Here is a 54,823-nt window from a genome sequence, read left to right as displayed (position 1 = left end):
AGCGAGGAGCACCGGCAGGGCGAGGTCGGCTACATCTTCAACCCCGCGTTCCAGGGCAGGGGCTACGCGCGCGAAGCCACCGAGGTGATGCTCACGATCGGGTTCGAGGACCTCGGGCTGCACCGGATCGTCGCCGAGTGCGACGTGCGCAACGAGCCGTCGTGGCGGCTGATGGAACGCCTGGGCATGCGCAGGGAGGCACACTTCCGGCACCACGAGTTCTTCAAGGGCGAGTGGGCCGACTGCTTCGTGTACGCGATGCTTGCCGAAGAACATCGGAACCACTGAGGAGTGCCCATGTCGCGGGTCGCGGCCATCGACTGCGGAACCAACTCGATCCGGCTCTTGATCGCGGACGTGACCAAGCGCGAGGACGGCACGGCGTGGCTGCGGGACGTCCATCGCGAGATGAAGATCGTCCGGCTCGGGCAGGGCGTGGACGCGACCGGGCGGTTGCACCCCGACGCGATCGAACGCACGCGCCAGGCCCTTCTCGACTACGCGCGCACGATGCAGCGCAAGGGCGTGGAAGTCGCACGGATGGTCGCGACGAGTGCCACGCGGGACGCGAGCAACCGCGACGAGTTCTTCGGCATGACCGAGTCGATCCTCGGCGCGCCCGCGGAGGTGATCACCGGGGACGAGGAGGCAAGGCTGTCCTACCTCGGCGCGGTGGCCGATCTCGACCCGGACGAGGGACCCTTCCTCGTCACCGATCTGGGTGGTGGCAGCACCGAGTTCGTCCTCGGCACGGGCGCCGAGGTGGAGGCCGCGAGGTCGATGGACATCGGCTGCGTGCGGCTCACGGAGCGGTTCATCCACTCCGATCCGCCGTCCAACGCCGAAATCGAACAAGCGGAAGCGTTTGCGCGCGCGGCGATCAAAGAGGCTTTCGAAGTCGTCCCCGTGGAGAAGACGAAGACGTGGATCGGCGTCGCCGGCACGGTTACGACATTGTCAGCCCTGGTCCAGGGGTTGGAGGTGTACAACAGCGACGATATTCACCTCTCCCGCATCACACTTGACAATGTTCGTGAAATCACCGACCGTATCCTCTCCATGACGCATGATGAGCGTGCCTCGCTGGGACCCATGCACCCCGGTCGAGTGGATGTGATCTGCGGTGGAGCGGTGGTACTGCGTGCGATTGCCGAGGAGCTGGAGAATCGCGCGGGAATTCGCACGCTCGTGTGCAGCGAGCACGACATCCTCGACGGCATCGCGTTTTCGCTGGTCTAGCGCCGAATTAAGGTGCGCTTGAGGTGATCGTGACAATTTTGTGACCGCTTTCAGTGCGCGTACCACTGGACGCCCCGGTTAACGTCCTCTCACGTTTTGGGAGGTGGACGAGACCTCCCGGGGAGGCGCGCGCACGCAATATCTGCGGAGCGGCGCCGGGGAAAGGCGGGAGAGACTGATGTCGCGATCACGGGTTGCGTGGGTGGCTTTGCCAGCTGCGCTCGCCATGACGCTTACTGCGTGCGGCGGCGGTGGCGGTAGCACCAACGCCACCGATGGCAAGGACAACCCGGACGGCACGGTGTCCATCTACGGCACCGAGCCCAAGAGCACCTTGTTCCCGGCCAACACGACCGAGGCCGGCGGTGGCAAGGTCACCGACTCGCTGTTCTCGCGGCTGGTCGGCTACAAGACCGAAGACGGCGCGCCCTACAACTTGATGGCCGACTCGATCAAGTCGGATGACGCCAAGGTCTACAACATCAAGATCAAGCAGGGCTGGAAGTTCCACGACGGCACCGAGGTCAAGGCGAAGAACTTCGTCGACGCCTGGAACTGGGCCGCGTACGCGCCGAACGCTCAGCAGGCGGCATCGTTCTTCGCGCCGATCGCGGGCTTCGAGGACGTGCACCCGGCCGACGAGAACGCCAAGCCGGCCAAGGACAAGATGTCCGGTCTCGAGCTCGTGGGCGACTACGAGTTCAAGGTCACCCTCAACGGTCCGACCTCGGTCTTCACCACGATGATCGGCTACACGCCGTTCTCGCCGATGGCCGACTCGTTCTTCGCGGACCCGAAGGCCGCCGAGGCCAAGCCGATCGGCAACGGCCCGCTCAAGTTCGTCTCCCGCACGCCGAACGCGCTGATCAAGATGGAGCGCTTCGACGACTACAAGGGCGAGGACAAGGTCCACTTCAAGACCTTGGACTACAAGATCTACTCTTCCCAGGAGACCGCGTACCAGGACCTGGTCGCGGGCAAGCTGGACTTCATGGAGGCCCTGCCTCCGTCGGCCAAGGTCGGCGAGAAGTACAAGGCTGACCTCGGCGACGCCGTCGTGACCGCGAACCTGCTCGGCCAGAGCGCGATCGCGTTCCCGCAGTACATCGACGCGTTCAAGAACGTCAAGCTGCGCCAGGCCGTCTCGATGGCCATCAACCGCGAGCAGATCACGAAGACCGTGCTGGCCGGCTCGTACGTGCCGTCCACCAGCTTCGTGTCGCCCGGCATCAAGGGCTACCGCGCGGACACCTGCGGCGAGTACTGCAAGTTCAACCCCGAGAAGGCCAAGGAGCTCTTCAAGGAGTCGGGCTTCACCGGCAAGCTGACCATCCAGTCCAACCAGGACGGTGGCCGCAAGGAGCCGCTCGAGGCGGCGTGCAACAGCATCAAGCAGACGCTGGGCGTTGACTGCGAGTTCGTCGGTGCCACCAACTTCGGTGCGTTCCGTCAGATCGTCGACGGCAAGCAGCTGACCGGCATGAGCCGTTCGGACTGGTCCGCCGACTACCCGTCGATCGAGAACTTCCTCAACCCGCTGTACCGCACGGGTGGTTCGTCCAACGACTCGAACTACTCGAACCCCGAGGTCGACGCCCTGCTCAAGAAGGCCGACCAGACGGCCAACGAGGACGAGGCGATCAAGCTCTACCAGCAGGCAGAGGACATCATCGCCAAGGACCTGCCCTCCATGCCGACCTGGAACGAGAAGGGCATCGGCGGTCGTTCGAAGAACCTCCTCGACGCCAAGATGTCGTTCAAGCGTCAGGGCGCCCTGGAGTCCTTCCGCGTCAAGGCCTGATCTCTGACACCTGAGTTCTGAACAACCCGTCCGGCCCCGCGTCCCTCGAGCGTTACGGGCGCGGGGCCGGACCGGGTTCTCAGGACGTTGGGCGCCCCCCACCACGCAAGGAGCCGACCTCATGGGTCGCTATGTGCTGCGCCGTCTGCTGCAGCTGATACCGGTCTTCCTGGGGACCACTTTCCTGATCTACGCCCTGGTCTGGGCCATCCCGCAGGACCCCTTCGCCGGCAAGTGCGGCCAACGGCCGTGCGACCCCGCCTACATCGCCGAGATGAGCCAGAAGCTCAACCTCAACGACCCGTTGCTGCTCCAGTACTTCAAGTACCTGGGTAACCTGATCGTCGGCGACTTCGGCACCACCTTCAACGGCGTGTCCGTCGGTGAGCAGATCGCCACCTCGTGGCCGATCACGCTCAAGATGGGCATCATCGCGCTGATCATCGAGGCCGTCATCGGCATCGTCGCCGGCGTCCTCACCGGTCTGCGCAAGTCGGGCTTCCTGGACAACCTGGTCCTGATCTCGACCCTGTTCCTGATCTCGCTGCCGGTCTTCGTCACCGGTTTCGTGCTGCGGCTCTACCTCGGCCCGCAGGGCTTCGACCTGATGGACACATCCGTCAGTTCCGATCCGACGTTCGGTGAGCTGATCCTGCCCGGCTTCGTGCTCGGCAGTCTCTCGATGGCCTACGTGGCCCGGCTGACCCGGTCGAGCATCGTCGAGAACCGGCGCGCGGACTACGTGCGCACGGCCATCGCGAAGGGCCAGCCGCAGAGCCGCGTCGTCGGCATCCACCTGCTGCGCAACTCTCTGATCCCGGTGATCACGTTCCTCGGCACCGACCTCGGCAGCCTCATGGGCGGCGCGATCGTCACCGAGGGCGTCTTCAACATCAACGGCATCGGCGGTCTGATCTTCCGCGGCATCCAGGAGAAGGAAGGCATCATGGTCACGGGCATCGTGACCCTGCTGGTCCTCGTCTACCTGCTGATGAGCCTGATCGTCGACCTCCTGTACGCCGTTCTCGACCCGAGGATTCGCTATGAGTGACCCAGGATCCGTGTCCGGCGGAGCCGGACTCGAGGCGTCCGCGGCGGCAGGTGTCGACCAGCTCAGCCACGTCGACGACTCGTCGCAGAAGCAGAAGAAGCCACGCTCGCTCTGGAGCGACGCGTGGGGCGAGCTGCGCACCAAGCCCACGTTCATCATCTCACTGGTGATCATCGCGATCATCGTCCTGATGGCGATCTGGCCGACGCTGTTCACGTCGGTCGACCCCCGCCACGCGGATCTCGACAAGTCGCTGCAGTCGCCTTCGGGTGACGCGTGGTTCGGCTACGACCTGCAGGGCTACGACGTCTACGCCCGTGCGATGCACGGCGCTCGCGCGTCGCTGCTGGTCGGCATCTTCGCGACGTTGCTGACCGTGCTGATCGGCTCGACCGTCGGCATCATCGCGGGGTACGCGAAGACGTGGATCGACAGCGTGCTCTCGCGGTTCGCCGACATCTTCGCCGGCATCCCGTTCGTGCTCGGTGCGATCGTCATCCTGACGACGCTCAACGCGCCGACGGAGAACCCCGGCGTCTTCCGGATCATCACGCAGGTGGTGCTCTCGATCGCCGTGCTGTCGTGGCCGGTGGCCATGCGCATCATGCGTTCGGCGACTTTGGTCGCGAAGCAGCAGGACTACGTCAAGGCCGCCCGCGGGCTCGGTGCGTCCCCGCTGCGGATCGTGTTCCGGCACCTGCTGCCGAACACCGTGGCGCCCGTGCTGGTGTACGCGACGATCGCCCTGGGTGCCTTCATCGGCGCCGAGGCGACGCTGGCGTTCCTCGGCATCGGCCTGCGTCCGCCGGTGGTGTCGTGGGGCGTGATGATCTCGGAGTCGCGCGACTACTTCCAGTCGGCTCCGCACATGCTGCTGTTCCCCGCGGGCTTCGTCACGATCACCGTGCTGGCCTTCGTCATGCTCGGTGACGCCGTGCGCGACGCCCTCGACCCCAAGTCCCGATAGGGGAATCCTGTGACTCAGCCATTGCTGGAGGTCGAGGATCTCCACGTGGAATTCCGCACCCGCGACGGTGTCGCGAAGGTGCTCAACGGCGTTTCGTACCACGTCTCGGCGGGCGAAACCCTTGCGGTGCTGGGCGAATCCGGTTCCGGCAAGTCCGTCACCGCCCAGACGATCATGGGCATCCTGGACACGCCGCCGGGGTTCATCACCAACGGTTCGATCAAGTTCCGCGGTGAGGACCTGCTGACCCAGTCGGCGGAAGAGCGTCGCCAGGTTCGTGGCGAGGGCATCGCCATGATCTTCCAGGACGCGCTTTCGGCCCTGAACCCCGTGTTCACGATCGGGTTCCAGATCGAGGAGCAGCTCAAGGTCCGCCGCGGGATGTCCAAAGCGGACGCCCGCAAGCGGGCGGTCGAGCTCCTCGACCAGGTGAAGATCCCGAACGCCAAGGGTCGCGTCTCGGACTACCCGCACCAGTTCTCCGGCGGTATGCGGCAGCGCGCGATGATCGCGATGTCGCTGGCGCTCGACCCGGAGCTGCTGATCGCGGACGAGCCCACGACCGCGCTGGACGTCACCGTGCAGGCCCAGATCATGGACCTGCTGGCGGAGATCCAGAAGGAACGTGACATGGGCATGATCCTGATCACCCACGACCTCGGCGTCGTCGCCGACGTCGCGGACCGGATCTCGGTCATGTACGCGGGCCGCATCGTCGAGCACGCCGACGTCTACGAGCTGTTCCGCGCGCCGGGCCACCCGTACACCGAGTCGCTGCTCGAGTCCCTGCCGCGCGTCGACCTGCGCGGCCAGGAGCTCAAGACCATCAAGGGTCTGCCGCCGTCGCTGACCAACATCCCGCCCGGCTGCCCGTTCAACCCGCGCTGCCCGCGCGTGTTCGACAGGTGCTCCACCGAGGTGCCGGTCGTGCACAACCTCGGCATGGGCCGCACCAGCCGGTGCCACATCGCGGAGGAGGTGGTCGCTCGTGGCTGAGCCGATCCTCGAGGTCGAGAACCTCGTCAAGCACTTCCCGGTCCGCGTCGGCGTGCTGTTCAAGCGCACCGTGGGCCACGTCAAGGCCGTCGACGGCGTCTCGTTCACTCTCAACAAGGGCGAAACCCTTGGTGTGGTGGGCGAATCCGGTTGTGGCAAGTCCACGCTGGCCCAGGTGCTGATGCGCCTGGAACCGCCGACGTCGGGCCTCGCGCGCTTCGAGGGCCGCGACATGTTCGCGATGAAGGGCGCGGAGCTGCGCAAGCTGCGCCGCGACATCCAGATCGTGCTGCAGGACCCGTACACGTCGCTGAACCCGCGCATGACGGTCGGTGACATCGTCGGTGAGCCGTACGAGATCCACACCGAGGTCGCGCCCAAGGGCGACCGGCAGCGCAAGGTCCAGGAGCTGCTGGAGATCGTGGGTCTCAACCCGGAGCACATCAACCGGTACCCGCACCAGTTCTCCGGCGGTCAGCGCCAGCGCATCGGCATCGCCCGCGCGCTCGCGTTGAAGCCCAAGGTGATCGTGTGCGACGAGCCGGTGTCCGCTCTGGACGTCTCGATCCAGGCACAGGTCATGAACCTGCTGGGCGACCTGCAGTCCGAGATGGGTCTCTCGTACGTCTTCATCGCGCACGACCTGTCGGTGGTCCGCCACCTGTCGGACCGCGTCGCGGTGATGTACCTCGGCAAGATCGTCGAGATCGGCACCGAGGAAGAGATCTACGAGCGGCCGATGCACCCGTACACGCAGGCGCTGCTGTCCGCCGTGCCGGTGCCGGACCCGACCCAGCGCGGCCGGCGCGACGTCATCCGCCTGACGGGTGACGTGCCGTCGCCGATCGACCCGCCCTCGGGTTGCCGGTTCCGCACGCGGTGCTGGAAGGCGCAGGACATCTGCGCGACCGAGGTTCCCGAGCTCGTGGTGCGGGGCGACGGTCACCCCGCCGCGTGCCACTTCGCGGAGGAGCGCGCGGTCGTCTGATCGTGTTGTGGGGAGGGGCCGTGCCTGAGGGCGCGGCCCTTTCTCGTTCCCGGACGCCGGTGTGCGCGGCGGTGCTAGCTTGGTTCCGGCGTTGACGATCTACCCGCGGAGCCGGCATGACCGAGCCTGACGACGTTCCCGAGCCTCCTGCCGACTACGACGAGCTCGTCGAGGAAAGCGTGCCCGCCGAGGAGTACGACGAGGAGCCCTCGTACCCCTGGAAGCCGCCGTTCGAGTTCCACGACGCGGAAGACCGGCTACCGCCTCCCGTCTCCGGGAGCATCGACTAGTGGTTCCGCAGACGATCGGGGCGCTGGCCTCGTTCCTCGCCCTGGTCGCGCCCGGCATCGTCTTCGAACTCCTGCGGGAACAACGGCGGGCGGGCCCCAAGGAAACCGTCTTCCGCGAGGCGTCGCGGGTCGCCTTGAGCAGTCTCGCCTTCACCGTGGCCTCGACCGCGATCCTGCTCGGCGTCCACGCTCTTGCCTCGAAGTGGTTCGGCTGGAAGCTCTTCGCCGATCTGACGGCGTTGGTGGCCAAGCCCGACTACGTGAAGCAGAACGTGGCGCTGCTCGGCTACAGCGCGGTCGCCGAGCTGGTGCTGGCCTGTCTGCTGGCGCTGGCGTTCGACGCCGTGCTGGCCCGCCGGCGACGGCAGCCGCGGTCGCTCGGCAGGCAGTCGGCGTGGTTCAAGGTGTTCCGGGAGGACCGGCCCGCGAACGCGCTGTGCTGGGTGCACGTGATGCTGGAGGACGGCAGCTCGTTCTTCGGGTTCCTGCGGTCCTACGACGCAGCCGGCGATCCGGACACCCGCGAGATCGTCCTGGAGGGCACGAAGCTGACCTACGTCGGCGAGCCCGTCACCGGCGGCGACGAGAAGAAGACGACGGTCATCGGCCGTGACTGGGAGCGCGTCGTCATTCCCGGTGCTCGCATCAGGTTCATGCGCGTGCAGTACCTCGACGCCGAGACGGGCGCGCGCGTCGACTCGGCCCGGCGGCCGGTCACCGCCGACGCAGCACCTCGAAAGCCCGTCGAACAGGCGGTCGGCCCAGAAACTCCTTGACGGCTTCGGCGCAGTCCTGCGGGCTGCTCGTGCTGATGGAGGAAGATGATCACCGGCTCAGGTCTGTGAGCGTCACCCCAGGAGCGACCTCGCGCGTGCCGGTCTCGACGAACCCGCGCCTGCGGTACAGGGCGAGCGCGGGCTCGTTCTTCGTGCCGGTGCTGACCGTCTGCGGCCCCTGCGGCAGCGCGTCGAGCAACTTCGACGCGATGCCGCGGCGATGCGCCCGCGGATGCACGACCAGCCGACAAATGTCCACAGTGGACCCTTCCAGCAGGTAGGACACCGCGCCGGCGAGACCTTCCTCGTCGTAGAGCCCCAGGAAGGTCTCGCCGCAGGCACGGAGTTCGTCGAGCGACTCGTGCAGCGGAGGGATGCCGTCGAAGCCGATGATCTCGGCCTCGACGGCGTACGCCAGCCGTTGCACCGTCCACAGCTCGTGCAGGACGGCGTCGTCGGACAGGTCGAGGATCACGTGTTGGACGAGTTCCGCACGAACGCCGCGAGGTCCTCGGACTGCTGGATCCTGCTGGGCTCGTGGACGTACATCATGTGGCCGGCCGGGTAGTAGGCCGACTCGATGTTCGCCGTGAGCTCCTTCGGGATCTGCAGGTGCGCGATCAGGTGCTCGGCCGCGAAGTACGGCGTGGCGCCGTCGAACCAGCCGAACGCGACGTGCACCTTGAGGTGCGGGTTCGCCCGCATCGCCGCCGAGAGCTTGCCCGCCGTCGTGACGTGGCGGCCCTCGAACTCCTTGTACGACCAGTTCTCGATGATCCGCGCGAGCACCTCGTACGGCAGGTCGCTGGAGTAGCCGAGCTCGGCGTGCAGGTAGTGGTTGAGCACGGCGGAGTACGGGCCGAGGATCGCGTCGATGGACGGGTCCGCGGAGATGCCCTCGCGGCCGTAGTCGGTGTCCCAGCCGGTGAAGCGGGCGTCGATGCGGCCGACGGTCTTGCGGTCGCGCCGCAGCAGTTCGGTGAAGAACCGGATGTGCTCGATGCGCAGGTCGACGGCGTCCACGTAGTCCTCGGACAGACCGGTGAGCCGGGCGAGCTTCTCGATCGTCGCGGCGCGCTCGACGTCGCTGAGCCGGTTGCCGCGGGCGAGGGCGTAGGGGTAGTCGCGGACCGCGAACTCCTCGGCCTCGGCGAGCACCTCCTTGAGCGGACGGTCGCCGTGCAGGCCGTGGTAGTGCGCGATGGCCGCGTACGTCGGCAGGAAGAGCGTGTAGCCCAGGTCGTGGCCCTCGTTGAACTCCAGCGTCGCGAAGTCCAGCACCGAGGAGATCAGCATGAGCCCGTTGAGGTACATGCCGTGCTTCTTCTGCAGGTACTCGGCCAACCCGGCCGCGCGGAGCGTGCCGTACGACTCGCCGCAGAGGAACTTGGGCGACATCCAGCGGCCGTTGCGCGCCGTCCACAGCCGGATGATCTCGGCGATGGACTCGATGTCGGGCTGGTAGCCGTGGTAGCTGCCGGGCTTCTCACCCTGCGCGGCCCGGGAGAACCCGGTCGACACCGGGTCGATGAACACGAGGTCGCTCTCGGCGAGCAGGCTCTCCTCGTTGTCCGCGATCCCGTACGGCGGCGCGGTGAGGTTGCCGACGTCGCCGCTGAGGACCCGGCGTGGCCCGAGGAGCCCCATGTGCAGCCACACGCTGGCGGACCCCGGCCCACCGTTGAACGCGAACGTCACCGGCCGCTTCAGCGGGTCGGCGCCATCGAGTGTGTAGGTGGTGACGAAGACCTCGGCCTTGGGCTTGTGGCCCTCGAACACGCCGTCCTTCATCACCTCTTCCTTGAGCACGATCCGCCCGGTGGTGGCGGTGTAGTTCAGCTCGCGGCCCTTGACGGTGATGCTGTGCTGGGTGGTGACCAGATCATCAGCGGGAGACTCGGGCTTCTCTTCGGTCTTCTCCTCGGACATGGGAGCAACACTACGGAACTCGACGATCGAATAACGGCCTGCCGAGCCTGTCCACGCCTGGTCGAGTGGCGCGAGACCGTGGCCCGGGAGAAGCGCGCGGCGTTCATGGATTGGGACTACTGGGGCCGGCCGGTGCCGGGCTTCGGCCCGATGGACGCCTCGCTGCTCATCGTCGGCCTGGCCCCCGCCGCGCACGGCGGCAACCGGACGGGCCGGATGTTCACCGGCGATCCCTCCGGAGACTTCCTGTACCGCGCGTTGTACGAGGTGGGCCTCGCCTCGCAACCCCATGCGTGGGCGCGCGACGACGGCATGGAGCTGTACGGCGTGCGGATGGCCTCACCCGTGCGGTGCGCACCGCCGGACAACAAGCCGACCGCCGAGGAACGGGACCGCTGCTCGCCGTTCCTGCGCGAGGAGATCGGGTTGATGCCGAACCTGCGGTCCGTCCTGGTGCTCGGCGGGTTCGGGTGGAAGGCGTTCCTGCCGCTGCTGGGGCCGGAGCGGCCCCCGTTCGGGCACGGGGTGGAGGTCGAGATGGGCGGGCTGCGGGTGTTCGGGTGCTACCACGTGTCGCCGCACAACACGTACACCGGAAGGCTGACCCAGGAGATGCTGCAGGACGTGCTGAGGCGGGCGATGAGCTGATGGGCAGCAGGGCCAACTACGTGATCGCCGACGAACGTGGCTGGGAGTTGTACTTCGACAACGGCGGTGCGGTCCCGCTGCTCGAGACCTTCGCGGAAGGTCCCGCGGAGATGATCGAGTACGTTCGCGAGGAACGACGTGTCGAGCACTGGCTGGACGACGTCTGGTGCGAGGGTGCCGCGCTCATCGACATCGTGAACCACCTCCTGCTGCTCTTCACCTGGCACCACGACGGCGTCGACGACCGTGCGCGCCGGCTGGCCGCGATCAGAAGTGCCTGGCCGGGCTGGCAGATCCGCTGGGCGTACGGCGGGCTCGAGGACGTGGTGGCCTACCTCGGAATCGACCGGGCCACCGTGCGCGCCGAGGAACGTCCACAACCCGTGCTGCGGCCGGGCCCGATCGAGCTCCTGGAGAATTCCAACACCCTGGTGACGATCCGGCAGCCCGACGGGGCGCTGCACGGGCATCGGCTGCACCACCTGCAGTGCGAACCGCTGTGGGCCGGTCCCGGACTGCTGGACTCGCTGGCGGTGCTGATCCCGGTGTCGGGCTGGGAGCGTCTGACGAAGGACGACGACGGTCCTGAGCTCGGGCTGCACTTCGATCTCACGACTCGTGAGTTCGGGTTCTGGACGGCCGCGACCTTCAACGGAACGGTCGACGAGATCGCCGCGCGCTGGCCGGACTGGCGGGTCGAGTTCTGGGAGGACCGCCACGAGGAGCAAACGCTCCGCTGCGGCGCCGGTTTCCGGATGTTCCCGTTCGAGGCCGCGAGTTCTACTTAGGATGCGCGGCGTGAAGTTCTGGAGCGACAGCACTTACGGCGTGCAGCCACTTCTCACCGACGAGGCCGTCCGCGAGGCCGAGAAGGTCCTCGGCGTGCGACTGCCGGAAGCCTTGCTGGAACTGCTGCGCGTGCAGAACGGCGGCGGAGTGGTCGACGAACGATCAGCGTTCCCGAGCGAGCCGAACTCCTGGGCGCCGGACCACGCCCCGTTCGACACCCTGATGGGCATCGGGACCGCCGGGCGCGCGATGTCGCTGCTCGACACGCCCTACCTCGTCGAGGAATGGGGACTGCCGTCGCCCGTCGTGCTGCTGACCGGCGACGGCCACTGGTGGATCGCCCTGGACTACCGCGAGTGCGGTCCGGCCGGTGAGCCGCCGGTCGTCTGGCTCGACGCCGACGACGAGTCGGAGCCGGCGCTGGCGCCCGACTTCAGGTCGTTCCTGGCTGGTCTCGTGCCCGCCGAGTCGTTCGACTAGCAAGTTGGACGAAGGATCATCCCAACTCCGCTGGTGCGTGTAAGGCTGTCCGGCATGAGGTGGTGGCGGGCCGGGGTGGCGGTGGCGGCGTTGCTGATCGTCGTCGTCGCGGCCAGTGGCACGTCGCCGATCACCTTCGTCAACCGGCTGGACGGCCGGCCGCCGGCGCAGGACCGCGGGGTGCAACTGGACATCCCGATGCCCACCGAACTGCCGGACGCGCTCGCCGTGCCGGTCACCGTGTACCTGGTGTTGCTCGCCGGGCTGGTCCTGTTCGGACTGGTCGGGATCATCCTCGCGTTCGAACTGCCCCGCTGGCGCCGTCCCAGAGGTGTGCGTGGCGTGGAGGTCGAGGGCGGTGAGGCCGGGGAGTCGGCGGTCGTGCGGCGCGTCGAGAAGGCGTTGCAGGAGTTCACCGAGCATCCGAACCGGCCGCCGCGGGACGCCGTGATCGCCGCCTGGCTCGCGCTCGAAGCCGCGGAACCCCGGCAGCCGCACCAGACGCCCACCGAGTTCACCGAGAAGCTCGGCGTGGACGCCGTCGTGCTCAAGGATCTCTACCGGCGCGCGCGGTTCGGGCACGAGGACGTGACGGCCGCGCAAGCTCAACAGGCGCGACAAGAGTTGAGCCGCATCGTCCGGGAGCTCGCGTGAAGACCGCGCTGGCACTGATGGTCGGAGTGATCATCGGGGTGGTGATCTGGTGGCTCGGCGCCTCACCGGCGTGGGCCGCGGCGCTGGCGGTGCCGCCGACCGCGTTCGGCGTGCTGGTCACCAGGTTGCCGCACGCCACCGACATCGTCTGGAGTTCGGCGCCGCCGCCGCCCGGTTCGATCAGCAGCGCGCACGCCAGCACGCTCGCGAGCCGGTTGGAGGAGGCGGCGGCGGAGCCGAGGCGCTACCAGGAACGGTTCCGCGCCCGGTTCGCACGACTGGGGATCGAGGCGTCCGAGATGCCCGATCCGAAGACACTCGCGGAAAGGCTCAGGAGGGTCGAGTGACCATCGCACACGAGGCCGAGGCGGTCCTCGACGAGATCGGCAAGGTCGTCGTCGGGCGCACCCGCACGCTGCGGCTCGCGCTCGCGGCCGTGCTGGCCGGCGGGCACGTGCTGCTGGAGGACGTGCCGGGCCTCGGCAAGACGCTGATCGCGCGGTCGCTCGCGCAGGCTCTGAGCCTCGACTTCCGCCGCCTGCAGTGCACGCCGGACCTGCTGCCCGCGGACGTCACCGGGTCGTTCCTCTACGACCCCGGCAGCCGCGAGTTCGAGTTCCACCAAGGGCCCGTCTTCGCCGGTCTGCTGCTCGCCGACGAGATCAACCGCACGCCGCCCAAGACGCAGTCCGCGCTGCTGGAAGCCATGCAGGAGCGGCAGGTCACGGTCGAGGGGCGCACGTTCCCGCTGCCCAGGCCGTTCCACGTGCTCGCGACCTCGAACCCCGTCGAGTACGAGGGCACCTATCCGTTGCCCGAGGCGCAGCTCGACCGGTTCCTGGTGCGGCTCGACATCGGCTATCCGCCCGTGGACGAGGAGATCGAGGTCCTGCGGCGGCGGATCGCGCGGCAGCGGGAAGAGGCCGAGGTGCCGCCGGTGCTGGCCCAGGGCCGGCTCGCCGAGCTCCAGGCCGAGCTGGAGAAGACCACAGTGGACGACGATCTCCTGCGGTACTGCGTCGATCTGGCCGTGTCCACGCGCAAGCACCAGTCCGTCGAGGTCGGCGCCTCCCCGCGAGGTGCGCAGGCGCTCGTGCTCGTCGCCCGCGCACTGGCCATTTTGGACGATCGCGCGTACGTGACGCCCGAGGACGTCAAGGAGTGCGCGGTCGCCGTGCTGGCGCACCGGCTCGTGATGAAGCCCGAGACGTGGACGTCCGGCGTGAACGGCGTGCAGGTCGTCACCGAACTGCTCGGCAAGGTCCCGGGCCCGCCCAGCTCATGAGCAGAGCGGACAAGATCAGGGATGCGTTCGCCCAGTCGCACGGCGCGCACTGGCATCCGACGGACGCGTACACGCGCGCCGTCTGGCTGGGCGTGGGGCTCGTCGTCGGCGGGATGTTCCTGCACCAGGTCGAGCTGGTGCTGTTCGGCGTGCCGCTGATCCTGTCCGTGCTGCTCACGACCAAACCGAAAGGCACGCCCACGGTCAGCGTCCGGCCGGTGCCGCGCGGGGCGGGCGCCGGTGTCGCGCACACCGTCGCGCACCTCGACGGCGCGGACGCCGAGATCGCCGTCGTCAAGCTGCCCGGCGTCGTCAAGGCGGTACCGGCGCACTCACCCGACCTGCCCGTGGAGATCCGGCGCGACGCGTGGGGCCCCGGTGTCGACCTGCGACTCGACCACCTGTTCGCCGGCCCGGACGGCATGCACGTCTACGGGCCGATCGTCGGCACCGAGCACGTCCGCACGATCCTGCCGCCGGTCGAGCACCACCTCGCCGGTCCCCTGCCGCCGCGGCCCGCCGGTCTGGTCGGCATCCACCGCTCGCCACGCGCCGGCGACTCGACCGAGCTGCGCGACATCAGGGCGTTCCAGCCGGGGGACAGGCTCAAGCGCATCGACTGGCGCGTCACGACCCGCACCGGCACCGTGCACGTCCGCGAACGGCATGCCGAGGCCGACGCGGAGATCGTGCTGGCCCTCGACACCCGTGCCGACGTCGGCGCGGACGTGGCGGAGTGGGCCTCGCCGCACTACGGGGCCACGACGCGTCCCGGCGGCAGCCTGGACCGCGCGGTGCGGCGGGCGGCGTCGATGGCCGCGGGCTACCTGCGGCAGGGCGACCGGGTGGCGTTGATGGACCTGTCGCGCCCGCAGCTCAACGTGCGTTCCGGCGTCGGGCGGCGGCACCTGATGCGCATCCGCACACAACTCGTCGTGTGCGTGCAGGCCGCCGGGTGGTCGTCGCGCGTGGCATTGCGGAAGCTCCCGCACGGATGTGTGGTCGTGCTGCTGTCGCCGTTCCTCGACGACGACATCGCGGAACTGGCCGTGCAGACCCGCAAGCACGGCCACGTGGTGCTGGCGATCAACACGCTGCCGTTGGAACTGAAACCCGACCAGGAGACGGCGTGGGGTGAGGTCGCGGCCGAGATGATCTCCGCCGAGCACCGGCTACGGCTGCGGCGCATGGCCGAGCACGGGGTGGCGGTGACGCGCGAATGCTGATGCGTCTGGCGATCGTGCTCGCCGCGTTGCCGGTGGCGCTGATCCTGCACCTGGAGTCCTCGTCGATCGCGCCGTTGCTGATCGTCACGGTGCTGACGGTGCTCACCGCGTTCATGCCGGGAAGCGCGTGCGCGGCGCTGCTGATCGGCTACGCGGCGCTGGCGATGGCGTTCGCCGACGGGCACCCTTTGCGACTCGGCGTGTTGATCATGATTCCGGCGCTGCACCTCATTCACGTGACGTCCGCGCTCGCGGCGGTCGTTCCGGTGAAAACGAAAATCGAGCCCGCTGCGCTGAAAGCACCAGCACGCCGGTTCGCCATTGTCCAAGTGATCACATTTGTCGTCACGGCCTTCGCGGCGTTCGTCCCGTCAGGTGCCGGGATCGGGCTCGTGGAGGTGCTCGGACTGGGGGCTCTGACGGTCGTGATCGGGGTCGTCGCGCTGAGGATCTGAATCGTCCCTCTCAGGGAGAACGCCTCAACTTTGACTCAAGTCGCAGGTCAGCCGCGATCGTGTCCGGCGTCACCGCGCGACGGTAGTCACAACAGCCCCTTCGGACGCGCGAAAAAGGGGGTTCTGGTGCGACCATATGTGTATGGCTGCTGTGAAGTCGCACCCCACTCGGATTGTCATTGTCGGCGGTGGGTACGTCGGGATGTACACGGCTCTCGGACTGCAGAAGAAACTGCGCTCCGGTGAGGCGTCCGTGACGGTAATCGACCCGCAGCCGCACATGACCTACCAGCCCTTCCTGCCTGAGGCGGCGGCCGGCTCGATCGAGCCGCGCCACGTCGTCGCTCCACTGCGCAAGGTGCTCAAGCGCTGCCACGTCGTCACCGGCCGCGTCACCAAGATCGAGCACTCGCGCAAGATCGTGACCGCCGAGCTGTCGGACGGCCACGTCGAGGAGATCGAGTACGACGTGCTCGTCTCCGCGCTGGGTGCGATCTCACGCACGCTTCCGATCCCCGGCCTGGCCGAGGTCGGCATCGGCATGAAGACGATCGGCGAGGCGATCTACGTCCGCAACCACGTGCTGTCGCGCCTGGACCAGGCAGCGAGCACGAACAACGCGGAACTGCGCAAGAAGCTGCTCAGCTTCGTCGTCATCGGTGGTGGCTTCGCGGGCATCGAGACGCTCGCCGAGCTTGAGGACATGACGCGGTATGCGCTTCGGTACTACGAGGGCTTGAAGCCCGAAGAGATGAACTGGGTCCTCGTCGAGGCGATGGGCCGCATCATGCCGGAGGTGTCCGCCAAGCTCGGCGCCTGGACGGTCGAGGCGCTGGAGAAGCGCGGCATCAAGATCTACCTCGACACCCGGGTGAAGTCGCTCGAGGGCGGCCACGTCATCCTCGACGACGGCACCGAGTTCGACTCCGACACGATCATCTGGACCGCCGGCATGAAGGCGAACCCGGTGCTGCGCAACACGGACCTCCCGCTCGACGAGCGCGGCCGCGTCCGGTGCACCGCCGCCATGCAGGTCCAGGGCCTCGAAGGCGTGTGGGCCGCCGGTGACTGCTCCGCGGTGCCGGACCTCTCGCGCACCGAGGAGGACCCGACGGCAACGTGCGTGCCGAACGCGCAGCACGCCATCCGTCAGTCGAAGCTGCTGTCGAAGAACATCGTCGCGCAGATGCGTGGCCAGAAGCCGAAGGACTACTTCCACAAGTACCTCGGTTCGGTTGCGGGCCTCGGCCTCTACAAGGGCGTCGCGGACGTGTTCGGCCTGCGCTTCAAGGGCCTGCCCGCGTGGTTCATGCACCGCAGCTACCACGTGGCGTTCATGCCGACCGTGAACCGCAAGCTCCGCGTGCTGATGGACTGGACGCAGGCGCTGTTCTACGGTCGCGAGGTCGTCGCGCTCGGCCAGATCAACGACCCGAAGTCCGACTTCGATCGCGCAGTGCAATCCTGAGGTTGTCGCCACGAGCGCTCTTCTCGTGGCGACAACCTCAGGACACTGCTTCTAGGAGTGACACTGAGCTTCACTCTCTGTGAGTGACGTCGTGCCCCGGGCGATCTCCTCGTTCGGGGCACTTCGCTGGACTCCAGGCGGAACTTAAGCGCCCAATCGGAGTAAAGCTCCGGGGGTCGCCTTGACATTGCGTTACGTGTTTCGGAGACTACGGCTGGTGCATCACCTGAATGCGTGATTCGCCATGTGGGGAGAGAGGTGATCCCGATGTCTCTCGAGGAGCTGGCCGCACAGCTTCGTCGTGGCGAGATCGAGGACCCCGCGCTGGCGCAGTACGCCGCAGAGTACGCGCAGGCGGGGCAGGTTTTCCGCAGCAAGAAGGACGATTGAGCAGGTCGGCTGACGGGCGGGTGCCAGGTGCCCCGTCCGAGGCTGCCAGACCACTTCTGCTCCAGGGTCAGGAATATCTCTTCCGCTCCCCGCCCAAGTGTCTGGACTTCCAGGAACAGGTCCACCGCCTCGGCATGGTCGACGAGGGCGACGGCAACCCGCAGCCCTGCGTGCTCGTCCTGGCCCGCGCCGCCGACATGGAGATGAACGAACTCTCCATCGCACTGGCGGAACGCGGCATCCGGATGGCCAGAATCGACGCCGACCGCTGCGTCGACCTCCCACTCTCGGTCTACACCGACCAGCCGCTGGTCGAACTCGACCGCTGGCTCCTGCGCCCCCTGCTCGTCTGGCGCCGCCACTTCGAACTCTCCGCCGTCCCAGTCGAACCGGGAACCCTGGCCGGCGCCTACGCGGTCGACCAATGGGCCTCAGTGGCCAACTGGCTGTCCTCACGCTCCGACTGGGCTCACGTGAACCCGTCACGCTTCTCGACGCACCTGGACCGTCTCACGCAGCTTTCCGACGCTTCTGCTTTTGGATTGCGTGTGCCGCGCACGGCCGTCACAACCCGCCCAGGCCGCACGCGCCCAGGCGGCGGCGCCTGCATCGTCAAAACAGCCGGCAGGCACCTCCTGGAACCACGCCCAGGCGTGCAACACGGCCTGTTCCCACGCCCGCTCGAAACCTCCAGAGCCTCCGACGCTCCCGAACCCGCACCGGTGATCGTCCAGGAGTACGTCCCCTCGGACACCGAACTGCGCGTGTTCGTCGTGGGCGAGCGCTGCATCGCCTACCAGGTCGACAAGCTCGACCCGGCCCAACTCTGGGTGGATCCCGACGCGGTGCGCGTCACGCCGACCTCGGTCCCGACGTCCCTCTCGGACAGGCTGTTCGCCCTGGCCCGCCACTGGCGAGTCCAGGTGGCGGCGTTCGACCTGCTCGTGACCGGCAACGGCGACCACGTGTTCCTGGAGATCAACGTCAACTGCGACTGGCGCTGGTTCGAACACAGGGCAGGCGACAACAGCGTCTCCGCGGCCGTGCACGACTGGGTGGCGCTGCGCTTCAAGGAGCTGCTCGGAGCGGGGAGGGCACGCTGATGTTCGGGACCGTTCGACGCTTACCCGGATGCTCGCTCTAGTCCAATTCGCTGGGCCGCTCGGGCGAGAAAAGACCATCGGCTCACACAAGCCGACGATCAACCCCTAGGCTCACCGCGCCCCCGTAGCCCAATCGGTAGAGGCAGGTCCCTTAAAAGGATCACAGTACGGGTTCGAATCCCGTCGGGGGCACTCCAGTTCACCTGTATGGATCACCCCCTGACCAGCGCAGACGTGGTCAGGGGGTGATCTTGTGACAGCCGGTGATGTCCCGGTTGTACCCGGACGCACCCGACCCTCTACGGCCCTCTGCGGTGAAGTGGCGGCGAAGTTCCAGCCCCTTCGGTGGCCGTGCGCAGCTGGTCAGAGCGGTGTTGTGGCAAACGTCACCGGAGGTCGGAACCACTCAAGACCGAGCTGATTCGCCGGTGGTAGGTGCTCTCTCGACCAGAGAGCACCTTTGCGTACACCCGGAACAGCACCTCCACGCTTTGACCCGCCCACTTGGCAACCTGAACAGGCGGCACGCCGGCCTCCAGCCACGTGGACACACAAGCATGCCGCAGGTCGTACGGGCGGCCAGCGAGCACTGAATCGCGTTCCTCGGGGCTGAGAGCTTCTATGCGGGCTTGACGCCATGCCCGCGCGTACGTTCCCTCAGGGACTTCGTCGGCAGTCTCTACGCCACGGAACAGACGCCCGTCCGGCAGCACACCGTGTTGCTGAATGTGGCGCCAGAGGAACCACGCCAGTTCAGGTGCGACCGGAGGATTCCGTTCCTCGCCCACGCGGCGACCTTTGAGCTGCCTTCGCTCTCTGCGTTCGCCTCCGTCCGTCCATTGCTTGCCAACTGCCGGATTGGAAACCTGGAATTTGAGCGAGCCCCACTCTCCGATCCGGGGCTCGTTCTCATTGGTCAGCAGGTTGAAGATCAGCGATGGAAAGTTGATGTTCGCTTCCTTGAGGTCGATCACTTCGGCCGTCCGCAGTGCGGCGTAGTACTGGCACGCGTAGGCAGCTTGGAGCATTGCGCCGCTCTTTCCTTGCTTCTCTGCTGCGCTGAGTAGTCGATGTGCTTGCTGGGGATTGGCGACGATGGCTGTATCGAGTTCTTTGACGGATCGGCCGGTCTTGATTTTCAGCTCCTTTACGGGGTTGACGGACAACGGCGTCTTCTCGATCGCGTACTCAATCAGGTTGACGAATGGGCCGCGTCGCCTCTGGACGGTGGAGTCCGCTGCTTTCTTCCCGTTCTGCGTGGTGCCGAACCTCCGCAGGACGGCGCGGGTCAAGTCCTTGTCGGCCAGCTCCGTCACGAGATAGGTGTTCATACCCAGCCACTTGACCGTCGCGAGCACCTGGGCATCCGGCTGTTCGCTCTCGTGGCGCAGCATGTTGAACGCCCATGCGCATGCGGTACGAATTTCCTCGTCGGACGGTTTGCCGCGCTTCGTCTTGATGAGTGCGAGCACTGCATCCGTGAGACTGCGAGCGGTGCTTCGTCGGGAGTTACCGGCGAGATCGGGCCACTTCATCTTCATGTAAATGCACGCGAAGTCAAAAAAAGAAACTTTACTCTCGTCGCGATCCATGGAGACGGGACGGCCGTTATCGACATAGAACGCTTCGCCTTTGTTGGCGGCTGCCTCAAGTCCGTTGCGGAAACTCTTGGCAAGTCCAGCTCGTTTAAACGGTTCCTGGAACTCTTGCCCATCGACCTGCCAGCGAACCCACCAGGTAGTGGTGCGCTTGCCTTCGTATTTCCGGGTGGCCCACAACTTCACGGAATATGTGGTCTTCCTCATGCTGCGGCCTCCAAGGAGTTGATCCACTGTTCAAAGGACGAGCGGCGGCAGCGAAGTGAGCCATTGGGGAGCGGGAACCACTTCGGCCCTTTCTCCTTTGCTCGCCAGTCATCAAAGGTCGATCGTGCTATTCCCATCACCTGCATGAACTCGGCGACGGTCATGAACGGACCATTCGGCGTGGTTTTTCCGGGCATGGTTGATCCGATCTGTGAGGTGGTGTTGTCCCTGTCCCGGGCAGTGCGTGGTTGGCGGTTCGAGCCGTCCGGGACGGGGGGTTGGCGAACGTGGGCGTGCGGGGATCGGTGAAACAAACCCGGAAACCCGGTTCTGCGGCTTGGCGGGCCTGTGACCTGCGGTGATGTGGGCCGGGTTTGGTGTGGGGCTAAACCCGGTGCAAACCCGGTGGAAACCCGGTGGCGGGTCTAAACCCGGTGCGGCGGTGCCGGGTGGCCCTGCTAGCCGTGGCTACATCAGGGCGGTCTGTTCTTCGGCGGCCGGCGTCTGGTCGTGCTCGGCCTGGTCGGGTTCTGGGTTGGTCTCGACCCAGAACACGTTCATGTTGGCGCTCTTGTCGAACTCGCTGCGCAGGACGTAGCCGCCGTGCCAGCGTCCGATGTGGCCGGTGAGGAGTCTGCCCAGGCTCTTGGAGTTGGGGATGCGGTCGCGTTCGTCGGTGAGGAACGTGCCTTCCCAGTGGTCGACCAGTTTGCCGCCGGTGTCGGTGGGTTCGGCGCTGTGGCAGAGCACCCGTGCCCGCAGCTTGGCGTCGTCGTGTAGTTCGTGCCAGCGGGCGAGGAACGCGGTCCATTCGGTGTTCTCGTCGTCGGCCTCGCGCATGTCGGCGAGGTTGTCGAGGAAGCCGTCTACACCGTGGTGGGCGAGGAATCCGCCGGCCGCGCCTGCCCAGGTGCTGAACTGGCGCATGGTGTGGCCGGAGCGGGGCGCACCGGCGTTGATCCAGTCCATGACCAGGATGAGCAGGTGCCGCAGCACGGTCACGCGGTTGGCGGGCTTTTTGAGCCACTGGTCCAGGTGCGGGATGCCGAACCCGGTCTGGTCGCGCTGGTCGGGGTGCGGGTCGTTGGGGTCCAGGCGCACCAGGGCGGTGCGGGTGGCCATGTCCCCGCCCAGCCGGATGTTGTTGCCCGTCGCGAGCCACAGCCGATCGTTGACGGCCTCGAACCCGGCACTGTTGGAACCAAGGTTGCGGTCGTCCCATTTCGGGCCGGTGATCAGTTTCGCGAGGTTGGCGGAGGAGACCTCGGTTCCTTCGGCGAGGTTGTCCCACAGCATCACGGCGGCGGTGCTGTGCAGAGCGCTGGTGATGGACTTCTGGAGTTCGCTCTCGTCGTTGTTGCGCCACACCAGGTGTTTGAGGCCGTAGATGTGGCCGGGGATCTCCGCGAGCAGCGTCTTGCCGCTGGACTGTGTGGTGGCGGAGATCAGGCCGAACGGGGTCAGGCACCCGTTGAGGAATGGTCGCAGGATGGGGGCGATCATGAGTCCGATGTGGTTGGCCTTGTCGGCCGGGGCGACGAACGGGAAGTCGCGCAGCAGCGTGTTCGTCACGAAGTCGAGCGCGTCCTGAACCTCCTGTGTGGACGGTTGAGCGGGGATGGGCGGCATGGCGACGGTGGGTGCGTAGTACAGGCCGGTGCCGGTGTCGTATCCGGCGGTCTGCAGCAGGGTGCCGTCCGGGCGCAGCACCGGTGAGGTGACCACGCCGACCAGCGGGCGCACGTCGGGCCAGTAGCGCGAGGACAGCACCGCGGACAACGCGGCTTTGGTGGGGCTGGCTTCCACGTCCTCCCACTGCTCGGTGTCCTTGTTCTTCTTGCGCCGGTAGACGAACGTGTGGTGTGCGAGCAGCCACGTCAGCGACGGCGCGGTGATCGGGTCGGCCTGCACGGGCAACGCGCCTGCGTCGGCCTGGTGGGCGTGCTCGGCGGCGCTGGCGGCCTTGCCCGACACCCGCGACAGGTGCACGAGCTGCCCGCCGGAGACGTAGACGTCGGGCAGCGCGCCCTGTCCCAGCGCGGCGGTGAGGACCCGGATCGTCTCGGCCTCGCCGCCGATCTGAATGGCCGGCTTCTCGGCAGGCTCCCCCGCCAACACGTCGGTGGTGCTGGCGGTGCTGCTGGTGCCGCTCATCAGGGCAGTGATCTGGTCGGGATCGGTGAGGTTGGGAGTGTTCATCGGCGGGTCCTCCTTTCGCACTGGGGTGGGGCTGGTGGTGCGGATCAGGCTCACGCGGCGCTCCGGATGTCGGGAACGGGAAGCGGGCGGCCGAACCCGGACGCCAGGACGTAGCGGATCTCTGCGGCGGGCAGGCCGGCGTGGTGGGCGGCCTCGGTCAGGGCGGCCTGGACCACGTCCCGGTCGATCCATCCGGCCTGCGCCATACCGGCCAGGCGGGTCGTGGAGCGGAACAGCTTGCGGTTGCGGCCGGTGTCGGGCTCCATCGCCGCCAGCTCCGCGCACGCGGACCGCAACGCACTGGCCGCGTAGCGGGCCGGACCGGTGTCGGTGTCGACCACGGGCACCGGCGCGGTCGGCTTATCGGCGGCCGGGGCGGTGGCGGTGCGGTCGTGGCCGGTGCGGGTGAGGGCATCGGTGAGCCATGGATCGAGCGGCCGGGGCGTGGTGGTGATCGAGCTGCGCCGGTACAGGCCGGTCTCACTGGTGGAGCCGGGCAGCACCACGTAGCCGCCGTAGCACTTGATGTCGATCTGCCAGCCCAGTCCTGTTCGGACGGTGTCGTCGCCGTCGCGGACCTTGCTGTGGCTGCCTTTCCACTGCCTGGTGGTGCTGTAGATCAGGTGCAGGCCTCCTGAGGGGGTGTCGGTGGTGAACGTGTTAGTGCCGACCGTGCCGCCGGACAGCGCGGCGAGGGTGGCGTAGGTGTCCAGGCCATCGGCCGGCGCCGGTTCATCGGCGGGCCAGGGCAAGCCGTTGAGCGGCTGGCGCGGTGGCGGGACGGGCCGGGTGTCGAGGTCGACGGCCAGCAGCCGCGAGGCCCACAGGTGTACTGCCCACACCGAGGTGTGCCAGCGCTGCGCCCACCGGGCGATCACGCCGGGGTCGGTGGTGGCGGCCCACACGCCGTGGCACAGCGCCCCGTCACCGCGTGCCAGGCACGGGCAGGTCTGCGGGGTGTGGCCGGGGTTCTCGGCGCGGCAGGAAGCGCACCCGCCCAGTGGCCTTTTGGTGCCGTAGTTGAGCGGCAGGACGTGCCAGCCGCGGTGCACCGCCAGCCACAGCGCGGCATCGGCGGCGGCCTGAACAGTCCGGTTCGTGGTCATGATCGCGTGTCCCTTTCCGGGTGCTGTGGTGGTTGGGGTGCAACGAGAACGATGCATGGGTGGTGTGCGCGTAGGCCCGGTCACGCCACGAGATCGAACAGTTGCTGCTGGCCGGATACCTCGCGGACCTTGGGGATCGAGGTGGGGCGGCCTGTGAGCAGACGTGCCCGCCACTGCATCGCGTAGGGCAGGCAGTTCGCACAGGTCTTGCCGCCTCGCGGGTGGACAGTGCCGCACAAGACCCGCTTCTGGCTGCGAGCGTCGTAGGACCACGCGAGGGTGTCAGTGGAGGTGATCAGGTCGGCGTAGAGCCGTAGGCCCAGGGTCTTTCCGCCGAACACGTGCAAGCGCGTGATGCCGCGCGCCCGCATCCGCTTGATGATCCGCAGGACTTCGTGGGTGCCTTGTCTGCGGCACACGGAGCCCAGGCACACCAGCGGTTCTTGGGTGAGGTCGATTCCGGCTTGCTCGTAGAGGTCGGCGCAGCGTTCGTACTCGTCCCCGGTGTAGCCCTGCAGCACTCGCCGCCACGGCAGGTCCGCAGCGAGCGTGGACAGTTCCACAGCGTTGTCAACGGTGCGGCGCTGATGCTCGATCACCGACAACTTGGTGCCAGCGAACACGTTGCGGCCGACACGACCACCGGAGATGACGATCGGTTCGCACATCCAGTCTTGCGGCGCGCACCACAGCAGCTGGCCGATCTCGTCACGGTAGCGACGCACCCGCCGCACGTACTCGCGCGGCAGAACCGTCCACGTCCCGTACTTCTGCAACTGAGTGAAGCCGCCGCTGTCCAGCGACCACGGCGCGATCGCTTCTGGCAGGACGCGGTAGCGACGTAGGCGGGCGTCCGACACGAACAGCCGAATGCCCGCACGCCCTAGCCAGTCAGGTTGATGACAGCCGATGAACACCTCCGCATTCAGCGGCGGTGGCCTGCACAGTGGGTTTGTGGTCACGGTTGCGGGTCCCTTCCCCGGTGCTGTGGCGGTTGAGGTGCAACGGGAAGCGGGGCTCGGCCTGGGGGTGTGGCCGAGCCCCGCTCATGTGGGCGGCACAGGGGTAGCGCCGCCGTGGTCTGGGGTGATGCGGGTGATTGCCGCAGCTCAAAGGCAGGTCCTACTAATCCGCGCGGGTTAGTAGGACCTGCGTGTGAGCTGGGCGGCTGGCAGGTGCCGAGGGGGTGCAGGTGTGGCCGGGTTTCCGGGTTTGGTGTTCCGGCACCGGGTTTGGCGTTGCCGTAAACCCGGTCTGTGTTTGCGCAGCTCAGAGACTGCGCGATGTCTCGGCACCGGGTTTACGGGTTTGTTTTCAACTCTGAGGAAGGGTTGTTGTTGTAGGGGTTACCAGTGGCCTGCACGCATGCGTTCGAGGTCGTTCGCGCACGTCCCGCACAGCGGCGGCCCGAAGCACCTGGCGGAGAAGTTGGGGACGTACGGCGCGCGGGGTTCGGCCTCCTCACCCACCCAACGCCCGTGCTCTGGAGTCCACAGCCACGGGATGATCGGGTGCGGGGCGTCTTCACCGCCGATCAGGAACACCCGGTCGCCGTCGAGCTGAACGTGATAGGCGGGGTCATCCGGCGGCGAGTCCAGGATCTTGACGACGATCGCGGGTTCGGCCGGGTAGTGGCCGACAAGCAGCCGGGACCCGACACCAATGGTGGTGGGCGTGGGGATCGGCTCGAACGGACGGGAACTGTTCACAGGTGTTGCTCTTTCGTGAGGTACGGACGGCGGTCACTGCTGTGTGGGCTGCCAGGCTTGGCACCGCCTGCACGGCTTGAGGGCGCGGGCGCCACGGCCACCACGGCGACCTCATCGCTGTGCCTTGTGCAGACGCTCGCAGGCCATGCACCTCGGGTTGCTCGACAACCACGCGAACCAGAACGTGTTCGGTTTGGCGATGGTGATCCCGCACAACGTCGTGGCGGAGCCGTTCCACCAGGACCGGGCCGCCTCGATGTGCATTACGTCATCGGCGCTCATCAAAACCTCGTTTCGTCACTTTGAGTGACTGTCTGTGGGTGTGCGGATGGGCCGCGTGCGCGTGGTGCGAGTGCGGCGCGGTGGGGGCGTGATGCCGGTTGGGGGAAGAGGCCGGCGGGGGACGCTCACCCCGATATTCGGGGGTTTTCGCTGGTCAACGCCGCACGTTGCGGATCTTCCCTGGTGGGGGTTCGTGCTGGTGAGGACAGGGAAGAGGGCGCGGGGAAGCGGTCGGGGAAATTTCCCCGGGCCGTGTCGTCTTCCCCGCCCTCTCCCCTGCCGTGTCGCCGCCGTGCTCAGGCGTCCTCACGGTCACCGGAGCCCGTGTCGGCGGTGTCGTCCTCGTCCTCGTCACTGCTCCCGTTGTCACGCTTGGTGATCGCGGCGGTGATGTCGGCGGCGCGGATGACGCTGTCACCGTTGCTCTTGCGGATCGGCACACCGAGCTCCACCAGCAGCGCGGCGAAGGTCTGCGCGGTCATGGCGGTGTAGGTGCCGGGGTCGTGCTCGATGAGCCGGGCCAGCACCACGGCGGTACGGGCGCGCGGTTCGTCGTACAGGGCGCGTTCGAGGTTGGCCAGGTGATCGATCTGCGCGGGCTGCTCGACCTCGGACGTGCTGACCTGGCGGCCGTGGCGCTTGAGGATGTCCATCGCCCGTGCGATCACCGCGTAGGAGTCCTTAGTGGACACGTAGTGGGTGCGGACGATGACGAACGCCTGACCTGCGGGAATGTCCTCCACTTCTCCGGTCATGACGATGGTTCCGGCGTCCGCGCCCGCGCGCAGGTCCTCCGGGCGTGCGCCGCGGTCCACGGCGTCGGCCAGGATCATGCGGGCGGTGGACTTGTTCGGGACGTTGAGCGAGCCCCGCACGTGCGCGCCCTCACGCACCCGCACCGGCAGGGTGCGGTCGTCGGGACGCTGGGTGGCCTGCATGAGGTGGATGTTGACCGCGCGGGCCTGGTCGTGCAGCCGCTTGGCGGCCTTGACCGCGCGGGCGTCGGCTTTCGTGCCGCCCACGGGGTGCTCCGCGCCGTAGAGCACCTGGCACTCATCGACGAACAGGTAGACAGGGTGGAACCCGGACCCCTTGCGTCGTGAGATCTCCCGCGTGATCGGCCCGACGATGTTCTGGTCGGCTTTGGCCTGGTAGCGGCGTTCCATCTCCGCCACGCCCCACTCCAGCATGGTGCAGGTGGCTTCGGCGTCCTCCTCAGTGGAGCCCTCGATGAACGTCGTGACGCGGGGCTCGAACATCTTCCAGTCCCCGTCGCCCTTGAGATCGGCGATCTTCATCTCGATCGTCGGGTCCAGGGCCAGGCACAGCGCGATCAGCCGCATGACGGTCGATTTGCCCTGCTTAGAGGTCGCGCCGATCAGCCAGTGCTTCTGCAGGCCTCCGACCTCGATCTGGTTCTGGCGCATGGTGACGCCGAACGGGATGCGGTCGCGGAACACGTCGAACTCGCCGGTCTCCAGCAGCGGCCATGCCGGGGCGGGCTTGTCCATCGTGCCCTTGTCGGCCACCCACAGATCCAGCACGCGGGCGTCGGCGGCCGGGTCGCGCTGCGGCCACACCTCGTGCTTGTGCCGCCCGAGGTTGCCCGCCAGCAGCTCGACCTTGGTGCTGTCGAGCAGGTTCGCCGCGACCACTCCGAACGGAAGCCTGACCTGCAAGTAGGTGCCGCCGCCCTGTTCACGGGGCTGGATGAGGTACTCCAGCTGCCCGCCGTCCTTGAGGAACTTCGTCAGCGCCGGGAGCTTGACGTGCATCAGGGCCTGGGTGACCAGGTCCGGCGTGATCTCGGAGTCCATCTCCGCGCGCTCGGTATCGCTGACCAGCCAGCGCGGCACGATCCCCGCCCGCCGGCCTTCCCGCCAGGAAGCGAACAGCCACGCCGGAGCGGCACCCCACAGCACCGTGTGCAGCATGATCGTGGCGAACACCCCGGCGACACCGACGACGCCGCCGACGAAGCCCCACCAGTCACCCCATGTCCAGCCACCGGGGGTGAGCTGGAACGCAAGCCCCGCCATGACCATCAGTCCGGCGGCGATGATCGTGACCACGGCGGCGGCGCGCAGACCGGCGTAGATCGTGGTCGGAAGCTCCCGCATCCGTTGCGCACGCCCGGTTTTGAGCATGTTCAGCCGCTCGGTCCACTCCGCCAGGGCGACGCTGTCGCCCTGCATGCGGGCCAGGCGGATCTGTTCGCGGACGTGGCCGAACGTCACCGCGTCACTCGCGCGGCGCATCCACGACGCGTGGCCCTGCGCCACGGTCCAGCCCTCACGCATCGTGCGGCGCACCGCCTTGCCGCCACGGGTGACGACCACGACTCGCGCACGGCCCGCACGGGTCTGCGGGATCGTGCGCAGCTCCCCGCGCCGCACCCGCGCATCCAACTCGGTGGCCGCCGCGCCGGTCACCACCTGCGGGGTGTGCGCCCCATCCTGCGGCTGCTCCGCGCCAGCCGAGCCGGTGTCGGCCGGGCTGTGCTGTGCGGTGCCCTCCACGACGGGCTGAGAGGACTCGGCGGCGGTGGTGCGGTGCTCGGACAGGTTGTACACGCGTGCGCCCGGTTCATCGGGCGCGGTGTTGTTCACGGTGCTCATGCGGTCACCTCCTGGCCGCCGTCGTCGGGGCCGTCGTCGTGAGTAGCGGCCTGCCAGACGGCGGCTGCGTGGGTGGCGCGGATGCGCAGGAACTTGCGCACCGCGTCCTTGCTCGGCTCGGCCGGAAGACGGCCGGAGTCGATGGCCGCGCGGACGCGGGCGACGTAGCCGCCGAACTTGTCCGCGATCTCCGCCGGGACCTGCACCGCCGGGGCCTGCGCGGGCGTTTGCCCTCTTCCCGAGGGGTTCGAGGTCTTCCCAGCCGCGGTGACATCCGGTGCCGGGAGGGCGGCGAGGTAGGCGGCGACCTCTTCGGCCAGGCCCTCGCGCACCTCGTCCCCGGGCGGGTTCACGGGAAGCCCCGCAACGGTCGCCGGAGAGAGTCGTGGGCGGCCGACGCCGCCGCGCAGGACGAACGTGCCGGGCCGGTAGAGCAGGGTGGCGGTGCCGTCCGCGCCGACCTGCGCGGCAGCTTGGCGCACGGCGGCGCGGCGCACCTTGTGCAGGCGTCGCTGGGCATCGCGGGTGAGCTTGGCGGCGGCGCGCTCGGCCGGAGTACGGCGGGTGCGCAGCGGGTTGGCGTGCACGAGCTGGTGGACCACGACGCCGCCGACCGACACCAGCGCCATGACGACGCCGTGGCCGATGCCGCCGCCGGGGACGTCGAGGCCGTGGGTGAAGTTCAGGGCGGCGGCCACGGCGGCGAACACCCACGTGCCGGCCTTGAGCCACCCGGTGGGGCGGTCGGCGCGGGCGGCCAGGGCGACGGCGAACGCGAACACCCACATCGCCCCCTCACTGAACAGGGGCAGCAGCACACCGGGTCCGCCGAAGATGGTGTGTCCGTAGTCGGCCATCGCCTTCCACGCCAGCACCGCCGGAACCAGGATCACCGGCAGGAACATCAGGTCCAGCGCGTGGTCCCGCGTCCAGCCGGTCAGCTTGGCGACGGCGGCGGCACGGTCGGCACGGGCCTGCTCGGCGGCCTGGCGGCGCAGCTCGGCGTCAGCGGCCTTGTCGGCGCGACGCTGCTCGAACACCATGCGCTGGTTCTCGCGTGCCTGCTCGGCGGCGGCCACGCGGTCAGCGCGGCGAGTGTCGGCCCAGTTGCTCATGCCGTTGCCTCCCAACGATTACGACGCGCACGGCGGCGCGGGTTGAACGAGATGTGCGGGCGGGAAAGACGGGTGCGGGCGGTGCGGCCGGCCTTGCCCGGCAGGTACATCAGCGCGCACGCGGCCAGCAGGGCGGGCAGAGCGAACGCAGCGGCCTGCACCGCGGGGTTGTCGGCGAAACCGGTCACCACCGCCCACTGCACGGCGGCGATGCCGCCGGTGAGGATCAGCAGCTTCCACAGCAACACCGCGAACACCACGGTGAGGCTGGAACCGAGCAGCAGCAGCAACATCGTCGGTTCGTCGGTCATCGCGTCGCCCCGTTCGTGCGGGCGGCGCGGGCGTCGGCGGAGTACTTGGCGGCCAGCTCGCAGGCCTCGTCGTGCTCGGGGTGGGCGCGGTCGCGGGTGATCGGGCGCAGCAGCGTCACGCCGTAGGCGAACCAGGCGGCGACCTCATCGGCCGTGGCGGTCATGGACGGGCAGCGCTCCGACATCGTGGTGACGACGTCGCGCAGCGACAACCGGGTCGCGGCAAGGGGATTGATGGTGAAAGGCATGACACATGGGGTCCTGTCTGTGAGGTGGTGGCGAGAACCCCAGGCGGGCGGCGGTGTGTTCGTGGCGGTTCGAGCCGCCCAGCCTGGGGAAGAGGGGCGGGTCAGAACTGGAAGTGCGCGTACAGATTTGCCACGCCGCAGCCTCGGGGGCACTCGACTCGGGCCGTGGCCAGACCGTGTGAGCCTTTCGGCTGGGAGACGGGCAGGTCGTAGTAGACGGTGTGGCCAGTCGGGCAGCGGCCCGTGACACGCACGGTCGTGGAGATGGTTTCGCTGCTCATGTTTGCCTTTCGTGACAAGGGATCTGATCAGGTCAGGTAGCCGCGGTTTTCGGCCTCGGCCCACGCTGCCCGCGCCTCGGCCTGGGTGCAGTTGGCTTCGATCGTCTGGCGTTTGCGGGTGGCCGCTTCAGCGCCGTCCACGTGGGAGCGGTGACCCGACGCGCTGAGGAAGTCCGCGTGGGTCTCCTCCTTCAGTGCCCTGACCAGGCTGGTGACCTTGTCCGCGCGGAGCCGTTCCGACTTCACGGCGACCGGCCCTCCCTTCGTTGCTGTGACGGGGTTTCACTGCCTGGTCAGCGGCGCTGCTGGTGTTCCTGTGCGACGGTGTCGCGTTCGATCTGTGCGATGCGCCGCCGGATCGCGGTCGCGGCGTCGGTGCTTGCGGTGTCGGCGATGTCGGCCAGCACCTGGCGCAGTTCTTCGACGGTGCTCATAGCGCTGTCCTCCCGGACTGTGAGTGTCTGGTGTGGACGGCTACCGGCACGCGGCGTAGAGCTGGCAGTTGTAGTTGCTGCACACCGCGCCGTCGCTCTGGCGGAGCTTCTTGCCGCAGTGCTTGCCGCCCCGGCCGGTCGGGGCGGTGCAGTGGGTGGCGCTGGACTTGGTGGTGGCCTTGCTGATGCTGAACATGGGCGTGCCTTTCTCGGTCTGATGTGCGGGTGAGGTGGTGAAAGCCCGGTCCGGCGGTGCGTGCGTGGCGGTTCGAGCCGCCGGACCAGGCGCAGCGAAGATCAGGACTTGTGCCAGATGATTTGCCGGCCGCCCCGGATGGTCACGCGGCCAGTGGTGTCGCCACCGCGGGTGATGCCGTAGTCGATGAGCTTCGCGGTCAGTTCGCCGGAGGTCAGGCCGCGTGCGATGTAGACGCGGCTGTTTTCCGTGGCGGTCGGGTCGCCGGGGTACAGCAGCCCGGACAGCAGGTCGTAGGTCATCAGCTCTCCAGTGGATGAGTGCGGGTGAGGTGGTCACCGCCAGGCGGGCGGGGCGCTATGGCGAGGGCGGTTCGAGCCGCCCGCCTGACGGCAGTCGAAGGGAAATCAGCCGGACTGCGCCTTGACCGGGGAGGTGGTGCCGCACGGGCACGTGATGGAGTCCGTGACCGTCCCCATCCATCCCATCGGGGCGTCGAAGCTGTGCGGCACCTTCAGAGGCTTGCGGCACGCTGAGTTGCGGCACTTGCCGGTCATCACGACGGAGTGCCGCAGGAAACCGGGCTTGTGGGACTTACTGAGGCCCATGGCTAGTTCCTCCGGCGCGTTCAGGCCTGGTCGAGGTGACGCACAGCCGCGGTGAGCAGCGGCAGGTGTGCCGGGTAGAGACGGCCGCCGGCCGCGTCCAGGCCGTCGGCGAGCGCGCCCAGGTCGGTGAACGGGAACCAGGCGGCGGCCAGCGCGTCATCCGCGCCAACGGCGAGCACGGTGTGGGGCAGCCGGTACAGGGCGGCCGTGGTGCAGATCCACGCGTGGTCGGAGTTGCGCGGGTCGTCGACGTAGCCGCAGGACAGGATCGTCGGGGTGTGGCCGGCCAGGTCGACGCCGGTCTCCTCACGCAGCTCGCGCACCAGCGCGGCCGGGGCCGTCTCGCCGGGGTCGACCATGCCGCCGGGGATGGCCCACTGACCGGTGTCGCTGCGCTGGATCAGCAGCACCCACCGTTCCCCGTCGCGGTCGAGGTCACCGGCCACGACGATCGGATCGGCGGCGCAGTTCTCGCCCCACTTGCCGAGGTTGCGGCCGGTCTTGCCGGTGCGGCCGGCCGGGTTGAGCGGCCAGTGGTAGGCGTCGAACAGGAACGGCACCAACGCCTTTGCCGCGCGGTCCGGCCAGTTCGGCACGTCCTCGGGCGTCACGTGCGGCTCGGCCCAGCCCTCGGCGACGCTGGCGGGCAAGCCCAGCCGGGTCAGCTCGGGCGGGGTGATGTCCACCGGCGTGTAGGAGGGCCACGGCGTGGACCACGGCCGCAGGTCCTCGGGGACCGGGATACCGGCGGGCGTGTGCTTGTTCTTGGGCATGGCGAACAGGCCCTTTCGGGTCGAGGCGGATTCGAGGGGTTCGCGCTTTGCCCGCGTGCACGTGTGTGCGGAACACTGTGCGGGCCTGCGCTCGGTCCTGGTGGACCGTGTGAGGTGGTGAACCTGGTCCGGCGGTGCGTGCTTGGCGGTTCGAGCCGCCGGACCAGGGCGGTAGTCGAGGTCCCCGGCTACTTCCGCACGCCATCGACCCACGTGCCGCCGTTGGTGTCGCACGGTGCCGAGACGCCGGGCTTTCCCTTGACCTCGTGCCGCTCGTGGTAGTTGCCGGACTGGCTGTCCCAGCTGAACTTGCCGCAGACCGAACACTTCTTCTCGGTGAACGCCATGCTGTGTCACTCCTCAATGGACTGAACGGTTCCGGTCAGTTGTCGGGATCGGTGTCGGGGAACTGCGCGCCGCCGTGGCCTCGGCAGTCGGTGCAGTCGCAGCACCCGTCGTCGCAGGCGCCGCTACCGCCGCACGCGGTGCAGGCCACCCACATCAGGACACCTGCCCGTGCGGACGGCCTGCCCGCGGGCAGACGTACTCGTAAGTGCCGGCGTGAACCCAGACCGGGTCACCGAAGCCGGGATCGACCTGCACGGTCTTGAGGTCACAGCCGCGCGGGCAGTCCCTCACGGTGTGCGGCAGGGTCCGCACGAACGCGGCGGTCACGCCGCCACCGCAACCGAAGCGCCAGCCTCGTTCGACGCGGCCCAGAACGCATCAGAGCGAACCTGCGCGTTCTGCCAGCGCAGCCAGGCCAGCCGGGTGCGGTCCACCGCATCGACGTGCAAGCCCTTCACGTGCTCCAACGCGGCGCGGTAATCGGCTCGGGTCGGGTGCTCCCGGACCAGCTGGGCGATCGAGGCGACCCGTGAAGCGAGCCGAACCATCGACTTGCGGGCCGTGAGGTAACCCATGCAGGCCTGCTCTTCGGCCAGGCGGAATGCGGCAAGCGGACGGGAGAACGTCATCTCGAACATCAGAATTCCTTTGCTTTTGCGAACAAGTCAGGGAAGCGCTTACCTGCGGAAACAGGCCGTCTCCGCAGTAGGTCGCAGACCGTTGGGTCCCGGAACCTCACCGGCCGTCTAAGGCGCGAACGATGAGGAACCGGCACTCGAAACGGGCTTGAGTGCTCTCAAGGGGTCAGCCTCGGCCGTAGATCTCCCGGCATTGGCGTCCAATGCCACACGCTCGCTCACCACGCAGCACGCTGCGCGGGTCCTTGCGGGCTAACGCCAGGCCGTGAGGCCCGAACGTGCTGCCAGGGGTGCGGGTTTTGCTGACCCTGTTCAGTTGTCAAAGAACAAGACCGCGGCGGCGGTGTCCGACATGAAGTCCGGTCCTGCGCATCGAGCCTGTAAGTTTTGGCGTGATGTCTTAAGACATCTTGCGTGTCGCAGACGCTACGGCATGGATGTCTCAAACGTCAACAGGTGTCGTAAGACATCGGGGTAAGATCTCGCGTTATGGCTGATCAGAGTGCGGAAGTTGAGGACAAGCGCCCCGCGAGCCGCCGGGTGGCCGACTCCATCCGAGAGGACATCGAGCGGGGTAAGTACGAGGTTGGCCGGCCTCTTCCGCCCTACAGGCAGCTAGCAACGGAACAGGGCGTGGCGGTCAACACGGCGATGGCTGGCATTCGTCTGCTGCGCGAGGCGGGATGGGTCGAGATCAAGACGAACGCGGGGGCATTCGTTCGCGACCGCAGTGGTGACCTCGGCACAGAGGAGGAGCTGCGCGAGCTTCGTGCGAAGGTCGAGGACCTGCGTGCGACGCTTCGCCGAGTTGGTGACGCGGTTGTTGGGGTCGATGGAGAGCTGGCCGACGTACTCGACCGACTCGGTGCGATTGCGGCTCATCGGCATCTCCCTTGACCTGCGGGTTTGTGATGCCATAAGTCAAACGCTGAACTCGAAGATGCGGTATGAACGGGACAGGAACTGGACAAGCACTGAACTAGAACCTGATCGCCTAGGACCAGACATCGGCCGGCGACCTCGGGGGAGGGGGTGACGTGTGGACGTCGTAGGTGAGTGGAACGGGGGGCTCGTTCGCGCGCTACGCATGGCGCTACGCATGACGATGGATGAACTGGCGGACAAGCTCGACATGTCCACGCGTGTCGTGGGCAAGTGGGAGGCGAATCCCGCGCTCGTTCCCGCGCTCGCGACTCAACAGCTCCTAGATGTTGTGCTTGAGCGCGCGTCCGAGGGGCAGCGTGCGCGGTTCGCGTTGCTCGCAACGCCAGCGGTGCCGGCCGCGGTGACTGTCCCTGCTGAGGTTGCGCCCAGCGAGGGGGCGGAGCCCGTCCTGGTCGTGGTGCCGACAGTGAGTGCGCCACTCCCTCGTCATGAGATCGGATTGCCGACGACTGAAACAATTGCCTACCTGCGCTCTAATCTCCACAACCAATACCTGACCGACAATCTCATTGGTCCTCGTGCTCTGCTGCCGGTGATTACTGCGCACGTCAGTACTGTCAACTCACTGCGACGGCAAGTCAGCGGCAAAGCGATGGATGAGCTGCTCGCGATCGAAGCAGGTTACGCGGAATTCGCTGGATGGCTAAGTCACGATAGTGGCGACCTGAGTAACGCGACGCGCTGGTACAACCATGCGTATGAAATGGCTAATGCTGCGGGTGACGAGCGAATGTGTGCGTTCGTCTTGACGCGGCGTGCTGTTCAATCGATCGGTGAGGGTGACGCTTACTACGGCGCAAAGTTGGCGGTAATGGCACAGCGCGACGATTCTGTGAGAACCGCGCGGGTGCGTGCGCTTGCGGCTCAAACGGAGGCGATAGGCCACGCTATCTCTGGGAACCACAGTGATACTGACCGTGCCCTGGACTCCGCGCTACTGCTGACCGAACTTGGCAATACGGTTCTACCTGACGGCGATCCGTCTGTTGGTCGATACTGCGAGCCTGGCCTATATCTGAAGATCACTAATGCCAAGTGTCAGCTTGAACTCGGGCGCGCAGAGAGTGCTGTCAGTGCGTTTAGGGACGTCCTCGATTCCCTGCCAACCAGCTATCACCGTGACCGCGGTAACTACCTCGCGAGACTGGCACAGGCCTGCGCGCTAGCGGGGGAGCCCGCTGATGCCTGCATCGCGATCGAAGAATCTCTAGGTATAGCATTGGCTACTGGCTCAACTAGGACACTCGCCGATCTGGAGAGGATAATTCCTGTCCAGTTGGCACCTTGGGCCAAAGAGCCCGAAGTTGTGCGGGTTCGTGAGATGCTTCTAGACGCACAGAAGAGCGACGGAAGGTAGTGCAACGGTGATCGCTATCGCGACGGACTCCGCGCCCGGTCGGCCGAACCAAGACTTTGTGATCGTGACCGATTCGATTGCCGTCGTCATCGACGGCGCTGGTATCCCGTTCGGCGGCTGCACTCACGGTGTCACCTGGTATGCGCAGCAGCTCGGGGCACGCACCATGGCCGCGTTGGTCGGATCACCTGAGAAGTCCCTCCAGCTCGGACTTGAGGAAGGTATTGCTGCCGTTGTGGCGCAGCACGCCGACACCTGTGACCTGAGTGATCCGGGAACTCCATGCGCAGCTGTAGGAATTCTGCGAATCGGTGACGAGACCGTTGACACCCTCGCGTTGTCCGACGTTTCTGTCGCCGTCGACACAACTGACGGCCCTCAGGTCACCTGTGATTTCGGGATCGAACATCTGTCAGGAACCGAGCCCGAGGCGGTTGCAGGCATGAAGTTCAACACGCCCGAACATGACGCCGCTTTGGCGGCGTTGGTGGCCAACCAGACGGCTACCCGTAACCGCGAGGGGGGCTGGTGGGTGGCGGCGGCGCTCCCGGAAGCTGCTCGGCACGCCGTGGTGAAGTCATACCCGCGTGAGGACGTCAGTCGGGCTGCGGTCATGTCGGACGGCGTCACGCGTCCTGTGGACCAGATGAAGATCTACTCGTGGTCGGAGTACTTGGACCTCTTGGACAAGCTCGGTCCGGCCGGCCTTATCGAGCACGTGCGGTCGATCGAGGTCGATGACCCGGAGGGTGAGCGGTACCCGCGGACAAAGCGCCATGACGACGCGGCTCTTGCCACCGTGGTTGGCGGACTCAGTGGTGAAGTAGCGGCAAAGTAGCTCACGAAGGGGAGCCTGACGGTAGGAAACGGCAGGTCAACAGCCTGCCGTACGTACTTCGGCAGGTCCCTTAAAAGGATCACAGTACGGGTTCGAATCCCGTCGGGGGCACCAACTAGATCCGCACAAGGATCAGGTGCCTGAGCAGGTGTTTTGCCGGTCTTGGACGTCGCTTCGGCGATCCGTTCGGCCGTATCGGCTACCTCCGAAAGATGCGTGAAGGGCAGCCGGAGAGTAACCAGAAGATGATCATGGTCATCGTTCAGGCGGACGCCGAGCTGGGTGATCTTGAACAGCTGCCGTAGCAGCGGGTCAGGTGCCTTGCTCAGATCGGTGACCAGGCGCGGAAGCGCGTCGAGCAGTCCGATGTCCTCGGCTTTCGGTCCGGTTGGCACAGGTGTACCAATCGCTGTGTCCTTCGTCACGAGCGACCGACGCTGCTCGTCCAGTTCGTTGTAGGCCTGCCGCAGTCCGCGGCTGAACGCGTCGTCGCCGTCCTGTGCCTGGCGGAGGATCGCCGCCTGCCGCCGTTCGATGTCGGCCAGCGTCCGTTCGACCCGTTCCGCTTCAGCGCGCTGCTGCTCCGCCTCACGATCATCGACGGCCGCAAGATCAGCTTCGAACAGAGCGCGCCGCTCGGGGCCGAACACGCGGTCTGCGAAGAAGGCCGCAACCCCTTCCATGATCGCGTCCTCGCGTACGTAGACCACCTCGGCATGGTCGGAGTACCTGTCCGGCCGTCCACGGTTGTTACTGCGCGCTGAGCACATGTAGTAGACGCGCTCGTTGCGGAAGCTGCCGTACATCCGCCGGCCACACGCGTCGAACACCATGCCGCGCAGCAGGTACGTGTGCGTAGCGGTGGCGTGCACGCTCGCGTCATCGTCTCGCGAACCTTGCCGAGCCTTTCTCGTCGCGGCCATCTCGTCGAACATCCACTTCGGAATCAGCGGCTCGTGGACCGGTTCGGGCGACCACACCCACAGGACAGGGGAGTTGACCTTCCCGCGCTTCGACCGCGTCGCACGCCTGTTGAACACCTGGAAGCCGGTGTACTTCGGATTCCGCAGGAGGTCACAAACGCTGGACTTGCTCCAAGCGCCTCTGGCCCGAGCCTTGCTGGGTGGTTCAGGCGGCGGGTACTTGGCCAGATCAGCATTGAGCAGGTCGGCGATCGTGCCGTAGCCCAGGCCCTGGTGATAACGCCACATCGCAATCTGGGTGACGGCCTCGGCCTTGATGCCGTCCGGCTCCAGCCGCGTCTTGGTCTGCCCCTTGGCGGCCTTGGTGGGGTTGGGATGTCGGTACGTCTTGGCCTTGTAGCCGTAAGGCGGCTTACCGATGTTCCAACCTTCGCGGACGTGCGTGCACAACCCGCCCCACGACTGCTCCAGCGTGTTGAGCACCTCGTACTCGGCCACCGACTGGTTGATCCGCCGCTGAAGGATCCGTTGCGCCCGGCTGCCGGTCAGCGTGATCGGCTCGTTGGAGGCGAACAGCGGGACTTCGGCCCGTTCCAACTCCCGTTCGATCGAGAGCCCTTCGTACGTGCGCCGAGCTACGCGCGAGACGCTCTCGCAGATCACGACATCGAACCTGCGGCCCTTGTGCGAGGCCTCGTCGAGCAGGTCGGTGACACCGCCGTCACGGGCGATCGGGATGTCGTACCGCTCGTAGTTCTCACCGCGCCCGCGCTGGTCAAGTTCCATGCGGCCGGATTCGACGTCGTAGAAGTGCGCGACGATCACCCACGAATCGGGGATGGACGCCTTGCAGTTCCCAAGCTGTCGCAGCATGGACTGCCGCGGATCCTGCTGGTCGTCGGTGGACGTGCGCCCCAGAAACGCCACGCGAACTTCGTTGCGCAGCAACGCAACCGGCATGCCGAGTGGAGAGACTGCATAGTCCGACAGACCGGATGGTCCAGACGGCACGGCGTGCGTTCGCGGTTGGCTCATCAGGCAGCCTCCTGATCATCGACCTGTTCGGCGTGCTGGGCGGCAGCCCAGTCGAGGAGGTCTCTGATCACGGCGGCCAGTTCGCCGCGCAGACGATCGCCTTCGGCGCCGCTGACATAACGCACGTGACCGGAGAAAGCCCAGCTCTTCGTGCGGTTCCCTATCTGATTATAGTGCCACTCATGATGTTCAGAACCGTTGTCGCGCAAGGGTTCCATGTCACTAACGGGTGGTTTCTGAGGCATTGGAACAATGTTCATTCCCATCGCCTCTCATCTCCCGTGACCTGTCCGGTCATAGTGATGTCGTTGGGATCCCATGCCGCTTCGCTGAACGGGAGCCCAACGGGGGATACGTGCTGTGCGATGCGCGGGCCGCGTTGCGGCAGCTCCGCCAGCCGCCGCCGTTCCTGGACCTGGTCTTGGAAGGACCACACCGCCCAGATCGACCCAGCAGGTCCATCAGGATGGCCGTGATCACGAGACGCGGTCGCGATGACGAAACCGGGCTTCTCGTAGCCGAGCTGCTGTCGCATCGCCGAGCGAAGGTTCCGTTCTCGCAGCGATGAGTGAACCGAGAACAGCAGAACGCCGAACACGTCGGTGCCGAACCGGCTGTAGTCACCGAGCTTGCCCACCACCTTGGTCAGCGGTTCGGTGCCGGTGTCGTGTTCCAGGAAGAACCGAACCCGCCGCCCCTGCTCGTCCCAACAGCCGTAAGCATCGGGCCTGAGCTTGATGTCTCCGTGCCAGAAAAACTCGGTGCACGCCTTCTCCGGCCACCATTGGGTGAGGGCGGCATCCGGGCGAGTACGGGCACACGCCGCCAGCCCACAGAAGAAGTCGTTGACGCCGAGCTGATGCGACAGCTTCGGCCACAACCCCAGCCGCTCCAAGCGCTCCGCGTACGCACCGGCAACTGGCGGCTTCTCCGCGCGCTGTGCAGCAATCACCCGCGCACCGCGGTAACCAAGCGCATACCGCGTCTGACTCGTGCCGCCAGCGCTGTACGAGTCGCGGAACGCGAACACCGCACCAAGCTCACGCAGCTGTCGCAGACGATCCTGAGCACGGCGTATCGAGGAGAATTCGATCGCCGCAATCTGGTTGGTGGTGAGCACCTTGTGCTCGTGCAGGAGGGCGAGGATCCGTCGATCCCGTTCGACGAGCCGAAACCACAGGGCCGCATCTGGCTCGCCGACTCGGCCGCCGCGCCGTCCACGAATGTGAGGAGTTCCTTTGCTGTCACTCCTCAGTCGGCTTTTGAGCGGCTCTCCTCGATACCACTGCTGACGTGCGGTGACATGGCTTCGCGTCTCGGCGGTTGGGCCAGCGGATTCAGAACGCCGGACATCCGCCTCCCCATGTGCCGGACCACGCGCTGACCAACCCGCGCTGCTGCCCATCGGTCTCTCCCTTCGGAGCTGCTCAAGCGGTGGTCGCTCAAGCACCCCTGAACTCCGGATTTCGAGGCCTAATAGGACACGCGGTCGTCGATCGTTATGGCTTCGTCACGTTATGCAGGCGGAGAAGCAGATCCTTGGATTCGGTCTCGTCGAGGCTCTCCGCAGCCAGCGCGCGAACGACAGCTTCGTAACCCGCGACCGCATCTCTCGACTCGGCAAGAAGAGTGGAGTTCTCGGCGCCAACCCAAACCAGCGGTTCGTACTTCGGAAACGTCAGCAGGGTGAACGGCCCTGCCAGCCCTGCGTGCGCACCTCGGGCGACCGGCAGGATCCGGATCTCGACGTTCGGGCGGTTCGCCATGAACATGAGATGCAGCAACTGCCCAGCCTGCACCTCCGCATCGCCAACCTGAAGTTGCAGCGCCAACTCGTGAATGAAGATCGTGCAAGTGGTGCTTCGTCGAGGCAGTCGCTGCATCGCAAGGCCCGCCTGAACTCGGTCTTCCAGCTCATCGGGCGGCGACGTGGCCGAGGCGCGCAATGCCTCGCGCATGTAGTCGGCCGTCTGCAGAAACAACGGCACCGCGTGCGTGTGCCAGCAGGTGAGCGTCTCCGCCACCGCCAGGTTCTCAACGACCGTACGAAGCTCGATAGGCGAACACACCCCGTGCTGCTGCCACCAGCCGACAACAGCCGTCTCACTGTGCAGGGCCAGAAGATGAGCGCGCTCATCCGACTGCACTCGGCAGGCACCGAGCAACGCAGCGATCTCAACGAGGTTGGCGCCGCCCTTGCCGTTCACCACGTCCGAGACCTTGGCCTCGTCCCAGTCCATGACCTCAGCGGCCTCGCGCGAGGTCATGCCGGCTCCTGCGATGGCCGCTCGTATGCCAGCACCCAGCTCACGGCCACGCGCGGTGGAGATCCTCTTCGGCATACCTAGCTCCTCGCCTGATCGGTAACCAGCTGCAAGCGCCGTGCCGGATCCCGAAGCCGCAGCGAGGCCTCGTTCAACCACAGCAAGGACGACTCTTCGGTGCGGACGACATCGCGGAGCGCGACAAGGCCCCGTTCGTAAGGAGCGCGCTCGGCAGCCGACTCAAGCCAGGTGTTGCCACCGTGCAGCGTATTCAGAAGAACGACGTCGTCGAACCGCTTCTCCACGAACCGCATCACGGCGAAGGCCACCCCCATGCCGAAGTAGGGTCCGACATCGCCGTCCACGATTCGAAGCTCAAAGCCAGGCAGTTCACCCAGCTCCTCCAGGTGCTCCAGCTGGTCCGCCATCACTCTCGAATCGCCAACGCCGCCATGAGCGCCTGCTCTGTCACGATCAGTCGAACGTTCAGCCGCCGCAGTTTCTCGGCCTGCTTGTTGCCCACTCTCAAGCGGTCGATGGCCTCCTGCTGGTTCGCAAGATCGATGTCATTTGCCGCTGCACCGGACTCGACAAGGGCGGCGTGGTAGCCGCTGGTACGCACAAGCTCAGGCAGCGTTTCCGCCGCCACAATCACCAGTTCGCTCGCCTCAGGCAGGACATCCCACGGTGTCCACGTCAGCCGAGCCCAGGCGTCGCCGTTGATCCGATCCCACATCTGAGGGTCGATAGCTCGTTGCGCAACCCGCATGCACAGCTCAACTTCGTCATCGGACGCGCCGCACTTCGCTCCGACCATGACAACTTCGCTAGGAGACATGCGTTGGGCAGCACGGCAGAGGTGCGACAACTTCGCCGTGGAGAAGCCGACCCGCGCACCCAACTCCAAGAGCGACCAGTCGCGCTTCGTCCGCCAGCCCAGCACGGTCCGGCTCAAGGCGCGGACCTCCAGACTTGCTCTCCCGTTGACCAGTTGTAGAGCCATGTCCCATCAGCCTGTTCTTGATCCGTGGGCTTCATGCCCGATGCCTCTTCGGCTGCCAATGCGTGCGCTCGTGCGTCGTCGCAGTCGCTGCCTGGGCGGCAAGATGAACGTCGAGCAACATCCGGCAAGGCGCTGGCACTCTCCGCCATGCGGGTCCGCCACGACACTTCCTGCACCAGCCGTTCTCGTCCGGCTGGTGCTCATCAACGAACACACGCAACGCGGCCACCAACCGCGGAACTTCCTGCCGTGCCATGGCCAACGCGGACGCACCATCACCGTCAGCAGCGATCCGCGACACAAGATCCAGGTGCTCGACAAGCCGTCGGCGCAGCTCGGAAAACAAGACCAGGTTGCCCATGGCAGCACGCCCTTCGGCTAGCTGGCTCGGAGACGGGAACGCCGAGGCTGCTCAGGCGGTTCCGACGTCCTGTCGTTGGCGAAAGCACGCGCAACCGCTTGGCGGAACACAAGAAGCCCTTGCTCCGCAGCATTGGCCTCCCTGCAATCCAAGGCAGAAGTGACCACCACGGCAGCGCGCGAAAGCACCGCGGTCTGCGCCCGCGTCAGGTTCACAACGACGGGAACGACATCCTCAACACGCTCCATCGCCAGAACCCTTCGTCGGACCGATCTGGGGCCGACGGAATCCCTGGGCGTGGCGCGCTACCAGCCCGGACACGCCCGTCCGGACCAGCTCCCGCAAGGGGCCAAGGATCCCGTCGACAGCTACTACATTAGGGGTTAATTAACCCCTAATGCGATAACCAGAACGTGTGAACCTGCCCTGACCAGGGCGTGACTAGGGTGATCACGAGTTCCGCAGCGCGAGGAGGCAACCGGGTGCCGAGCGACAAGACATACAGGAAGTCCAAGCTGGGCCGCCTGCTCGATCAGCTGCGCAAGGACGCGGGCAAGGACCTCAGCTACCTGGCGAGCGAACTCCGCAAGACCGAGGCTCACCTCTCGAAGTGCCTCAACGGCACGAACCTCCTCGGCTGGGCCGACCTCGGCCTGTACCTGGACCTCGTAGAGGCGGACGAAGACCGCCGGCGCAAGGCAACCGAGTACTGGGAAGACGCGAAGCAGGACAGCACGCGCGTCCAACACCCAGCCGCGTACAACCAGGCCGCCCGCTCGTACGCCCGCGCCGAAGCTGACGCCTCAAAGCTGAAGCAGGTGGAAGCGGTCTGGATCCCAGGCATGCTGCAGGTCCCGGAGTACACGCTGGCTCTCCGCGAGGCGGCGCACCTCTTCGTCAACCCGAAGGTCCCCGCCAATCGCACCGTCGCCGCCCGGCAAAGCCGCCAGATGCGGCTACATGGAGACGCTCCGCTGCAAGCGCACTTCCTGATCGACATCGCAGCTCTCCGCCGCGCAGTCGGCGGTCCTGCCGCCATGTACGCGCAGCTGCTTCATCTGCAGGCGTCCGCGGCTCTCCCGAACGTGACGATCCAGGTGATCGGCGAGGAGGCCGGCGCCTACGCCATCGACGGCGTGACCATCCTGAGCTTCGACGACGAGGACTTCCCGGACGTCGTCTACCTGGAGACCAGGGGAGGCGGTCGATGGGTGGAGAATGACGTTGACGTAGACAAGTTCCGCAAGTCGTTCAACGAGATCGCGGACGAGCTGGCCTTCACGCCCGAAGAGTCGCTCAAGGTCATCCGTGATCAGGCTGAACTCTTCAAGGAGAGACTCCAGCGAGATGACGAACCCTGAGAAGACGTGGCGCAAGTCCAGCTACACCGCACCCGACAACAACTGCGTTGAGCTCGCCGTTAGCGAGGCCGAGACCATGATGAGGGACAGCAAGGATCCTGAAGGTGGATCTGTTGTCGTCTCTGCGAGCATATGGACCAGTTTCCTTGCGTACGCCAAGTCCGATGGCTTCGAGTTTTGAGTTAACGCACCGCTAGTTGCGGTGCAAGGGAGCTCTGTGACGTCTCCGCCCGACGCTGCACTTTCGCGACAGCCGCAGGTCCTTGTTGGGCGATCGACTATTGCTCATGGCGCGCCTCTGCAACCCTTCATGCTGCCTATCGCGTCGGCGAAGGCAACACAGTTCTGCGCACCAACGCGTGGCACCTCGTTTAACCTATGTACTGCTGATAGGTCGCGCGAACGTTCCAGTCGTCCGCTAAAGTTGGGCGACAAGCTTCTCTTCTAAGTAAAGAACAAAGTGGCGGCACCCCGTAGCAAGTTTTGGGATGGTCGCCATAGTCGTATGCATTCTATTTCCGCCGATATTGACGTCAATATGCTTCATCTGACTTCCAAGTGCTTGATCCGCCATCAGTAGATCAGTGAGGTTGCCTAGGCCGTGGGCAAGGCAATTACGCAGGTCGATACCGGCCTTTACCTGATTCCAGCTGGCGAATGCCGTAAGGTCGATGGAGTGTTCATTCGCGTAGTGCCGAATTCGTGTTGGCCACGTGAACGGCGGTTTCGGCACAGGAAGTCCATGTGAGGTAAAGAAGAACTCGGAAGCAGTATTTGTGTACGCTTCAACGGTCGAGATGAGGCGAAGAACTGCGGTCTCGCGGCGCACGAGTGCGCTCGCCATTTCGCCTCCGAGTTTCCCGACTCGCATAACGACTGTTTCCTGAGTGGCTGCTGATTCTGCTTCGTTGAGGCCACTCTGGGCGTGAAGGATAAGGGAAAGCGCATCGTCTGTGATTGACCATCTGGGCTCAATATTAGTCATTGTGCCTGCTTCTTCGGTGTACGATACAACATCAGTTCGACCAGCTTGTTACCCTCCTTGAGGGCGGTAATTCTCTGTTGACTGACGTTGGGAATAGCTTTCGCCGCTAGGGCGTACCAAGCGATCACACTCTCAGGCTCGGTCCTGATTGCGCGATCGATCTCATCAAAAGTCGCCAACTTGTAAGGAGCGAGAGTAAGAGTTGCTTCGGCCTTCAGGAGGGGATCGACGTCGGCTTTTTGAAGTTGAACCCACTCGTGACGTGCCGGCGCGCTTAGAAGATTGCACACGCGCGCTACATGCACGAGCCAAATTCGTTGCCAGGCGTTGAAAAAGGCGGCTCGTGTAATCAATTTATCCCACGTCGGACCTATGTCCACTCCGGCCGAGTGTAGTGCTATGAGGTACATTCCTAGTCGATGACTTAAGTACGGGGCGTACTCGAACAACCTCGCAACGTGAGCGATGCCGAATGAATCAGATTGCTTCGTAAGAATCCCAATTGCGCGGCTGAGATCACGATTTTCGTCTGGTGTAAGGCTGGATAGATCGAAGTGGCCAGGCTTGCCGGACTCTACGTCGAGCTTCGTGAATGTATCTCGAGCAATTGTTGCCAGTTCGTCAACGTCCAAATCGCCGTAATCGTTCGAGATCTTAACCAACTCTGGCTTGAACTCAATATCACCCTCGCTTGGGGGTTCCATCCAGTTCTTCCAGAAATATGTGGTGAACTTAGTGATGCGAGTCTTTTTCTCATTTAAGATAAGCCCAATGGCGCTGGCTTCGTGCGCTAGGGCTTCTACGTGTGCTTGAGCTTCCTCGTAGGTAGCAGCGGCGATTCGGAAGTCGTCGTTATAACGCCATAACTCAATCCCGCGCCGACGCAGTTCGCGCTCGATGATGCGAGCATAAATCTCCGATAGTTCATCGGAAGGGTCGAGCAGCTGCGGCAATCCAAACGGACGTCCTTGCACCTCCGTCAGTAGGCTTATGAGGAGACTGGGGAGCTCGACCTTGAACGTGCGCAACTGTACCTCGCTCAATAAGCGAGAGTGATCAACATACTCGTAAAATGCCGCGATGTCCGATTCTACGACATACTGAATTCGCGCGTTGTCGAGTTGCATGGTTTGTTTTCCATCGAATGCGGCCCTAAGTGGCCCGGCGATGAATGCTTGATAAGCCTCCTGTGATCGGTCGGAGGGAGATGTGCCATCGAGAATCTCGTGGCATAAAGCTCGATAAGCAATCCTTTCCGGTATTCCAAGTATGGGCACAGGACGTGTCTGCTGATGAGGTTTGCGAGCGCGTGCCACTACAGATGGCGCGCTCGTGACCCCCGTTTCCAGTCGGAATCGAGCGTACTCCCCAAAGATCTTTGGTTGCTTTCCGACGGTATCCAGCCATGGTTCTGGGGGTAGAAGATTCCGCCAAGCCTCCGCTTCTGCAGTCGCGGCTTGTTCAAAGTTGAGCATGTCCAACGTCGATGATTTGACTGGATCCATCAATTCCTCACACGAGTCGTCTGGCCTGGCGCGGCCCGCCCGTAGGCGAGAGACTAGTATGTCTAGAACCGGACCGGAAAGCTACAGAAGTAACTGAACAAGAGTTTGTTGGCAGGCGACCATGTCGATGTGATCGTTCGGCGTCCGGAGCAAATTCATTCAGTTGGCCGACCACGAGTCACTGCCCGTGATCGCTTCGCAACACTGTGCAATACCTGAAGACGACGATGATCATAGATCTTCAACGGATCCTCGCGCAGCCTGAGCTGGGCGATGCACTGCTTCGTAAAGCTCTTTCGGGTGATCTCGAAAGAGCCAGACTCGGCCCATTTCCACCTTGATATTAAGGCAGCGAATGTGTCCGATTTTCAGTACAATCAAGGACGGCGTACTGCGTGCTCGATCGTCGAGTAGGACACCCGCTCCTGCTCCAGTCGTACTGCTGAGCCGAAAGTATCCTCCACGAGGTCGTGGTACAGCGTTGCCTCGTCTGGATTCAGCTGCTCAAGGTGCTTAGTCGCAGGGGTCGGTTCTTGAACCCAATGTTCCTCATGTGCTAAGAGTGTTGACCGATCCATCAACATCGAACGAACGTGCCCAAACTTGGCGCGAAGGCGATCAAGGATCACGAACCCATGAGTATCGATGTCGCCCCAGTAAAGCATCTCGCGTTCAGACAGCCAGCCGAGTGGTTCAAGCTGAGACAACGCGTATCCGCCGCCAAGAATCACGACCGACTCGTCCACTGGCGGAAACGCCAGGTATGTGACCTCATTCTCTACGACGAACACCGTGCGGGCCTGCAGTGGTTTCGTGGAGAGTTCGTCGATCCGAACGGTCAGTTCGCTGAACCCGCTGGCATGTTGGTCAAGCAAGCGAAACCGAACGTAACCAGGCTTTCTCCGAAAGCGATATCGGGCGGCGAACTCGGCTGGCGCGTGGGACCTGTCGATGCGGTCCTCCTCAAGTTGTCGATCCAGCAATGCTGCGAGGACCTTGCGGTGACCCTCGATGAACTTGGTGTCGACACCCGGAACGTCTACTTGGCGCAGGTACATGTCCTGGTTCGCGTAGTGGTCGATCCACAGAACCGTAGTGATCAACTTCTCCCACGCCGACTGCAAACGAAGCACGTCGAGAGGACGCGCGATCATCCAATCGGCCAGCGCAGGCGCTCGGTCCTTCGTCGTGCGCAGCAGGCCAGCGAAGCGACTTACTTCTGATGTCCGCCGCAGCACGGACCAGAGCTGCTCGTAGGAGTCGACACAAGCTCGGTCGGGCAGTTCATTCACGCCGATCGTTCGGCCGCCGACCGTCTTCGTCTCCAGCCTGAACTGATTAGCTTGCCGCCACTCAGCTGACCAGGCTTGGACTTCCCCGAACCTTGCGCCCAGGTCATTCGCACTGGGGCTTCGCAGCGGGATGGCAAGTGGGACCCACTCCTGACCTGAAGCGAACATTGTCAGGAGGTCGCCCCTGTCCCAGCGGCGCTGCAGCTTGGCGAGGACGTCAGTCGGCGTCGACCACGACCGTTGCGTCACGCTTCACCTCGCGCCGATGCGCCGCGGAGTGTGTGTGCCAGTTGCCGCTTCTGGTACTCCTCGATCGTGAGGCTCTGCAGGCGTGAGTAGCTTCCGCTCGTGTTGTCAACGAAACCGACCGCTGAGACGTACCTCTCGATAATGTGGATCTTCTGCAGGGGCGTCACTATTAACAGCTGCAGTCCGAGCTGCCCGAACAGATTCAGTGCGAACCGCGTTGACTCGTCCGAACCGCGGCCGAACGCCTCGTCGATGACGACGAAGCGGAACGTCTTCGACTTGCCGTGCCGGTGGTCGAGCTTGAACTGGTAAGCGAGCGATGCCGCGAGAATAGTGTAGGCCAGCTTCTCCTTCTGGCCACCTGACTTCCCGCCTGAGTCTGTGTAGTTCTCGTGTTCGGAGTCGTCTTCGCGCCACCGTTCGGAAGCGGAGAACATGAACCAGTTGCGCACGTCCGTCACACGCTTGGTCCAGGCACGGTCGAGATCGGTCTGGTTCTCGCGCCCTTTGAATCGCTCGATGATCTTCTTGACCTGCAGGAACTTCTGCTCGGAGTAGAGGTCGGACTCGTCGCCTCCGATGGCCCCGGTCGTGCACTCCCGCAGCTCGGTGCGAAAGTCTCGAATCTCGACGTTGATCGTCGGCTGAAGGTCGAGCCTGATGTAGCGGCCTGGGTTGTAGTTGATGTCGATCAAGGAGTCGTTGATGGTCTCGACTCGCTGCTTGATCAGATCAACTTGTTTGTTGAGCTGGGAGTGGAATCCCGCGATGTCGCGGATCGTGTTGGTGTTGAGGTAGGTCTTGAACTCGGTCTCGAACCGAGGCAGGTCGTCGTTCACCAGACGGTCACGAAACGACCGGTACTCGCCGGCGGAGTGTGGTGAGTCGTCGATCTCTGCGGTCTCCAGCGGGTACTTCTTCCGGAACACGCCCATCTTGGCGATGATCTTGTTCCCGATGGCGGTCTGCCGGCCTGTGCGGTTCTCGACGAGGTTCGTCAGTTTGTTGCCAGTGTCGGTCTGGCACTGGTCGCACTGTTCCGCTGTTCGAAGGTTTGGAACCTCAAGATGAGCCTCGATGAGGTCGAAGTGGCCTTCTGCGTCGGCGTGCCCCGGCTCGGCCAGCTTCCTCTCGGATGCCGTCAGGTTGGCCTCGGCGTTTTCCCGTACTACCTCAAGCCTGCCGATCGCCCCTGTGAGCGACTCTTGTGTTGCTCGTCGTTTCTCGATCTCTGAGGTCACCCGCTCGAGCTCTGCTGCTACCTGCTTCAACTGATTGGACGACTGCTCAAGGATCTGCTTCTCCTCGGTCAGTGTCGAGATGCGGTGCACTACCGCCTGCCAGTCGATGTCGGAGTAGGAAGCGAAGTCTTTCAATCTGGCAACCGAGTTCTTGATCTTGCCGATCCGGTCGAGTTCGGCTGTGAGAAGTCCCTTCTCGGTCTGTGCTTGTCTCTGCTGCTGGAGAACCTTGTTCGCTTGTTCGAGCAGTGCGTCGATCTTCTGTTCGTTGCTCCAACCGAGAACATAATTGCGTCGGTCGTCGATTCGGCGCGCATCGTTCTTCTCATGCCAGCCGCGCGAACCTTTGATTTGACCCGTGCGCGTGATCGCTTTGGGGGCGCGGCGGAACTCGTCCATCGTGTCGACGCACTCGAAGTCGGCGCGATGGCGCAGCTCCCGCTCCAGCCATGTCACGAAGGGCGAGTCCTTGATCTCTACCTTCGTGAGGAGTGCTCGGGTGGAGAGGTCCGCGTCGGCGTCACGGCCCAGACGCTCTGGGACGCGGTAGTACACCAGCCTCGTACCGAGGTGGTGATCGTTGATCCAGGTCGACGCAGCGTTGTAGTGCTCGTTCGACACGAGGAGCGAAAGACCGAAGCCGTGCAGCAGGCGCTCTGCGGCGCCTTCCCATTCGCCGCAGTCGGCACGGACTTGAATGAGCTCGCCGGCAAAGGGCAGATCGTCCTCGTTGACGTGGAGCTCGTCGCAGAGCCGCATGCGCAAGTCGAGGCTCTGCCTGGGGATGTTGCTGCGCCGGTTGCGCAAGCTCAGCAGCTCCGCGTTGAGTTCTCGGCCCTCAGCATCAAGATTCCTAAGGTGTACTCCCGTGTCGGTGAGCTTGTTTTGCACCTCAGCCTGCGCATGGTCCAGACTGCTCCCCGATTGCTCGATGTCCTGTCGCCGCATGGAGAACTGCTCCGGACTGCTGACTGATTGCAGACCTGCCTCAGCCAGAAGTTCGTGGAAGCGCTGGGATCCGCGCTGGCGCCTTTCTCGCTCGGCGGAGTCCACTTCGAGCTGCCGCTCGATCTCGGACAGTCGGCCGCCGCCGAAACCTGCTCGCGTCAGGTTGAGCTGGGTCTCCTGTTGACGCAGGTCAACGAGTTGAAGTTTTGTCTTCTCCAGTTGGCCCTTCTTGACCTCGATGTTTCCGGCCAGCTCGGCGATCTGCGCGCTCAGCAACCGCGACTTGCGATTGGCGAAGTAGAACGGCAACGCGTCACGTTGATCCCTGAGCGACTTGATCTCCGCTGTGTGGCGGTCGTAGATCTCGCACTCAGCCAGCAGCGGACTCAGGTCGCTGAGTTGCTCGCGGGCCTTGCGGACAGCCTCATGTGCGCGTGTCAGGTCCTCGAAGTGCTCGACCAACCGCTTCGTCCAGTCCGCAGAGTCGAACGGTTCAAGCATGTGGCTGCGCACGAACTCGTTGAGATTGCCGACCGACTTCATCGACACGGTCTGGTGGAAGAGCTCCATCGCCTGATCGGACGGGATGTCGAGCTGGCGCCGGAAGTCCTTGCTGTAAGGGGGAAAGGTGTCGTGGATTCGTGCGCCTGCCTTGCGCAGCCTGCGCTTGAGCGCTGCCATGTCGTTGCCGAACTCCGTGAAGTCATCGGCGATGGACAGCTTCCTGTCCGCGGTGACGAAGAAACGGTCAGGTTGTCCCTGGCTTGCGTTGCCGAACCAGAAGACCTGTGCAAGCGTCACTGCGGCGTCGAAGCCCAAGTTGGCGAACACGCCGAGGATCACCGAGAACGAACGACGATCGCGCAGCGCTACAGGTTTGGACGTTCCTGTCGCCTCGTTGCGCTCCGACTTGTGATAGCCGAGCACGTACGAACGCAGGTTTCTCTCGCGGACCTCTGCGCCTGCGGCTTTGTTGTATGAGATTCGATGTGCCGGAAGGAGCAGCGTGGTGATCGCGTCCACGATCGTGGACTTTCCCGAGCCGATGTCTCCGGTGAGCAATGCGTTCTCGCCGCACACGTCGAGTGCCCACACCCGCTGGTCGAAGGTACCCCAGTTGTAGACCTCCAGCCGTTCCAGTCGGGAGCCAGCCAGTTCGGTGTTCTCCTCGTTCACCGGCCGGCCTCCTCGCTGTCGATGTGCCCCAGCTGACGTGCGTACTCGTTCAGGCGTTGATCGAACTCTGACAGCCACTGCCCGTCAACGAAGGCTTTCAAGATGCGGCGGACCTCGAAGGTCGCGTCCTGTCCGTTGATCCTGCGGAGGAATCCGAGCTCGATCACCTTGTTGATCTGAGCGTCGATCTGATCGATGAGCCTGGCCTCGTTGCTGCTCTCGGGCATGAACAGGCGGACGGTCTCCACGATCTGATCACGGCTGATGATCAGCCTGGCATCGCTGTTGTTGGCGTCGAACTCGGCGAGCTTCTTGCGCAGCAAGGCAAGAAGCAGGCTTACGGGGAAAGACAGGGCGCGACGCGGGACGAGGCGGGGTACCGCAGTGTCGTCCCCCTCTTCAAGATCGGGTTTGGAGCGCAGGAACGCGTAACCTTCCGCTTCGTCTACGACGACCATCAATCCGATCACTGACACGTAGTCCCGCACCTGTGCCTGTAGCGGAAGCAGTTGGTACCAGACCTTTTCGTGTGTCTCGCGGTAGACAACACCTTTGACCAGATGGGTCACGACCAGCGGCAGGTCGAGCTCGTCCTTGGCAGGGGAGGTCATCAGTCCGCGTCCTCGTGAGTCGTTTGGGTGAAGGTCACACGTGGGAGCGTCGCCGCCCGCTCGTATCCGTCGACGTCACGCCAGTGCACCTGTTCATGCGTCTTCTCGTCGAAAACCACGAGAAATGAGGGATCGTTCAACGAAAGGTAGGTGACTAGTTCGGCAAGTCCTTGCTTGAGGGGACGCTGGTCGAGGAGATCTCTCAGGCCGATCTGCCCACGCCCGCGCAGCACCTCACGAACTCCTTCGCTCAGATGTTCCGGATCGACGTAGATCTGTTCGAACAGCGCCGAAGAGTCGACGTCCTCGTCTGCAGTGGAGATGCCATCGCTGTTCAGAGGAACTTTCTCCGGAGGTGTGTACAGAGGTCGTTCCATGGGAAGGACGATCGTCGGTGCGATCCCGTCAACAGTGCTGACGAGATCAACGACGCTGTGATCTCGGAGCTTCAACGCGGTCGACTCAATGCTCCGGAGGATGTCCATCACCCTGCGGTTCTCCAGCCAGATCTGGTCGTCCAGGAAGCGCCGCAGCTGCTCGGAGAGCAGCCGCACCGTTGCCTGCGTTCGCTCTGCGGCGTCCATCCAGTCGTGGTGGATGTGGCGCATCCTCGGGTCCACATCGCCAACAGCTTCGAGCAACTGCACGCGTTGAAGCAGATCGCTCAGTTCTTCCTGCTTTTCGTATGAGAGAAGGAAGTCGTAGAACGCCTGGAAGGTCTTCCCTTGATCCGAGTCGGCGATGCTGTTGCGGTTGCCGAGCACTTCGTCGAGTAGCGCACCCTTGGCGCCGTCCCACGAGGCAATGCGTTCTCGTAGATCGCGGTCAAGTGTCCGGAAGTTCGCCTCGACCTCGCGGAAGTCCGCGAGGAGTGCCCGGGCTGTTGTCGCGAACTGCTGGTACCGATCCATCTGCGCCGCGGTGTCGAGCACTGAGAAATCGCCGCGCTCGACCTGGGTGATCTCGATGTCGACCTCGTGACGTCGGCGTCGCAGCTCGCTCAGCCTGATCTCGGGATCGGTCTCGGCGCCGAACACCATCTGCCGCAGCAGTTCGAACACCGTGTTCAGTCGTGACTCCGTGCCCACGAACGTCCTGGCCCGCAGCGAGTCGACCCAAGCGAGCGCCTTCTCGACTGCCGACGTTGCGTCGTAGTGCACCTCGTCCGAGCCAGCCGGGTAGTACTTGCGCAGCCACGCCGTCTCCGGCGTCGCCCAATCGTCGAGATACGCCTTGGAAGACTTGGGGAACCGGTCCTCGCCAAGGCGGTCGTTCACCGCTTCGAGCTCGTCGTCGAGCTTGCTGACGAGCTCGCTGCGGGAGATGGACCTGACGTTGTCCTCGACGAACACCTTCCCGAGGAAGCTCAAGACGAACGAGGCGTTGTCAGCGCGGAGAAGTTTCCACGCCGAACTATTCCTGCGTAGCGTTTCAAGTTCCTCGAACTCCACGACACCGCCCTTCGTCGTGTAGTGATGGTGACGCGATCGAGAGTATGAGCAGGGACCGGCACAAGCGGCAGGCTGCGCGTCAGACACCCGAATGGCGCAATCTGGTTCCACTCTTTCGACAACTCATGTCGGTCCTGCACACGCGGCTGTTACGGCTTTCGATGTGCCATCGTGGTAGCCGTGGACTCAGCAGTTCTCACCGCTCTTGTTCGTTCACCGGTGCTCTCGACCGCACAGTTACGCGGGATCATCATGGCCGTGGCCGCGATTCGGCCTCAGCTGTTGCTGGAGCTGGCCGGCCGCAGTGATCTATGTGACGAGCAGCGGAAGCACATGTTGCGAGAGGCGCCGCGGTACGTCGTCGTGGACCTCCTGGGAGCCTGGTCTCCAGATCAAGATCTTGTGAGGGCCGCCGTGGAGAGCCACGGCGCTGGGCCCGACCTGATCGTGTTCTGCGGGGCACGGAGCTGGACAGAGTTGGCTGCCGAACTGGCTGGGCAGGTCGACTGGAGCGATGTGCAACAGGTCGCCTCCCGGTGGTCCCACACCCTGGGTGAGGAAATGCCCGTGGCGGTGCGGCTTTCGCTTGTTGATGCCGTATTGACCGAACGGGATCCGCGTCCCGAGCTGTCTTCGCTCTCTGAGTGGGAGAAGCAGAGGTTCTTTGAACGGCTGGACCAAGAACGAGCAGCACGTGCAAGTACTGCCTGGAGTCTGCTGGAGCGCCATCCTGAACTGTGGGTGACCCTGGCTCGCGACAACGAACGCTCGATGCAGATCCGTCGAATACTCCTTGGAGGTCCCGATGAGCTCAGCGACGAGGTGCTGCTGGCTTGTCTTCCAGAGGTGCTCAGCGTGCAGTTGCGCGGAAAGAGCTACTTGACCAGGGCAAGGCTGCACCAGGCAGCGTTGTACGTGCGCCGTTGGCCACAGTTGCGCCACCTTGCTGCGGACGAGTTGCACGCTCTGGTTCGTGAAGTCGTGGACGACGGATGGACCGCAGGAGCTCGACACGGCGGCGCTGATTGGAGAGCGATCGAGGCGCTCGCAGAGCTGAGCGATGACAGCAAGCTTCTGGAACAAGCGGTCGAGGCAATTAGGAACACCGAACCGCCGAGCTACCGCACGCAGAACCGGAACTACATCGAGGAGTGGTTGGACGATCGTGCGAAGGCCGTGGTGGCGCTGGTGATGAGTCCTCACGTGCCCGGTTCCAGCTTGATCACCTTGGTGCCCATTCTCGACGAACGCGCGCTTGAAACAGTGTGCCTACACTCCGAGGGCGATCTTCAGTCCGCGTGCGAAGAGGCGCTCTCTGAACTGAGGCAGGTGGCGGAGTCGAAGCGACCGAGACTCATCGAGGTGCCGAGTGACGACGAACTGCGAGGACATGATGATCCTGTCGCTGTGCTGCACACACACCTGAGGAACCTGAAAGGGCGTGCGGCCCAACGGGACCTGACCATTGAAGGTCTACTTCGCTCCTGCTTCGTCACACCAGAGATCCTGCAATGCCTGCCTGCCCCGGATGTGCTCGAAAGCGCTGAACATGCCGAACTGGTAGCAGAGATGCTGGCTGCGGAGTGCGGCGATGACTACGCGCGGTGGAGCTCCCTGCAATCACGATGCGATCCACCGCCTGCACGCACCACGACGTTCGGCAAGTGGCTCGATCAACTATCGGAAGCCGGCGGCCGCTGACATCCAGAAGTTGCTCATCACCTGGTTACGACGTGCCCGTATAGTACAAGAACTACAAAAACTTGTATGATTGGAAGGTGTCAGAGCCGCACGGGCCCATCAAGATCAGCGTGAACCGCCAGATCGCGCTGCCCAAGGCGCTCACTGACCGTGTGAGGTTGCAGCCAGGCGACCAGGTGTACGTCCTGGAGGACGAGCGGAACCCCGGAGTTTTGGCGATCGTGCCGGTGGAGCGCATCACCGAGTGGCTTCGTCTTGGTCGAGCAACCGAGGAGCGGCTCGACATGGACGAGCGGGAGAAGGCATCACGCGATGACTAAGCATCGGACCGCGATTGAGTGGACCGAAGTCACTTGGAATCCGACGACCGG

Annotated in this window: 64 protein-coding genes and 1 tRNA gene (2 of these 65 only partly in view); 30 read left to right on the top strand and 35 right to left on the bottom strand. The window is 65.2% G+C overall.

Annotation, left to right across the window (positions count from 1 at the left end; all coding sequences use genetic code 11):
- The 9 genes from ACIRG5_RS30380 to ACIRG5_RS30340 all read left to right on the top strand — a co-directional run.
- A protein-coding gene (locus tag ACIRG5_RS30380; protein ID WP_402910790.1) for a GNAT family N-acetyltransferase crosses the window boundary here: on the top strand, positions 1–288 show its 3' portion. Its footprint begins 264 nt before the window's first position; the window shows 288 of its 552 coding nt (coding positions 265–552); the start codon falls outside the window, past its left edge; it ends in the stop codon at positions 286–288.
- 9 nt (positions 289–297) lie between these two features.
- Positions 298–1,239 carry an exopolyphosphatase gene (locus ACIRG5_RS30375; protein WP_402910787.1) on the top strand — a complete coding sequence of 314 codons (942 nt, stop codon included), beginning with the start codon at positions 298–300 and terminating at the stop codon, positions 1,237–1,239.
- Between the two features lie 226 nt (positions 1,240–1,465).
- Complete coding sequence (locus ACIRG5_RS30370; RefSeq protein ID WP_402910785.1) at positions 1,466–3,040, top strand: ABC transporter substrate-binding protein; 1,575 nt, start codon at positions 1,466–1,468, stop codon at positions 3,038–3,040.
- A 121-nt stretch (positions 3,041–3,161) separates the two neighbouring features.
- The gene (locus ACIRG5_RS30365) at positions 3,162–4,091 is read left to right on the top strand and encodes an ABC transporter permease (RefSeq protein WP_402910782.1); all 930 of its coding nucleotides are present in this window, start codon (positions 3,162–3,164) and stop codon (positions 4,089–4,091) included.
- On the top strand, positions 4,084–5,058 hold the full coding sequence (locus ACIRG5_RS30360; protein ID WP_402910779.1) for an ABC transporter permease: 975 nt from the start codon (positions 4,084–4,086) through the stop codon (positions 5,056–5,058). The genes ACIRG5_RS30365 and ACIRG5_RS30360 overlap by 8 nt, the downstream gene beginning before the upstream one ends.
- Positions 5,059–5,067: 9 nt before the next feature.
- Entirely contained in the window at positions 5,068–6,054 is a 987-nt protein-coding gene (locus ACIRG5_RS30355; RefSeq protein ID WP_319980343.1) for an ABC transporter ATP-binding protein, read from the top strand.
- Positions 6,047–7,042: an ABC transporter ATP-binding protein gene (locus ACIRG5_RS30350; protein ID WP_402910776.1), complete on the top strand. Its 996-nt coding sequence runs from the start codon at positions 6,047–6,049 to the stop codon at positions 7,040–7,042. Before ACIRG5_RS30355 ends, ACIRG5_RS30350 begins: the two co-directional genes overlap by 8 nt.
- A 116-nt stretch (positions 7,043–7,158) precedes the next feature.
- A complete protein-coding gene (locus ACIRG5_RS30345) occupies positions 7,159–7,332 on the top strand; it encodes a hypothetical protein (RefSeq protein WP_402910773.1) in 174 nt (57 codons plus the stop codon).
- Positions 7,332–8,108: a DUF6338 family protein gene (locus ACIRG5_RS30340; protein ID WP_402910771.1), complete on the top strand. Its 777-nt coding sequence runs from the start codon at positions 7,332–7,334 to the stop codon at positions 8,106–8,108. The genes ACIRG5_RS30345 and ACIRG5_RS30340 overlap by 1 nt, the downstream gene beginning before the upstream one ends.
- Positions 8,109–8,157: 49 nt before the next feature.
- On the opposite strand, the gene ACIRG5_RS30335 is transcribed toward ACIRG5_RS30340, so the two are convergent.
- Complete coding sequence (locus ACIRG5_RS30335; protein WP_402910769.1) at positions 8,158–8,583, bottom strand: GNAT family N-acetyltransferase; 426 nt, start codon at positions 8,581–8,583, stop codon at positions 8,158–8,160.
- A complete protein-coding gene (locus ACIRG5_RS30330; RefSeq protein ID WP_402910766.1) occupies positions 8,580–10,037 on the bottom strand; it encodes a S10 family peptidase in 1,458 nt (485 codons plus the stop codon). The genes ACIRG5_RS30335 and ACIRG5_RS30330 overlap by 4 nt, the downstream gene beginning before the upstream one ends.
- A gap of 78 nt (positions 10,038–10,115) precedes the next feature.
- Here ACIRG5_RS30330 and ACIRG5_RS30325 point away from each other — a divergent pair, with 78 nt between their 5' ends.
- The 12 genes from ACIRG5_RS30325 (at position 10,116) to ACIRG5_RS30270 (ending at position 18,727) form a co-directional block, all read left to right on the top strand.
- On the top strand, positions 10,116–10,685 hold the full coding sequence (locus tag ACIRG5_RS30325; protein WP_402910764.1) for a uracil-DNA glycosylase: 570 nt from the start codon (positions 10,116–10,118) through the stop codon (positions 10,683–10,685).
- Positions 10,685–11,473, top strand: a complete 789-nt coding sequence (locus tag ACIRG5_RS30320) for a hypothetical protein (protein WP_402910762.1) — start codon at positions 10,685–10,687, stop codon at positions 11,471–11,473. The genes ACIRG5_RS30325 and ACIRG5_RS30320 overlap by 1 nt, the downstream gene beginning before the upstream one ends.
- 10 nt (positions 11,474–11,483) lie before the next feature.
- Entirely contained in the window at positions 11,484–11,954 is a 471-nt protein-coding gene (locus ACIRG5_RS30315; protein WP_402910759.1) for an SMI1/KNR4 family protein, read from the top strand.
- Between the two features lie 54 nt (positions 11,955–12,008).
- Complete coding sequence (locus ACIRG5_RS30310) at positions 12,009–12,608, top strand: DUF4129 domain-containing protein (protein WP_402910756.1); 600 nt, start codon at positions 12,009–12,011, stop codon at positions 12,606–12,608.
- Positions 12,605–12,955, top strand: a complete 351-nt coding sequence (locus tag ACIRG5_RS30305) for a hypothetical protein (RefSeq protein WP_402910754.1) — start codon at positions 12,605–12,607, stop codon at positions 12,953–12,955. Before ACIRG5_RS30310 ends, ACIRG5_RS30305 begins: the two co-directional genes overlap by 4 nt.
- Positions 12,952–13,893: an AAA family ATPase gene (locus ACIRG5_RS30300; protein ID WP_402910751.1), complete on the top strand. Its 942-nt coding sequence runs from the start codon at positions 12,952–12,954 to the stop codon at positions 13,891–13,893. Before ACIRG5_RS30305 ends, ACIRG5_RS30300 begins: the two co-directional genes overlap by 4 nt.
- Positions 13,890–15,119, top strand: a complete 1,230-nt coding sequence (locus tag ACIRG5_RS30295) for a DUF58 domain-containing protein (RefSeq protein ID WP_402910749.1) — start codon at positions 13,890–13,892, stop codon at positions 15,117–15,119. Before ACIRG5_RS30300 ends, ACIRG5_RS30295 begins: the two co-directional genes overlap by 4 nt.
- Complete coding sequence (locus tag ACIRG5_RS30290; RefSeq protein ID WP_402910746.1) at positions 15,113–15,574, top strand: hypothetical protein; 462 nt, start codon at positions 15,113–15,115, stop codon at positions 15,572–15,574. The genes ACIRG5_RS30295 and ACIRG5_RS30290 overlap by 7 nt, the downstream gene beginning before the upstream one ends.
- Before the next feature lie 142 nt (positions 15,575–15,716).
- Entirely contained in the window at positions 15,717–17,042 is a 1,326-nt protein-coding gene (locus tag ACIRG5_RS30285; protein WP_402910743.1) for an NAD(P)/FAD-dependent oxidoreductase, read from the top strand.
- A gap of 267 nt (positions 17,043–17,309) precedes the next feature.
- Complete coding sequence (locus tag ACIRG5_RS30280) at positions 17,310–17,432, top strand: hypothetical protein (RefSeq protein ID WP_256238980.1); 123 nt, start codon at positions 17,310–17,312, stop codon at positions 17,430–17,432.
- Positions 17,429–18,535 carry a hypothetical protein gene (locus ACIRG5_RS30275; RefSeq protein ID WP_402910741.1) on the top strand — a complete coding sequence of 369 codons (1,107 nt, stop codon included), beginning with the start codon at positions 17,429–17,431 and terminating at the stop codon, positions 18,533–18,535. The genes ACIRG5_RS30280 and ACIRG5_RS30275 overlap by 4 nt, the downstream gene beginning before the upstream one ends.
- Before the next feature lie 118 nt (positions 18,536–18,653).
- Positions 18,654–18,727: transfer RNA gene (locus ACIRG5_RS30270), tRNA-Leu, on the top strand.
- 194 nt (positions 18,728–18,921) lie between these two features.
- On the opposite strand, the gene ACIRG5_RS30265 is transcribed toward ACIRG5_RS30270, so the two are convergent.
- From ACIRG5_RS30265 to ACIRG5_RS30240, 6 genes are all read right to left on the bottom strand, one after another.
- Positions 18,922–20,340 (bottom strand): integrase, encoded by a 1,419-nt coding sequence (locus ACIRG5_RS30265; protein WP_402910739.1) that lies wholly within the window; start codon positions 20,338–20,340, stop codon positions 18,922–18,924.
- Positions 20,337–20,504, bottom strand: coding sequence for a helix-turn-helix transcriptional regulator (locus ACIRG5_RS30260; RefSeq protein WP_402910737.1), 168 nt, complete (start codon positions 20,502–20,504; stop codon positions 20,337–20,339). The genes ACIRG5_RS30265 and ACIRG5_RS30260 overlap by 4 nt, the downstream gene beginning before the upstream one ends.
- 304 nt (positions 20,505–20,808) lie before the next feature.
- Positions 20,809–22,539 (bottom strand): hypothetical protein, encoded by a 1,731-nt coding sequence (locus ACIRG5_RS30255; protein ID WP_402910735.1) that lies wholly within the window; start codon positions 22,537–22,539, stop codon positions 20,809–20,811.
- Positions 22,540–22,589: 50 nt separating this feature from the next.
- The gene (locus tag ACIRG5_RS30250) at positions 22,590–23,645 is read right to left on the bottom strand and encodes a bifunctional DNA primase/polymerase (RefSeq protein WP_402910733.1); all 1,056 of its coding nucleotides are present in this window, start codon (positions 23,643–23,645) and stop codon (positions 22,590–22,592) included.
- 80 nt (positions 23,646–23,725) lie between these two features.
- Positions 23,726–24,505, bottom strand: a complete 780-nt coding sequence (locus ACIRG5_RS30245; protein ID WP_402910730.1) for a hypothetical protein — start codon at positions 24,503–24,505, stop codon at positions 23,726–23,728.
- A gap of 486 nt (positions 24,506–24,991) precedes the next feature.
- The gene (locus tag ACIRG5_RS30240) at positions 24,992–25,354 is read right to left on the bottom strand and encodes a hypothetical protein (RefSeq protein WP_402910728.1); all 363 of its coding nucleotides are present in this window, start codon (positions 25,352–25,354) and stop codon (positions 24,992–24,994) included.
- 145 nt (positions 25,355–25,499) lie between these two features.
- Between ACIRG5_RS30240 and ACIRG5_RS30235 the strand changes: the two genes are divergently transcribed.
- The gene (locus tag ACIRG5_RS30235) at positions 25,500–25,664 is read left to right on the top strand and encodes a hypothetical protein (protein WP_402910726.1); all 165 of its coding nucleotides are present in this window, start codon (positions 25,500–25,502) and stop codon (positions 25,662–25,664) included.
- 268 nt (positions 25,665–25,932) lie between these two features.
- On the opposite strand, the gene ACIRG5_RS30230 is transcribed toward ACIRG5_RS30235, so the two are convergent.
- From ACIRG5_RS30230 to ACIRG5_RS30165, 14 genes are all read right to left on the bottom strand, one after another.
- Entirely contained in the window at positions 25,933–28,254 is a 2,322-nt protein-coding gene (locus ACIRG5_RS30230; protein WP_402910723.1) for a hypothetical protein, read from the bottom strand.
- Positions 28,251–29,369, bottom strand: coding sequence for a hypothetical protein (locus ACIRG5_RS30225; protein WP_402910720.1), 1,119 nt, complete (start codon positions 29,367–29,369; stop codon positions 28,251–28,253). The genes ACIRG5_RS30230 and ACIRG5_RS30225 overlap by 4 nt, the downstream gene beginning before the upstream one ends.
- Positions 29,366–29,680 carry a hypothetical protein gene (locus ACIRG5_RS30220; RefSeq protein WP_402910717.1) on the bottom strand — a complete coding sequence of 105 codons (315 nt, stop codon included), beginning with the start codon at positions 29,678–29,680 and terminating at the stop codon, positions 29,366–29,368. Before ACIRG5_RS30220 ends, ACIRG5_RS30225 begins: the two co-directional genes overlap by 4 nt.
- On the bottom strand, positions 29,677–29,928 hold the full coding sequence (locus tag ACIRG5_RS30215) for a hypothetical protein (protein WP_402910714.1): 252 nt from the start codon (positions 29,926–29,928) through the stop codon (positions 29,677–29,679). The genes ACIRG5_RS30220 and ACIRG5_RS30215 overlap by 4 nt, the downstream gene beginning before the upstream one ends.
- A 101-nt stretch (positions 29,929–30,029) precedes the next feature.
- Entirely contained in the window at positions 30,030–30,209 is a 180-nt protein-coding gene (locus ACIRG5_RS30210) for a hypothetical protein (protein WP_402910711.1), read from the bottom strand.
- A 27-nt stretch (positions 30,210–30,236) separates the two neighbouring features.
- Positions 30,237–30,455 (bottom strand): hypothetical protein, encoded by a 219-nt coding sequence (locus ACIRG5_RS30205; protein ID WP_402910709.1) that lies wholly within the window; start codon positions 30,453–30,455, stop codon positions 30,237–30,239.
- A 47-nt stretch (positions 30,456–30,502) separates the two neighbouring features.
- Entirely contained in the window at positions 30,503–30,643 is a 141-nt protein-coding gene (locus ACIRG5_RS30200; RefSeq protein WP_402910706.1) for a hypothetical protein, read from the bottom strand.
- A gap of 40 nt (positions 30,644–30,683) precedes the next feature.
- Positions 30,684–30,839 carry a hypothetical protein gene (locus ACIRG5_RS30195; protein WP_402910703.1) on the bottom strand — a complete coding sequence of 52 codons (156 nt, stop codon included), beginning with the start codon at positions 30,837–30,839 and terminating at the stop codon, positions 30,684–30,686.
- A 101-nt stretch (positions 30,840–30,940) separates the two neighbouring features.
- A complete protein-coding gene (locus tag ACIRG5_RS30190; RefSeq protein ID WP_402910701.1) occupies positions 30,941–31,141 on the bottom strand; it encodes a hypothetical protein in 201 nt (66 codons plus the stop codon).
- A gap of 105 nt (positions 31,142–31,246) precedes the next feature.
- The gene (locus ACIRG5_RS30185) at positions 31,247–31,447 is read right to left on the bottom strand and encodes a hypothetical protein (RefSeq protein WP_402910699.1); all 201 of its coding nucleotides are present in this window, start codon (positions 31,445–31,447) and stop codon (positions 31,247–31,249) included.
- Between the two features lie 20 nt (positions 31,448–31,467).
- A complete protein-coding gene (locus ACIRG5_RS30180) occupies positions 31,468–32,220 on the bottom strand; it encodes an NUDIX domain-containing protein (RefSeq protein ID WP_402910696.1) in 753 nt (250 codons plus the stop codon).
- A 188-nt stretch (positions 32,221–32,408) separates the two neighbouring features.
- Entirely contained in the window at positions 32,409–32,567 is a 159-nt protein-coding gene (locus tag ACIRG5_RS30175) for a hypothetical protein (protein ID WP_402910693.1), read from the bottom strand.
- 154 nt (positions 32,568–32,721) lie between these two features.
- Positions 32,722–32,895 carry a hypothetical protein gene (locus ACIRG5_RS30170; RefSeq protein ID WP_402910690.1) on the bottom strand — a complete coding sequence of 58 codons (174 nt, stop codon included), beginning with the start codon at positions 32,893–32,895 and terminating at the stop codon, positions 32,722–32,724.
- A complete protein-coding gene (locus ACIRG5_RS30165) occupies positions 32,892–33,206 on the bottom strand; it encodes a hypothetical protein (RefSeq protein WP_402910688.1) in 315 nt (104 codons plus the stop codon). Before ACIRG5_RS30165 ends, ACIRG5_RS30170 begins: the two co-directional genes overlap by 4 nt.
- Positions 33,207–33,695: 489 nt before the next feature.
- Here ACIRG5_RS30165 and ACIRG5_RS30160 point away from each other — a divergent pair, with 489 nt between their 5' ends.
- Together ACIRG5_RS30160 and ACIRG5_RS30155 are read left to right on the top strand one after the other, a co-directional pair.
- Positions 33,696–34,103, top strand: coding sequence for a GntR family transcriptional regulator (locus tag ACIRG5_RS30160; protein ID WP_402910686.1), 408 nt, complete (start codon positions 33,696–33,698; stop codon positions 34,101–34,103).
- A gap of 202 nt (positions 34,104–34,305) precedes the next feature.
- A complete protein-coding gene (locus ACIRG5_RS30155; RefSeq protein WP_402910683.1) occupies positions 34,306–35,508 on the top strand; it encodes a hypothetical protein in 1,203 nt (400 codons plus the stop codon).
- A gap of 184 nt (positions 35,509–35,692) precedes the next feature.
- Here the strand turns inward: ACIRG5_RS30155 and ACIRG5_RS30150 are convergent, their stop codons facing one another.
- From ACIRG5_RS30150 to ACIRG5_RS30120, 7 genes are all read right to left on the bottom strand, one after another.
- Positions 35,693–35,917: a hypothetical protein gene (locus ACIRG5_RS30150; RefSeq protein ID WP_402910680.1), complete on the bottom strand. Its 225-nt coding sequence runs from the start codon at positions 35,915–35,917 to the stop codon at positions 35,693–35,695.
- 245 nt (positions 35,918–36,162) lie between these two features.
- Positions 36,163–38,229: a recombinase family protein gene (locus tag ACIRG5_RS30145; RefSeq protein ID WP_402910677.1), complete on the bottom strand. Its 2,067-nt coding sequence runs from the start codon at positions 38,227–38,229 to the stop codon at positions 36,163–36,165.
- Between the two features lie 74 nt (positions 38,230–38,303).
- Positions 38,304–38,522, bottom strand: coding sequence for a hypothetical protein (locus tag ACIRG5_RS30140; RefSeq protein WP_402910674.1), 219 nt, complete (start codon positions 38,520–38,522; stop codon positions 38,304–38,306).
- A gap of 38 nt (positions 38,523–38,560) precedes the next feature.
- On the bottom strand, positions 38,561–39,439 hold the full coding sequence (locus ACIRG5_RS30135) for a replication-relaxation family protein (protein WP_402910878.1): 879 nt from the start codon (positions 39,437–39,439) through the stop codon (positions 38,561–38,563).
- Between the two features lie 364 nt (positions 39,440–39,803).
- Positions 39,804–40,571, bottom strand: coding sequence for a DUF5753 domain-containing protein (locus ACIRG5_RS30130; RefSeq protein ID WP_402910671.1), 768 nt, complete (start codon positions 40,569–40,571; stop codon positions 39,804–39,806).
- Positions 40,572–40,648: 77 nt separating this feature from the next.
- Positions 40,649–40,996: a Scr1 family TA system antitoxin-like transcriptional regulator gene (locus ACIRG5_RS30125; protein WP_402910669.1), complete on the bottom strand. Its 348-nt coding sequence runs from the start codon at positions 40,994–40,996 to the stop codon at positions 40,649–40,651.
- Positions 40,996–41,571, bottom strand: coding sequence for a helix-turn-helix domain-containing protein (locus tag ACIRG5_RS30120; protein ID WP_402910667.1), 576 nt, complete (start codon positions 41,569–41,571; stop codon positions 40,996–40,998). Before ACIRG5_RS30120 ends, ACIRG5_RS30125 begins: the two co-directional genes overlap by 1 nt.
- A gap of 196 nt (positions 41,572–41,767) precedes the next feature.
- Between ACIRG5_RS30120 and ACIRG5_RS30115 the strand changes: the two genes are divergently transcribed.
- The 3 genes from ACIRG5_RS30115 to ACIRG5_RS30105 all read left to right on the top strand — a co-directional run bounded on the left by ACIRG5_RS30115 (position 41,768) and on the right by ACIRG5_RS30105 (position 43,474).
- Positions 41,768–41,953 carry a hypothetical protein gene (locus tag ACIRG5_RS30115; RefSeq protein ID WP_402910665.1) on the top strand — a complete coding sequence of 62 codons (186 nt, stop codon included), beginning with the start codon at positions 41,768–41,770 and terminating at the stop codon, positions 41,951–41,953.
- Between the two features lie 461 nt (positions 41,954–42,414).
- Positions 42,415–43,293, top strand: coding sequence for a DUF5753 domain-containing protein (locus ACIRG5_RS30110; protein ID WP_402910662.1), 879 nt, complete (start codon positions 42,415–42,417; stop codon positions 43,291–43,293).
- Complete coding sequence (locus tag ACIRG5_RS30105; protein ID WP_402910659.1) at positions 43,280–43,474, top strand: DUF397 domain-containing protein; 195 nt, start codon at positions 43,280–43,282, stop codon at positions 43,472–43,474. Before ACIRG5_RS30110 ends, ACIRG5_RS30105 begins: the two co-directional genes overlap by 14 nt.
- 237 nt (positions 43,475–43,711) lie before the next feature.
- Here ACIRG5_RS30105 and ACIRG5_RS30100 read toward each other — a convergent pair whose 3' ends face one another.
- The 6 genes from ACIRG5_RS30100 to ACIRG5_RS30075 form a co-directional block, all read right to left on the bottom strand.
- Entirely contained in the window at positions 43,712–44,137 is a 426-nt protein-coding gene (locus ACIRG5_RS30100; RefSeq protein ID WP_402910656.1) for a hypothetical protein, read from the bottom strand.
- A gap of 137 nt (positions 44,138–44,274) precedes the next feature.
- A complete protein-coding gene (locus ACIRG5_RS30095) occupies positions 44,275–45,753 on the bottom strand; it encodes a reverse transcriptase domain-containing protein (RefSeq protein ID WP_402910875.1) in 1,479 nt (492 codons plus the stop codon).
- 407 nt (positions 45,754–46,160) lie between these two features.
- Positions 46,161–47,324: a DUF3322 domain-containing protein gene (locus ACIRG5_RS30090; RefSeq protein WP_402910654.1), complete on the bottom strand. Its 1,164-nt coding sequence runs from the start codon at positions 47,322–47,324 to the stop codon at positions 46,161–46,163.
- A complete protein-coding gene (locus ACIRG5_RS30085) occupies positions 47,321–50,689 on the bottom strand; it encodes an ATP-binding protein (protein WP_402910652.1) in 3,369 nt (1,122 codons plus the stop codon). Before ACIRG5_RS30085 ends, ACIRG5_RS30090 begins: the two co-directional genes overlap by 4 nt.
- On the bottom strand, positions 50,686–51,300 hold the full coding sequence (locus tag ACIRG5_RS30080; RefSeq protein ID WP_402910649.1) for a DUF4194 domain-containing protein: 615 nt from the start codon (positions 51,298–51,300) through the stop codon (positions 50,686–50,688). The genes ACIRG5_RS30085 and ACIRG5_RS30080 overlap by 4 nt, the downstream gene beginning before the upstream one ends.
- The gene (locus ACIRG5_RS30075) at positions 51,300–52,751 is read right to left on the bottom strand and encodes a DUF3375 domain-containing protein (protein ID WP_402910647.1); all 1,452 of its coding nucleotides are present in this window, start codon (positions 52,749–52,751) and stop codon (positions 51,300–51,302) included. Before ACIRG5_RS30075 ends, ACIRG5_RS30080 begins: the two co-directional genes overlap by 1 nt.
- A gap of 180 nt (positions 52,752–52,931) precedes the next feature.
- On the opposite strand from ACIRG5_RS30075, the gene ACIRG5_RS30070 reads away from it, so the two are divergent.
- The 3 genes from ACIRG5_RS30070 to ACIRG5_RS30060 all read left to right on the top strand — a co-directional run.
- Complete coding sequence (locus ACIRG5_RS30070; RefSeq protein WP_402910644.1) at positions 52,932–54,452, top strand: hypothetical protein; 1,521 nt, start codon at positions 52,932–52,934, stop codon at positions 54,450–54,452.
- A gap of 110 nt (positions 54,453–54,562) precedes the next feature.
- Positions 54,563–54,772, top strand: coding sequence for a hypothetical protein (locus ACIRG5_RS30065; RefSeq protein WP_402910641.1), 210 nt, complete (start codon positions 54,563–54,565; stop codon positions 54,770–54,772).
- Positions 54,765–54,823, top strand: partial view of a DUF5131 family protein gene (locus ACIRG5_RS30060; protein WP_402910639.1) — the beginning only. It continues 691 nt past the right edge of the window; 59 of the gene's 750 nt are visible here — the first part of the coding sequence; its start codon is at positions 54,765–54,767; the stop codon falls past the right edge of the window. Before ACIRG5_RS30065 ends, ACIRG5_RS30060 begins: the two co-directional genes overlap by 8 nt.

It is taken from the genome of Lentzea sp. NPDC102401 (assembly GCF_044765805.1).
GTDB classification, from domain to species: Bacteria; Actinomycetota; Actinomycetes; order Mycobacteriales; family Pseudonocardiaceae; genus Lentzea; species Lentzea sokolovensis.
Note: the sequence above shows the minus strand (reverse complement) of the source record. Positions and strands in the feature narration are given on the sequence as shown.

Bases quoted from the DNA above. Each gene is read 5' to 3' on its own strand.
- ACIRG5_RS30285 (WP_402910743.1), top strand. From the start codon at position 15,717: ATGGCTGCTGTGAAGTCGCACCCCACTCGGATTGTCATTGTCGGCGGT.
- ACIRG5_RS30365 (WP_402910782.1), top strand. From the start codon at position 3,162: ATGGGTCGCTATGTGCTGCGCCGTCTGCTGCAGCTGATACCGGTCTTC.
- ACIRG5_RS30230 (WP_402910723.1), bottom strand. From the start codon at position 28,254: ATGAGCACCGTGAACAACACCGCGCCCGATGAACCGGGCGCACGCGTG.
- ACIRG5_RS30140 (WP_402910674.1), bottom strand. From the start codon at position 38,522: ATGGAACCCTTGCGCGACAACGGTTCTGAACATCATGAGTGGCACTAT.
- ACIRG5_RS30345 (WP_402910773.1), top strand. From the start codon at position 7,159: ATGACCGAGCCTGACGACGTTCCCGAGCCTCCTGCCGACTACGACGAG.
- ACIRG5_RS30190 (WP_402910701.1), bottom strand. From the start codon at position 31,141: ATGACCTACGACCTGCTGTCCGGGCTGCTGTACCCCGGCGACCCGACC.
- ACIRG5_RS30145 (WP_402910677.1), bottom strand. From the start codon at position 38,229: ATGCCGGTTGCGTTGCTGCGCAACGAAGTTCGCGTGGCGTTTCTGGGG.
- ACIRG5_RS30295 (WP_402910749.1), top strand. From the start codon at position 13,890: ATGAGCAGAGCGGACAAGATCAGGGATGCGTTCGCCCAGTCGCACGGC.
- ACIRG5_RS30250 (WP_402910733.1), bottom strand. From the start codon at position 23,645: ATGACCACGAACCGGACTGTTCAGGCCGCCGCCGATGCCGCGCTGTGG.
- ACIRG5_RS30100 (WP_402910656.1), bottom strand. From the start codon at position 44,137: ATGGCGAGCGCACTCGTGCGCCGCGAGACCGCAGTTCTTCGCCTCATC.
- ACIRG5_RS30235 (WP_402910726.1), top strand. From the start codon at position 25,500: ATGCACCTCGGGTTGCTCGACAACCACGCGAACCAGAACGTGTTCGGT.
- ACIRG5_RS30280 (WP_256238980.1), top strand. From the start codon at position 17,310: ATGTCTCTCGAGGAGCTGGCCGCACAGCTTCGTCGTGGCGAGATCGAG.
- ACIRG5_RS30260 (WP_402910737.1), bottom strand. From the start codon at position 20,504: ATGACCGTCGCCGAGTTCATGCAGGTGATGGGAATAGCACGATCGACC.
- ACIRG5_RS30180 (WP_402910696.1), bottom strand. From the start codon at position 32,220: ATGCCCAAGAACAAGCACACGCCCGCCGGTATCCCGGTCCCCGAGGAC.
- ACIRG5_RS30155 (WP_402910683.1), top strand. From the start codon at position 34,306: ATGACGATGGATGAACTGGCGGACAAGCTCGACATGTCCACGCGTGTC.
- ACIRG5_RS30360 (WP_402910779.1), top strand. From the start codon at position 4,084: ATGAGTGACCCAGGATCCGTGTCCGGCGGAGCCGGACTCGAGGCGTCC.
- ACIRG5_RS30370 (WP_402910785.1), top strand. From the start codon at position 1,466: ATGACGCTTACTGCGTGCGGCGGCGGTGGCGGTAGCACCAACGCCACC.
- ACIRG5_RS30330 (WP_402910766.1), bottom strand. From the start codon at position 10,037: ATGTCCGAGGAGAAGACCGAAGAGAAGCCCGAGTCTCCCGCTGATGAT.
- ACIRG5_RS30220 (WP_402910717.1), bottom strand. From the start codon at position 29,680: ATGACCGACGAACCGACGATGTTGCTGCTGCTGCTCGGTTCCAGCCTC.
- ACIRG5_RS30375 (WP_402910787.1), top strand. From the start codon at position 298: ATGTCGCGGGTCGCGGCCATCGACTGCGGAACCAACTCGATCCGGCTC.
- ACIRG5_RS30080 (WP_402910649.1), bottom strand. From the start codon at position 51,300: ATGACCTCCCCTGCCAAGGACGAGCTCGACCTGCCGCTGGTCGTGACC.
- ACIRG5_RS30175 (WP_402910693.1), bottom strand. From the start codon at position 32,567: ATGGCGTTCACCGAGAAGAAGTGTTCGGTCTGCGGCAAGTTCAGCTGG.
- ACIRG5_RS30150 (WP_402910680.1), bottom strand. From the start codon at position 35,917: ATGTTCGATCCCGAAATCACAGGTGACCTGAGGGCCGTCAGTTGTGTC.
- ACIRG5_RS30120 (WP_402910667.1), bottom strand. From the start codon at position 41,571: ATGGCTCTACAACTGGTCAACGGGAGAGCAAGTCTGGAGGTCCGCGCC.
- ACIRG5_RS30320 (WP_402910762.1), top strand. From the start codon at position 10,685: ATGGGCAGCAGGGCCAACTACGTGATCGCCGACGAACGTGGCTGGGAG.
- ACIRG5_RS30125 (WP_402910669.1), bottom strand. From the start codon at position 40,996: ATGGCGGACCAGCTGGAGCACCTGGAGGAGCTGGGTGAACTGCCTGGC.
- ACIRG5_RS30225 (WP_402910720.1), bottom strand. From the start codon at position 29,369: ATGAGCAACTGGGCCGACACTCGCCGCGCTGACCGCGTGGCCGCCGCC.
- ACIRG5_RS30160 (WP_402910686.1), top strand. From the start codon at position 33,696: ATGGCTGATCAGAGTGCGGAAGTTGAGGACAAGCGCCCCGCGAGCCGC.
- ACIRG5_RS30130 (WP_402910671.1), bottom strand. From the start codon at position 40,571: ATGACCTCGCGCGAGGCCGCTGAGGTCATGGACTGGGACGAGGCCAAG.
- ACIRG5_RS30310 (WP_402910756.1), top strand. From the start codon at position 12,009: ATGAGGTGGTGGCGGGCCGGGGTGGCGGTGGCGGCGTTGCTGATCGTC.
- ACIRG5_RS30255 (WP_402910735.1), bottom strand. From the start codon at position 22,539: ATGAACACTCCCAACCTCACCGATCCCGACCAGATCACTGCCCTGATG.
- ACIRG5_RS30215 (WP_402910714.1), bottom strand. From the start codon at position 29,928: ATGCCTTTCACCATCAATCCCCTTGCCGCGACCCGGTTGTCGCTGCGC.
- ACIRG5_RS30200 (WP_402910706.1), bottom strand. From the start codon at position 30,643: ATGAGCACCGTCGAAGAACTGCGCCAGGTGCTGGCCGACATCGCCGAC.
- ACIRG5_RS30210 (WP_402910711.1), bottom strand. From the start codon at position 30,209: ATGAGCAGCGAAACCATCTCCACGACCGTGCGTGTCACGGGCCGCTGC.
- ACIRG5_RS30195 (WP_402910703.1), bottom strand. From the start codon at position 30,839: ATGTTCAGCATCAGCAAGGCCACCACCAAGTCCAGCGCCACCCACTGC.
- ACIRG5_RS30185 (WP_402910699.1), bottom strand. From the start codon at position 31,447: ATGGGCCTCAGTAAGTCCCACAAGCCCGGTTTCCTGCGGCACTCCGTC.
- ACIRG5_RS30265 (WP_402910739.1), bottom strand. From the start codon at position 20,340: ATGAGGAAGACCACATATTCCGTGAAGTTGTGGGCCACCCGGAAATAC.
- ACIRG5_RS30105 (WP_402910659.1), top strand. From the start codon at position 43,280: ATGACGAACCCTGAGAAGACGTGGCGCAAGTCCAGCTACACCGCACCC.
- ACIRG5_RS30290 (WP_402910746.1), top strand. From the start codon at position 15,113: ATGCTGATGCGTCTGGCGATCGTGCTCGCCGCGTTGCCGGTGGCGCTG.
- ACIRG5_RS30095 (WP_402910875.1), bottom strand. From the start codon at position 45,753: ATGCTCAACTTTGAACAAGCCGCGACTGCAGAAGCGGAGGCTTGGCGG.
- ACIRG5_RS30165 (WP_402910688.1), bottom strand. From the start codon at position 33,206: ATGTTCGAGATGACGTTCTCCCGTCCGCTTGCCGCATTCCGCCTGGCC.